This window comes from Porphyrobacter sp. HT-58-2 (assembly GCF_002952215.1).
GTDB lineage: Bacteria > Pseudomonadota > Alphaproteobacteria > Sphingomonadales > Sphingomonadaceae > Erythrobacter.
The window spans coordinates 2,367,790-2,424,645 of the sequence record NZ_CP022600.1; the positions used below are offsets into that span (position 1 = coordinate 2,367,790).

Annotated in this window: 54 protein-coding genes and 1 tRNA gene (2 of these 55 cut by a window edge); 21 read left to right on the forward strand and 34 right to left on the reverse strand. The window is 63.8% G+C overall.

What is annotated here, in order from left to right:
- On the forward strand, positions 1-145 hold the final stretch of the coding sequence (locus CHX26_RS11155) for a CinA family protein (RefSeq protein ID WP_104942426.1). The gene continues 368 nt to the left of window position 1, outside the view; only the last 145 of its 513 coding nucleotides appear in the window; its start codon lies off the left edge, out of view; its stop codon occupies positions 143-145.
- On the opposite strand, the gene CHX26_RS11160 is transcribed toward CHX26_RS11155, so the two are convergent.
- From CHX26_RS11160 to CHX26_RS11170, 3 genes are all read right to left on the reverse strand, one after another.
- Positions 106-567: a type II toxin-antitoxin system RatA family toxin gene (locus CHX26_RS11160; RefSeq protein ID WP_104942427.1), complete on the reverse strand. Its 462-nt coding sequence runs from the start codon at positions 565-567 to the stop codon at positions 106-108. The genes CHX26_RS11155 and CHX26_RS11160 overlap by 40 nt on opposite strands.
- Entirely contained in the window at positions 567-1,532 is a 966-nt protein-coding gene (lipA, locus tag CHX26_RS11165; protein ID WP_104942428.1) for a lipoyl synthase, read from the reverse strand. The genes CHX26_RS11160 and lipA overlap by 1 nt, the downstream gene beginning before the upstream one ends.
- A 132-nt stretch (positions 1,533-1,664) precedes the next feature.
- Positions 1,665-3,029, reverse strand: a complete 1,365-nt coding sequence (locus tag CHX26_RS11170) for a hypothetical protein (RefSeq protein WP_104942429.1) — start codon at positions 3,027-3,029, stop codon at positions 1,665-1,667.
- Positions 3,030-3,355: 326 nt separating this feature from the next.
- Here CHX26_RS11170 and gyrA point away from each other — a divergent pair, with 326 nt between their 5' ends.
- Complete coding sequence (gyrA, locus tag CHX26_RS11175) at positions 3,356-6,148, forward strand: DNA gyrase subunit A (protein WP_104942430.1); 2,793 nt, start codon at positions 3,356-3,358, stop codon at positions 6,146-6,148.
- Here the strand turns inward: gyrA and CHX26_RS11180 are convergent.
- The gene (locus CHX26_RS11180; RefSeq protein ID WP_104942431.1) at positions 6,141-6,806 is read right to left on the reverse strand and encodes a lysoplasmalogenase family protein; all 666 of its coding nucleotides are present in this window, start codon (positions 6,804-6,806) and stop codon (positions 6,141-6,143) included. The genes gyrA and CHX26_RS11180 overlap by 8 nt on opposite strands.
- 69 nt (positions 6,807-6,875) lie before the next feature.
- Here CHX26_RS11180 and trmFO point away from each other — a divergent pair, with 69 nt between their 5' ends.
- The gene (gene trmFO, locus CHX26_RS11185; RefSeq protein ID WP_104942432.1) at positions 6,876-8,261 is read left to right on the forward strand and encodes a methylenetetrahydrofolate--tRNA-(uracil(54)-C(5))-methyltransferase (FADH(2)-oxidizing) TrmFO; all 1,386 of its coding nucleotides are present in this window, start codon (positions 6,876-6,878) and stop codon (positions 8,259-8,261) included.
- Positions 8,262-8,265: 4 nt separating this feature from the next.
- Here trmFO and CHX26_RS11190 read toward each other — a convergent pair whose 3' ends face one another.
- Both CHX26_RS11190 and CHX26_RS11195 read right to left on the reverse strand, forming a co-directional pair.
- Positions 8,266-8,706, reverse strand: a complete 441-nt coding sequence (locus tag CHX26_RS11190) for a hypothetical protein (RefSeq protein WP_442956930.1) — start codon at positions 8,704-8,706, stop codon at positions 8,266-8,268.
- Positions 8,707-8,773: 67 nt separating this feature from the next.
- A complete protein-coding gene (locus tag CHX26_RS11195) occupies positions 8,774-9,433 on the reverse strand; it encodes a hypothetical protein (protein ID WP_104942434.1) in 660 nt (219 codons plus the stop codon).
- A 246-nt stretch (positions 9,434-9,679) separates the two neighbouring features.
- Between CHX26_RS11195 and CHX26_RS11200 the strand changes: the two genes are divergently transcribed.
- From CHX26_RS11200 to CHX26_RS11210, 3 genes are read left to right on the forward strand one after another with little or no spacing between them, the layout of a single operon-like run.
- A complete protein-coding gene (locus CHX26_RS11200; protein ID WP_172449802.1) occupies positions 9,680-11,614 on the forward strand; it encodes a pilus assembly protein TadG-related protein in 1,935 nt (644 codons plus the stop codon).
- Entirely contained in the window at positions 11,611-12,222 is a 612-nt protein-coding gene (locus CHX26_RS11205; protein ID WP_104942436.1) for a TadE/TadG family type IV pilus assembly protein, read from the forward strand. The genes CHX26_RS11200 and CHX26_RS11205 overlap by 4 nt, the downstream gene beginning before the upstream one ends.
- Complete coding sequence (locus CHX26_RS11210) at positions 12,222-12,929, forward strand: TadE/TadG family type IV pilus assembly protein (protein WP_199797829.1); 708 nt, start codon at positions 12,222-12,224, stop codon at positions 12,927-12,929. Before CHX26_RS11205 ends, CHX26_RS11210 begins: the two co-directional genes overlap by 1 nt.
- A 24-nt stretch (positions 12,930-12,953) precedes the next feature.
- On the opposite strand, the gene CHX26_RS11215 is transcribed toward CHX26_RS11210, so the two are convergent.
- The 4 genes from CHX26_RS11215 to CHX26_RS11230 form a co-directional block, all read right to left on the reverse strand.
- The gene (locus CHX26_RS11215) at positions 12,954-14,309 is read right to left on the reverse strand and encodes a pyruvate dehydrogenase complex E1 component subunit beta (RefSeq protein ID WP_104942437.1); all 1,356 of its coding nucleotides are present in this window, start codon (positions 14,307-14,309) and stop codon (positions 12,954-12,956) included.
- 3 nt (positions 14,310-14,312) lie between these two features.
- The gene (gene pdhA / locus CHX26_RS11220; RefSeq protein ID WP_104942438.1) at positions 14,313-15,380 is read right to left on the reverse strand and encodes a pyruvate dehydrogenase (acetyl-transferring) E1 component subunit alpha; all 1,068 of its coding nucleotides are present in this window, start codon (positions 15,378-15,380) and stop codon (positions 14,313-14,315) included.
- Between the two features lie 154 nt (positions 15,381-15,534).
- On the reverse strand, positions 15,535-15,837 hold the full coding sequence (locus tag CHX26_RS11225; RefSeq protein ID WP_104943395.1) for an FtsB family cell division protein: 303 nt from the start codon (positions 15,835-15,837) through the stop codon (positions 15,535-15,537).
- A gap of 103 nt (positions 15,838-15,940) precedes the next feature.
- Positions 15,941-17,104 (reverse strand): acyl-CoA dehydrogenase family protein, encoded by a 1,164-nt coding sequence (locus CHX26_RS11230; RefSeq protein WP_104942439.1) that lies wholly within the window; start codon positions 17,102-17,104, stop codon positions 15,941-15,943.
- A gap of 135 nt (positions 17,105-17,239) precedes the next feature.
- On the opposite strand from CHX26_RS11230, the gene CHX26_RS11235 reads away from it, so the two are divergent.
- A complete protein-coding gene (locus CHX26_RS11235; RefSeq protein ID WP_104942440.1) occupies positions 17,240-18,442 on the forward strand; it encodes an MFS transporter in 1,203 nt (400 codons plus the stop codon).
- On the opposite strand, the gene CHX26_RS11240 is transcribed toward CHX26_RS11235, so the two are convergent.
- The 4 genes from CHX26_RS11240 to grxC all read right to left on the reverse strand — a co-directional run bounded on the left by CHX26_RS11240 (position 18,443) and on the right by grxC (position 20,111).
- Positions 18,443-18,519, reverse strand: a tRNA-Arg gene (locus CHX26_RS11240).
- Positions 18,520-18,552: 33 nt separating this feature from the next.
- Entirely contained in the window at positions 18,553-19,020 is a 468-nt protein-coding gene (locus CHX26_RS11245; protein WP_104942441.1) for a DUF1178 family protein, read from the reverse strand.
- 6 nt (positions 19,021-19,026) lie between these two features.
- The gene (locus tag CHX26_RS11250) at positions 19,027-19,851 is read right to left on the reverse strand and encodes a carbon-nitrogen hydrolase family protein (RefSeq protein ID WP_233997129.1); all 825 of its coding nucleotides are present in this window, start codon (positions 19,849-19,851) and stop codon (positions 19,027-19,029) included.
- Entirely contained in the window at positions 19,848-20,111 is a 264-nt protein-coding gene (gene grxC, locus CHX26_RS11255; protein ID WP_104942442.1) for a glutaredoxin 3, read from the reverse strand. Before grxC ends, CHX26_RS11250 begins: the two co-directional genes overlap by 4 nt.
- 166 nt (positions 20,112-20,277) lie before the next feature.
- Between grxC and CHX26_RS11260 the strand changes: the two genes are divergently transcribed.
- Positions 20,278-20,757, forward strand: a complete 480-nt coding sequence (locus CHX26_RS11260) for an Hsp20 family protein (RefSeq protein ID WP_104942443.1) — start codon at positions 20,278-20,280, stop codon at positions 20,755-20,757.
- A 422-nt stretch (positions 20,758-21,179) separates the two neighbouring features.
- Here the strand turns inward: CHX26_RS11260 and CHX26_RS11265 are convergent, their stop codons facing one another.
- The 3 genes from CHX26_RS11265 to tpiA form a co-directional block, all read right to left on the reverse strand.
- A complete protein-coding gene (locus tag CHX26_RS11265) occupies positions 21,180-22,817 on the reverse strand; it encodes a CTP synthase (protein WP_104942444.1) in 1,638 nt (545 codons plus the stop codon).
- Positions 22,818-22,930: 113 nt separating this feature from the next.
- A complete protein-coding gene (secG, locus tag CHX26_RS11270; protein ID WP_172449804.1) occupies positions 22,931-23,296 on the reverse strand; it encodes a preprotein translocase subunit SecG in 366 nt (121 codons plus the stop codon).
- Between the two features lie 109 nt (positions 23,297-23,405).
- Complete coding sequence (gene tpiA / locus CHX26_RS11275; RefSeq protein WP_104942445.1) at positions 23,406-24,179, reverse strand: triose-phosphate isomerase; 774 nt, start codon at positions 24,177-24,179, stop codon at positions 23,406-23,408.
- Between the two features lie 243 nt (positions 24,180-24,422).
- On the opposite strand from tpiA, the gene CHX26_RS11280 reads away from it, so the two are divergent.
- From CHX26_RS11280 to lexA, 9 genes are all read left to right on the forward strand, one after another.
- Positions 24,423-26,354, forward strand: coding sequence for a peptidylprolyl isomerase (locus tag CHX26_RS11280; protein WP_104942446.1), 1,932 nt, complete (start codon positions 24,423-24,425; stop codon positions 26,352-26,354).
- 103 nt (positions 26,355-26,457) lie between these two features.
- Positions 26,458-27,906 (forward strand): anthranilate synthase component I, encoded by a 1,449-nt coding sequence (gene trpE / locus CHX26_RS11285; protein WP_233997349.1) that lies wholly within the window; start codon positions 26,458-26,460, stop codon positions 27,904-27,906.
- Complete coding sequence (locus CHX26_RS11290; RefSeq protein ID WP_172449806.1) at positions 27,903-28,742, forward strand: phosphodiester glycosidase family protein; 840 nt, start codon at positions 27,903-27,905, stop codon at positions 28,740-28,742. Before trpE ends, CHX26_RS11290 begins: the two co-directional genes overlap by 4 nt.
- Positions 28,739-29,350: an anthranilate synthase component II gene (locus CHX26_RS11295; protein ID WP_104942447.1), complete on the forward strand. Its 612-nt coding sequence runs from the start codon at positions 28,739-28,741 to the stop codon at positions 29,348-29,350. The genes CHX26_RS11290 and CHX26_RS11295 overlap by 4 nt, the downstream gene beginning before the upstream one ends.
- Positions 29,347-30,339 carry an anthranilate phosphoribosyltransferase gene (trpD, locus tag CHX26_RS11300; RefSeq protein WP_104942448.1) on the forward strand — a complete coding sequence of 331 codons (993 nt, stop codon included), beginning with the start codon at positions 29,347-29,349 and terminating at the stop codon, positions 30,337-30,339. Before CHX26_RS11295 ends, trpD begins: the two co-directional genes overlap by 4 nt.
- A gap of 4 nt (positions 30,340-30,343) precedes the next feature.
- Positions 30,344-31,135 (forward strand): indole-3-glycerol phosphate synthase TrpC, encoded by a 792-nt coding sequence (trpC, locus tag CHX26_RS11305; protein WP_104942449.1) that lies wholly within the window; start codon positions 30,344-30,346, stop codon positions 31,133-31,135.
- A gap of 87 nt (positions 31,136-31,222) precedes the next feature.
- Positions 31,223-31,708, forward strand: a complete 486-nt coding sequence (gene moaC, locus CHX26_RS11310; protein WP_104942450.1) for a cyclic pyranopterin monophosphate synthase MoaC — start codon at positions 31,223-31,225, stop codon at positions 31,706-31,708.
- Positions 31,705-32,886: a molybdopterin molybdotransferase MoeA gene (locus tag CHX26_RS11315; RefSeq protein WP_104942451.1), complete on the forward strand. Its 1,182-nt coding sequence runs from the start codon at positions 31,705-31,707 to the stop codon at positions 32,884-32,886. Before moaC ends, CHX26_RS11315 begins: the two co-directional genes overlap by 4 nt.
- Positions 32,887-33,099: 213 nt before the next feature.
- Positions 33,100-33,783 carry a transcriptional repressor LexA gene (gene lexA / locus CHX26_RS11320; protein ID WP_104942452.1) on the forward strand — a complete coding sequence of 228 codons (684 nt, stop codon included), beginning with the start codon at positions 33,100-33,102 and terminating at the stop codon, positions 33,781-33,783.
- 235 nt (positions 33,784-34,018) lie between these two features.
- On the opposite strand, the gene CHX26_RS11325 is transcribed toward lexA, so the two are convergent.
- Positions 34,019-36,262: a ComEC/Rec2 family competence protein gene (locus CHX26_RS11325; RefSeq protein ID WP_233997130.1), complete on the reverse strand. Its 2,244-nt coding sequence runs from the start codon at positions 36,260-36,262 to the stop codon at positions 34,019-34,021.
- A gap of 77 nt (positions 36,263-36,339) precedes the next feature.
- Between CHX26_RS11325 and gltX the strand changes: the two genes are divergently transcribed.
- The 3 genes from gltX to CHX26_RS11340 are packed head-to-tail and all read left to right on the forward strand — an operon-like array spanning position 36,340 to position 39,309.
- A complete protein-coding gene (gene gltX / locus CHX26_RS11330) occupies positions 36,340-37,776 on the forward strand; it encodes a glutamate--tRNA ligase (protein WP_104942453.1) in 1,437 nt (478 codons plus the stop codon).
- A 39-nt stretch (positions 37,777-37,815) separates the two neighbouring features.
- Positions 37,816-39,102, forward strand: coding sequence for a citrate synthase (locus tag CHX26_RS11335; protein WP_104942454.1), 1,287 nt, complete (start codon positions 37,816-37,818; stop codon positions 39,100-39,102).
- 15 nt (positions 39,103-39,117) lie between these two features.
- Entirely contained in the window at positions 39,118-39,309 is a 192-nt protein-coding gene (locus tag CHX26_RS11340) for a hypothetical protein (protein WP_104942455.1), read from the forward strand.
- Here the strand turns inward: CHX26_RS11340 and CHX26_RS11345 are convergent, their stop codons facing one another.
- The 4 genes from CHX26_RS11345 to CHX26_RS11360 form a co-directional block, all read right to left on the reverse strand.
- A complete protein-coding gene (locus CHX26_RS11345; RefSeq protein WP_335682299.1) occupies positions 39,310-40,719 on the reverse strand; it encodes a sensor histidine kinase in 1,410 nt (469 codons plus the stop codon). It abuts the gene before it with no gap.
- Complete coding sequence (locus CHX26_RS11350) at positions 40,719-41,642, reverse strand: hypothetical protein (RefSeq protein WP_146107722.1); 924 nt, start codon at positions 41,640-41,642, stop codon at positions 40,719-40,721. Before CHX26_RS11350 ends, CHX26_RS11345 begins: the two co-directional genes overlap by 1 nt.
- A 57-nt stretch (positions 41,643-41,699) precedes the next feature.
- Complete coding sequence (locus CHX26_RS11355; RefSeq protein WP_104942457.1) at positions 41,700-42,896, reverse strand: hypothetical protein; 1,197 nt, start codon at positions 42,894-42,896, stop codon at positions 41,700-41,702.
- A 115-nt stretch (positions 42,897-43,011) separates the two neighbouring features.
- The gene (locus tag CHX26_RS11360; RefSeq protein WP_104942458.1) at positions 43,012-43,335 is read right to left on the reverse strand and encodes an Hpt domain-containing protein; all 324 of its coding nucleotides are present in this window, start codon (positions 43,333-43,335) and stop codon (positions 43,012-43,014) included.
- Positions 43,336-43,405: 70 nt separating this feature from the next.
- Between CHX26_RS11360 and CHX26_RS11365 the strand changes: the two genes are divergently transcribed.
- Positions 43,406-45,958, forward strand: a complete 2,553-nt coding sequence (locus CHX26_RS11365) for an ATPase (RefSeq protein WP_104942459.1) — start codon at positions 43,406-43,408, stop codon at positions 45,956-45,958.
- Here the strand turns inward: CHX26_RS11365 and CHX26_RS11370 are convergent.
- From CHX26_RS11370 to nuoH, 12 genes are all read right to left on the reverse strand, one after another.
- Complete coding sequence (locus CHX26_RS11370) at positions 45,955-46,239, reverse strand: DUF1467 family protein (RefSeq protein ID WP_104942460.1); 285 nt, start codon at positions 46,237-46,239, stop codon at positions 45,955-45,957. The genes CHX26_RS11365 and CHX26_RS11370 overlap by 4 nt on opposite strands.
- Complete coding sequence (locus CHX26_RS11375) at positions 46,239-47,894, reverse strand: ribonuclease J (protein ID WP_172449808.1); 1,656 nt, start codon at positions 47,892-47,894, stop codon at positions 46,239-46,241. The genes CHX26_RS11370 and CHX26_RS11375 overlap by 1 nt, the downstream gene beginning before the upstream one ends.
- Before the next feature lie 23 nt (positions 47,895-47,917).
- On the reverse strand, positions 47,918-48,712 hold the full coding sequence (locus CHX26_RS11380; protein ID WP_104942461.1) for a type III pantothenate kinase: 795 nt from the start codon (positions 48,710-48,712) through the stop codon (positions 47,918-47,920).
- 17 nt (positions 48,713-48,729) lie between these two features.
- On the reverse strand, positions 48,730-49,440 hold the full coding sequence (locus tag CHX26_RS11385; RefSeq protein ID WP_104942462.1) for a biotin--[acetyl-CoA-carboxylase] ligase: 711 nt from the start codon (positions 49,438-49,440) through the stop codon (positions 48,730-48,732).
- Positions 49,437-50,918, reverse strand: a complete 1,482-nt coding sequence (gene nuoN, locus CHX26_RS11390) for an NADH-quinone oxidoreductase subunit NuoN (protein WP_104942463.1) — start codon at positions 50,916-50,918, stop codon at positions 49,437-49,439. The genes CHX26_RS11385 and nuoN overlap by 4 nt, the downstream gene beginning before the upstream one ends.
- Positions 50,918-52,483, reverse strand: coding sequence for an NADH-quinone oxidoreductase subunit M (locus CHX26_RS11395; protein ID WP_104942464.1), 1,566 nt, complete (start codon positions 52,481-52,483; stop codon positions 50,918-50,920). The genes nuoN and CHX26_RS11395 overlap by 1 nt, the downstream gene beginning before the upstream one ends.
- A gap of 14 nt (positions 52,484-52,497) precedes the next feature.
- Complete coding sequence (gene nuoL, locus CHX26_RS11400; RefSeq protein ID WP_104942465.1) at positions 52,498-54,489, reverse strand: NADH-quinone oxidoreductase subunit L; 1,992 nt, start codon at positions 54,487-54,489, stop codon at positions 52,498-52,500.
- Positions 54,490-54,496: 7 nt separating this feature from the next.
- Positions 54,497-54,802, reverse strand: a complete 306-nt coding sequence (nuoK, locus tag CHX26_RS11405; protein WP_104942466.1) for an NADH-quinone oxidoreductase subunit NuoK — start codon at positions 54,800-54,802, stop codon at positions 54,497-54,499.
- Positions 54,799-55,422: an NADH-quinone oxidoreductase subunit J gene (locus CHX26_RS11410; RefSeq protein WP_104943403.1), complete on the reverse strand. Its 624-nt coding sequence runs from the start codon at positions 55,420-55,422 to the stop codon at positions 54,799-54,801. The genes nuoK and CHX26_RS11410 overlap by 4 nt, the downstream gene beginning before the upstream one ends.
- Positions 55,423-55,558: 136 nt before the next feature.
- Positions 55,559-56,047, reverse strand: coding sequence for an NADH-quinone oxidoreductase subunit NuoI (gene nuoI, locus CHX26_RS11415; RefSeq protein ID WP_086735106.1), 489 nt, complete (start codon positions 56,045-56,047; stop codon positions 55,559-55,561).
- Positions 56,044-56,544 (reverse strand): hypothetical protein, encoded by a 501-nt coding sequence (locus CHX26_RS11420; protein WP_104942467.1) that lies wholly within the window; start codon positions 56,542-56,544, stop codon positions 56,044-56,046. The genes nuoI and CHX26_RS11420 overlap by 4 nt, the downstream gene beginning before the upstream one ends.
- Positions 56,541-56,856 carry the 3' portion of an NADH-quinone oxidoreductase subunit NuoH gene (gene nuoH / locus CHX26_RS11425; RefSeq protein ID WP_104942468.1) on the reverse strand. 731 nt of this gene lie beyond the right edge of the window, so 316 of the gene's 1,047 nt are visible here — the last part of the coding sequence; its start codon lies beyond the right edge, outside the window — the gene reads right to left on this strand; its stop codon occupies positions 56,541-56,543. Before nuoH ends, CHX26_RS11420 begins: the two co-directional genes overlap by 4 nt.

Consider the following 56,856-nt stretch of genomic DNA (forward strand, 5'->3'; position numbering starts at 1 on the left):
CGTGGTGTTTGCCCGCGTGACGCGTGATGCCGGGGGCGAGCCTGAAGGCGAACTCAGGTTCTTCGACGGTGGGGATGGCCCCGGCGGTCGGGCTGAAATCCGCCGTCAGGCCACGCTTTGCGCGCTGGAACTGCTACGGCCGTAAAGCTGCGCGGCCCGCGCTTCGAAGGCTTCGACCATCTTGCGGAAGGCCTTGTCGAAATACTGCCCCGCGATCTTTTCGAACAGGCGGTTCTTGAAGGTGAACTCGACGAGGAAATCGATCTCGCAAGTGGACGCGTCCACTTCACGGAAGGTCCAGACATTGTCGAGATCGGAAAGCGGCCCGTCGATGTAATGCACCGCAATCTCGCGCGGCCGGTCCTTCTTAACACGCGAGGTGAAGCTTTCGCGGATCGCCTTGAAGCCCACCACCATGTCAGCGACCATTTCGGTTTCGCTGTTGGACCGCACCCGGGTAGCGATCACCCAGGGCAAAAACTCGCCATAGCGGCCAACGTCCGCCACCAGATCGAACATCTGCTCGGCGCTGTAAGGCAGGCGGCGGGTTTCGCGAATGCCGGGCATCAGCCGCGTGCCCGCTCCCGTGACAGCTTTTCCTCCCGCGCGGCGCGCATTTTCGCGAAATCGTCACCCGCGTGGTAGCTGGAACGGGTGAGCGGCGAGGACGCGACCTGAAGGAAGCCCTTGGCCCGCGCAATCGCACCATAGGCGGCAAAGGCCTTGGGCGTGACGAATTCCTCGACCTTCGCATGCTTCGGCGTAGGCTGGAGATATTGCCCCATGGTGATGAAATCGACCTCGGCTGAACGCATGTCGTCCATCACCTGATGCACTTCCAGACGCTGTTCGCCCAGCCCCAGCATGATGCCCGACTTGGTGAAGATCAGCGGGTTGTGGGCCTTGACCTCCTCCAGCAGCCGCAGCGAGGCATAATAGCGCGCGCCCGGCCGGATCGTGGGGTAAAGCCGCGGCACGGTTTCAAGGTTGTGGTTATAGACATCCGGCCCCGCTTCGCAGATCATTTCGACCGCGCGGCGCATCTTGCCGCGGAAGTCGGGCGTCAGAATCTCGATCGTCGTGTTCGGCGTATTGCGGCGCAGCGCCTCGATCACCTTGACGAATTGCATCGCCCCGCCATCGGGCAGATCGTCCCGGTCAACGCTGGTGATGACGATATGTTCGAGGCCCATCTTGGCCGCCGCGATGGCCGTATTCTCCGGCTCCATCGGATCAACCGCGCGCGGCATCCCGGTCTTGACGTTGCAGAAGGCGCAGGCGCGCGTGCAGACGTCCCCAAGGATCATCACCGTCGCGTGCTTTTTCGTCCAGCACTCCCCAATGTTCGGGCAGGCCGCTTCTTCGCACACCGTATTGAGGTTCAATTCGCGCATCAGCTTGCGCGTTTCATGATAGCCCTCGCTCACCGGCGCGCGCACGCGGATCCAGTCGGGCTTGCGCTGGCGGGCGGGCCGTTCTTGCCCCGGTTCACGGTCGATGGACGGCTGCGGCGTGCTGGCGAGGTCGTTCATGACGAGCCATTTAGGCGCCCCGCGCCGGTCTCGCAAGCGCGCTCGGGGTTGCAAATCCAGCACTGTCCCTCAAAAAAAGAGCGCCGGACGAACCGTCCGGCGCTCTGATGAAACCGACATTGCAGGGCTGGATCAGTCGCCAGCCATCTCGGCAGGTGCCGCCATCGGTGCCGCTGCGGGAGCGGCCTTCTGCGTTGCATAGGCGCTCCACAGCTTGGCAATCGATGCGCGAACGCCTTCTACCTTGGCGAAATTTTCGCGCGCAGCAGCCATATCGCCAGCCAAGACCTGAGCGATCCCCAGTCGGGTCAGCACAAGATTGCGGTCAACCCCGGCGATCCCGAGGGCCTTTTCGTAGAATGCAGCTGCCTTGGCGTAGTCGCCATAGTTGAGGAATGCATCGGCCGCACCCACCACAAGTCGGAAATTGGTCGTGCTGGCATTGGCGTCACGCTCAAGCGTCGGCAATTCAGCCCGATCGGCCGCAATGCGACCAGTGGCAATCCCCATCTGCTCGTCCACGAAGGTATCAGAACCCTTGGGAACCAGACCCTTGGCGCGGGCCTCTTCGATCACGGTCTTCACTTCCATCGGCAGACGGCGCGCATCAGCAGATTCGATGTAAAGGATGTAGTCCATATTGTTCTGCAACATGTCTACCCGGCGGCCGAGGCGCAGCAGATCCAGCATTGCCTGTGGCTCGAATTCGTTGAGGTTGCGCGTTGCATTGACCGCGTCACGCCAGTTCTGCTCGGTCGGGAAATCGACCACCCATGCCGCCAGATAGTCATAGACCTGCGGCACGACCTCGTTGCTGTAGGCAACCGAAAATCCGCGCCGGTACCAACGTTCGTCGATGACCCCTCCCTGCGCCTTGCGCTGGGAGATGGAGTCCATCAAATACTGCAGGCCTTCCTGAAAGCGTTCTTCGGAGAAGTACGTCTCGGCCATGTTCATCTCCAGATCGCCCGGCTTCATGTTCGTACCGAGGTAACCCAGATCAATCGCCTTCTGGAGATGAGCGCGCGCCCTGTCATACTGCTCAAGATTGCTGGCGACCTGGAACGCAACGACCTGGAAGCGGCCAACCTCTGCCGGAGCAATCTTCCCGCTGTTAAGCATCATTTCGACGCCCTGCAGTTGAACTACTTGGTCCTCTGTAGTGACGCCGGTGTTGAACAGCAGCCCACCGGCTGCAATCTGCTCGTCCGGCGAAATCGAGAGCGGCGCAAGAGCCAGGATCAGCGGCTTGAGCGCGACGAAATCAGGCGCTCCGCCCTTCATCGCTTCTTCGATCGGCTTATAGGCCTCAACGAATTCCTTCGAATAGACCGGCTTGCCTGCGTCCTTCTTGTCATCCTTCTTCTTTTTCTGGGCAAAGGCCGCATCGGTCATGCCGGGAACTGCCAGCACCGCGGTGCCGCCCGCAAGCGCCAGCGCCAGAGCGAACTGGCGCGCAAGGCTGACCGAATGGCGGGGCGAAGAATAATGAGTCACTGCATCCTCCAGTAATTGCGCAGTCCCCCGCCAACCCGGCGGGGTGTCCTTGGATTTGTGCCGGAACCTTTGGACGGCTTGCGGCGGATTTGCAATTCCCGCTAGGCGAGGCGTGCTGAACGGCCTTTGAATGCCAACCGAGGCAATTCCGGCGGGTTGAGCAGATCGCTCCCGCAAATGTGGAAAAAGACGCGTTGTTCGCGCCCTGTTCACGCGTCAAGGTGGCGAAATTGCCTGGGCGGGCCTAGATGGGGTGCATGAGCGGTCGATCACGACCGCACTCTGCCCAAGCGGCAAACCAACACTAGTAGAAACGGCCCAAAGCCTTGAGCGACGACACCGACATCATCGATTCCCCTCCCCCTTCGCCGATGGGCGGCTTCGACCGCATCGACATCGTCGACGAGATGAAGTCGAGCTATCTCGATTATGCGATGAGCGTCATCGTCAGCCGCGCGCTGCCCGATGTGCGCGACGGGTTGAAGCCGGTGCACCGCCGCATCCTGTTCGCCAGCCAGGAAGGCGGCTTCGTCGCCGGCAAGCCCTATCGCAAGAGCGCCAAGATCGTCGGCGACGTAATGGGTAACTACCACCCGCACGGCGACGCCGCGATCTATGACGCGCTGGCGCGAATGACGCAGCCGTGGTCGATGCGGGTGCCGCTGATCGATGGTCAGGGCAACTTCGGCTCGATGGACCCCGATCCGCCAGCCTCGATGCGCTATACCGAAGCGCGGCTGGCGCGAGTGGCGAACAGCCTGCTCGACGATCTTGACAAGGACACGGTCGACTTCACCGACAACTATGACGGCTCGCGTCAAGAGCCGACGGTTCTGCCGGCGCGCTTCCCGAACCTCTTGGTCAACGGTGCGGGCGGGATCGCGGTTGGCATGGCAACCAACGTGCCGCCGCACAATCTGGGCGAAGTGATCAACGGCTGTCTGGCCTTCATCGACAACCCGCACATCACCTCGGAAGAACTGATCCAGTTCATCCCCGGCCCCGATTTCCCCACCGCCCCGCTGATCCTCGGCACCCACGGTGCGCGGCAGGCCTATACCACCGGGCGCGGGTCGATCCTGATGCGCTGCCGGCACGAGATCGAGACCGGCCGCAACGACCGGGTAAGCATCGTCTTCACCTCAATCCCCTATCAAGTTGGCAAGTCGAACCTCGTCGAAAAGATCGCCGAGGCGGCCAAGGACAAGCGGATCGAGGGCATTTCCGATATCCGCGACGAGAGCTCGCGCGAGGGCGTGCGCGTGGTGATCGACCTCAAGCGCGACGCCACGGCGGAAGTCGTACTCAACCAGATCTGGCGGCACACCCCCGCCCAATCGTCCTTCCCCGCCAATATGCTGGCGATCCGGGGCGGGCGACCGGAAGTGCTGACTCTGCGCGACATCGTGCAGAGCTTCATCACTTTCCGCGAGGAAGTGATCACCCGCCGGACCAAGTACGAACTGAACAAGGCGCGCGAGCGGGCGCACCTCTTGTTGGGCCTGGTTGTCGCAGTGTCGAACCTCGATGAAGTCGTGGCGATGATCCGCTCGGCCGCGAACCCCGCCGAAGCGCGCGCGCGCCTGCTCGCCAAGGAATGGCCGATCGGCGACATTGCGCAGTATATCCGCCTTGTTGAAGCCATCGACCCTTCGGATGACGAGAGCGGCGGGACATATCGTTTGTCCGAACGGCAAGTGAAGGCGATACTCGAACTGCGCCTGCACCGCCTGACCGCGCTCGGCCGCGACGAAATCGGTGACGAATTAAAGGGCCTCGCCGCGGCGATCGAGGAATATCTCTCGATCCTGGCCGACCGGGTGAAGCTCTACGGCGTGATGCGGACTGAACTGGAAGAAATCCGCGCCACCTACGCCACCCCGCGCGTCTCGGAAATCGCGCCGGCGTGGGATGGTCTCGAAGACGAAGACCTGATCGAGCGCGAGGAGATGGTCGTCACCGTCACCCACGGCGGCTACATCAAGCGCACCGCCTTGGACACGTTCCGCGCGCAGGGTCGCGGCGGCAAGGGCCGTAGCGGCATGGCGACCAAGGACGAGGATGCGGTCGTCGAGCTGTTCGTCACCTCCACCCACAACCCCGTCCTGTTCTTCACCAACACGGGCCGCGTCTACCGGATGAAGGTGTGGAAGCTGCCCGAAGGCGGCCCCTCCACCAAGGGCCGCCCGATGGTCAATCTGCTGCCATTGGGCGAAGACGAGCGCGTGACCAACGTGCTTCCCCTGCCCGAGGACGAAGCCAGCTGGTCGAACCTCAACATCGTCTTCGCCACCGAGCAGGGCATGGTGCGCCGCAATTCGATGGACGCCTTCGCCAATATCCCGACTGCGGGAAAATACGCGATGGGCTTTGTCGAGGGTTCGGGCGACCGGCTGATCGGGGTGCAACTGCTGACCGAGGACCAGGAAATCTTCCTAGCCTCCGACAGCGGCAAGGCGATCCGTTTCGCCGCCACCGACGCGCGCGAAACCAAGAGCCGCACCGGCATTGGGGTGCGCGGCATGAGCCTCAAGAAAGGGGGCAAGGTCGTGAGCATGGCCGTGCTCGATCCGCTGACCGCCGACATGGAAACGCGGGAGGCATACCTGCGCGCGGCAGCGTGGAAGAACAACGACGCCGAAGCAACGCTGCCCGCTGAGCAGGTGACGGCGATGGCGGAGGGTGAAGAGTTCATCCTCACCATCACCGCCAATGGCTACGGCAAGATTTCGTCCGCCTATGAGTACCGCACCACCTCGCGTGGCGGTCAGGGCATCACCAATATCGGCACGCCCGACAGCAATCCTGAGCGCAACGGCCCGGTGGTCGCCAGCTTCCCCGTAAAGCACGGCTCGCAGCTGATGCTGGTGACCGATCAGGCCAAGCTGATCCGCCTGGGCATTGATTTCCGCCATCTGATCGAGGGCGGGTTCGAGAATCTCAAGGGCTTCAGCGTCTCCGGACGTGGTTCCTCGGGGATCCGCATCTTCGATGTCGCCAAGGACGAGCACATCGTCGGTGCAGCACTCATCGACGAAACCGAGGAGCCTGAAAACGCCGCCGAGGAAGCGATTGCCGCCGAACTGTCCGGCAACACCGCAGAGCCGCCCGTCACCTGACGGGTTGTTCGCCCCGCAGACACTGCACGATACCGGTCGCAATCATGACCTGCCCCGCATAGTAGAGTGGCCAGATCAACAGATCTGGCAGCGGGGTCAGGTCGACAGGCCCCATCCGCGAAAAGATCAGCCAGTCGCTCAGCACGAACAGCACCGCCCCGGTGCCGACGCGGTAGCGGGGATAGTGGCTCATCCATGCAGCTGAGGCCATCGCACCCAGAAAGGCGCCATAGATCGCGACCTGCAATGCGCCGCTAAGCAGATAGCTTGCCAATGGCGTGGCGATCAGCAGCGCAAGGCCGAACAGCTTTTGCGTCGGCGATGGGCGATGGTGCAGATTTCTGAGATAGAGGCCAACCGCGACCACATGAGCAGCGGCGAAGAAAGCGCCGCCAGTGATGAAGTCGAGCTCGATCGCGACGTCCCCTGCCGAGGCCAGCAACAGCGCAATGGCCAGCAGAACGCCGTCCGGTGCACGGCGGCCGTTTGGCACGCGCAACCAGACATAAAGCGCCAGCAGGCCGACCGAAGCGCCCTTGGCGAGCAGCCCCCAGGTGCCCTCGCCGACCGGATTGTCGCGCAGGAAGTAATAAGCTGTCGCCGCCACAATGCTTGCCAGCAGCCATGGCCTTTGTTCGATCAGCGCGCCTTTTGCCATCCTCGCCTTCCCGTCTTGCTGTCCCCTCAGGACTTGCGGCGGAGCTAACACGCAATTACCTGCCCCGCCATGACCGCAAAAGCGACTATGCACGATGTGCACATCATTGGTGGCGGACTCGCCGGGAGCGAGGCCGCGTGGCAACTCGCGCAGCGCGGGGTCAAAGTGCGCTTGTCAGAAATGCGCGGATCAGGCGACATGACGCCGGCGCACCAGACCGACGGCCTTGCCGAGCTGGTGTGCTCCAACTCGTTCCGTTCCGACGACGATAACAAGAACGCGGTTGGCCTGCTGCATCATGAAATGCGCGCGCTCGACAGTCTGGTGATGCGCGCAGGCCATGTAGCGCGCGTGCCTGCCGGAAGCGCGATGGCGGTCGACCGGGACGTGTTCTCCGCCGAAGTCGATAAGGCGCTCTCCCAGCATCCTAACATCACCATCATGCGCGAAAGGGTAGACGTGCTGCCCGAAGCGGGCCTCACCATCGTCGCCACCGGACCGCTGACCGCCGAGGCGCTGGCGGCAAGCATTGTGCGGGCCACCGGCAGTGAACGGCTCGCCTTCTTCGATGCCATTGCGCCTATCGTCCATTACGATTCGATCGACATGAGCAAGGTCTGGATCCAGTCGCGCTGGAACAAGCGCACCAAGGCCAGCAACGAAGGCGGTGACTATATCAACTGCCCGCTGACGCAAGAACAGTATCTCGCCTTCCACAAGGGCCTGATCGAGGGCGAGAAGACCGAGTTCAAGCAGTGGGAAAAGGACACGCCCTATTTCGACGGCTGCATGCCGATCGAAGTGATGGCTGAGCGCGGTGTCGAGACGCTGCGCTATGGCCCGATGAAGGGCGTGGGGCTGGACAACCCCTTCGACGTGACGCCGGAGTTTCCGCAAGGTCGCTGGCCCTATGCCGTCGTCCAGCTGCGGCAGGACAACAAGCTCGGCACGCTGTGGAACATGGTCGGCTTCCAGACCAAGCTGAAATATGCAGCGCAGATCGAGCTGTTCCGCACCATTCCGGGGCTCGAGAATGCCGAATTCGCACGCCTGGGCGGGCTGCACCGCAATACCTTTCTCAATTCTCCGCAAGTGCTTGACCGCCAGCTGCGCCTGAAGGCCGCGCCGCATATCCGCTTTGCCGGGCAGGTGACGGGGTGCGAGGGCTATGTCGAAAGCGCGGCGATCGGGCTTGTCGCGGGGATGATGACGGCCGCCGAGTTCGCCGGGCGCAACTGGCAACCCCTGCCCGCCACCACGGCGCTGGGCGCGCTGCTCTCCCACATCACCGGCGATGCAGAAGCCGAGACCTTCCAGCCCATGAACGTCAATTTCGGCCTGTTCCCGCCGCTTCACGATGTCGGCAAGAAGATCCGCAAGGAGGCCTATACCTCCCGCGCCAAGGCTGACCTCGCCCGCTGGATCAGCGAGATGCGCGAGGCCCTGCCCGCCTAGCCGGTTAGCACTTGCAGGCGGGCTTCTTGACCGCAGGCTTGGGCGCAGTGGTCGCGAATTCGCGCGGGGTAAGCCGACCATCGCCGTCCTTGTCGGCCCCCTCGAAGCGGTCGACTGTAGCCACTGCCCACTCCTCGAAGGTCAGCAGGTTGTTGCCATCCTTGTCGAGCTTGCGGAAGGCTTCGGTCCTGCTGGCGAGCATCTCGTCACGAGTGATTACCCGGTCACGATTGCGGTCATAGCGGAAGAAGCGCTGCTCCTCGCGCGACAATTCGCTCAGCTCGGGCGGCGCAGGGCCGGTCATGCTGCCGGGATCGGCAGACGGCAGGGCATCAGGATCCGAAAGCGGTTCAAGCGGCGGTGGAGGCGGTGCGCTGCTTTCGATCGCCGCCCGGCCCTGCCACCAGAAAACACCGACCCCTGCCAAAACGAGGCCCGCAACCACTCCCAGCACTGCCTGTCGCAAAGGTCTGCCCCCTCCTTGCCAGTAACGGCTAGGGGATTATACTCAATCAGCTCAGAAAGATAGCGCCGCGAAGTGCAACCAGCGGCGCACCGCGCCCCTCCATGAGCGGGCGCCCTCCCCGGCGCAAAGCGCGTATGGCCAGCGCATCGAGCACCGCCAGCCCGCGCAGGGCTTTCGGCATTGGGCCGCGTCGGTCACTGCGCGCCAGCCCTGCATCGATCAGCAATTTACGCTCGTCAGGGTCGGACACGGCGACAGCAGCATCGGCCACGGCCCAGCGGAACGCTGCGGCAGCAATCCGGTCTGTGCCGCCAGCTGCCTCGTCGCCCGCAAGCGACGCAAAGAATGCCCCGCGCTGCGTGCCGAAGGCCTTTACCTCAGCCGACCCGAGGTGCTGCGTGGTAACGAGCATCTCCCAGGCGTCCACCATCGTGATCAGTGCCGCCTCTTGTCCGGCCCAATGCCGGCCGACTGCGTCCAGCACCTGATCGCCGCGCGGGCGTTCTGGCAGCGGCTTGGCCAGCGCCTCGCGCCACCAGGCAAGCCGCATCTGGCCCAGCATGGGCTCGGTGGTGCGCCCCACAATCCGCGCGAGCCGACGATCAAGTTGAAGAGCTATGCTTAACGGGCCGCGAACCTTTTGGCTGCTCCACGCAAGCGCGAGTTCAGCCTCGGGAGGCAGAGTGTCGAGAGGATAGGTGGTCACGGGCCAAGCGCCTAGCCAAGCACTTGCAGGCTTGGCAAGCCAAGTGTCCCTCGCTGGCACGCCTCGTCGCCAATGCGCCGCGATAAGACGCTTTAGGGATTTGCTAACCATGCTCTTTCGCAAACCGCTTACCCAACCGGATTAAGGCCCGAGGATGCATCTGGAATGCCCGCGCCGCACTGGCCCGGGTTTCAGGGGAAAGGCACCGATCCGATGGGGCAAGAAAACCGGTCTGAAAAAGGCTTCATGCGCGGGATTCTGCACGACAGGACCGCGAACACACTCGCAATCGCAGCGGCGGCGATGGTGCCGTTGATGGCGATGGTAGGCGGCGGCATCGATGCAAGCCGCTATTACATGACTGCCTCACGGATGCAGGCGGCCTGCGATGCCGGCGCGCTCGCCGCGCGCCGCGCGATGACTGACGATACCTTCACCACCGCACACCGCACAATCGGTCTGAATTTCTTCGACCAGAACTTCCGCGACGAAATGTTCGGCACCCAGAGCCTGACCCGCAATTTCACGAGCGACGGTGACGGCAAGGTATTCGGCTCGGCCAGCGGCACGCTGCCGACCAGCATCATGGGCGCGTTCGGTTACAAGAATTTTGCGATCTCGGTCAGCTGTTCGGCCGAAATCAACATCTCGAACACCGACATCATGTTCGTGCTCGACGTTACCGGGTCGATGTCGGAATGCCCCAATGGCAATCAGTGCAATTCCGGCTCGGGCTCGAAGATCGTCGGCCTGCGCAGCGCGGTGATGAATTTCTACGATACTGTGGAAGACGCCACCTCCGACAGCGCCCAGGTGCGCTATGGTTTCGTGCCCTATTCGCAGCAGGTCAATGTCGGGTTCCTGATCCCGCGCGAATACATGGCTGATGAACATACCTATCAGTCGCGCGTGGCGCGTTTTGCGCCAGCGCCCTATCCGAATCTCAATGTCGGCGATCCAATTCCCGAGGAATCGGTTCAGCAATCCGGCTGGCTGCCGCGTTCGACCAGCAACTTCGGGTCGAACAATGTCGATCACTACCGCTTCCGCAACAGCGGATCTTCGGCGCGATCACAAGCAGAGAACTTTTGCTGGAACACATTGCCTGGCGGATCTTATGACGTCGGCGGATTCCGATGGGAAGTCTTCGGTCCGACCCAATATGTCCTCGGCCAATGGTCGGGCGGCAATTCCAACAACCGGGCTGGCTGCTTCGGTACGTTCCGCCGGACGCGCCTTGCGACCGCCGCGGACGTGACCCCGCAGTTCATCGACTGGCGTTATTGTCCCGTCGACACCAATGATTCAACGCCGTGCGATGTGAACAATCCCGCAGGCAGCCCGCCGGGCTGGGAGACGGTCGATCTGTCGACCATCTACTCCAACAACACCATCCAGCTGCCGCTTGGCACCAACGGGGCGATGATCACCCAGACCTGGACCGGGTGCATCGAGGAGCCGGTGTTCATGGACACCACCGGCAATTACAGCCCCATCCCCGCCAACGCCTTCGATCTCGACATCAACCTGGTGCCGCAGAACGAAGCACAGAAGTGGAAACCGGCATTGCATAGCGCGGTGTGGGAGCGGCGCGACAGCGGAGGCTCGCGGACCAGAGACTGGGAGGATACCAATGCCTCGCAGTCGCGTCCCGGCTTCACCTGCCCGCGCGCCGCGCGCAAGCTGGCCGAGATCAGCCGCACGGACCTGCAATCCTATGTCAATGGCCTCGTCGCCACCGGGCAGACCTATCACGACATCGGCATGGTCTGGGGCGCACGCCTGATCTCGCCGCGTGGCATCTTCGCTTCGGAGAATTCCACCGCTCCCAATGGCGATGCGATTGCCCGCCACATCGTGTTCATGACCGATGGTGTGCCGGTCAGCAACGTCGAGAACTACACGCCGCAGGGTATCGAATGGTGGGATCGCCGCGTCACCGGCAATGGCGACAATGGCACCGAAGTGAACCGCCGTGCCGCCCGCCTGCAGGCGATGTGCAACGCTGCCAAACAGGAAGGCATCACGGTCTGGGTTGTCGCTTTCGGCACCTCGATCACGCAGAACCTTAGAAACTGCGCCAGCCCGGGACGTGCCTACGAGGCCAGCAGCACCACCGCGCTGAACGAGGCCTTCCAGGAAATCGCCCAGAAGATCGCAGCACTGAGGCTTACGTCATGATCCGTCCTCTCACCTCACACCGTTCACTCCTGCGCCGCATCCTCAAGGATGACGAGGGAATGACTTTGGTCGAGTTCGCCTTTGTCGGGCCGGTGCTGATCCTCATGATCATGGGCGTGTTCGACGTGGCGCACACCCAGTACACCAGCTCGATGGTGAGCGGCGCGATGCAGAAGGCCGCGCGCGACCTGACGCTCGAAAATGCCGGGAGCCAGCAGGAAGCTATCGATGAAAACGTCCGCGCCCAGGTCAGGGCCGTGGTGCCACCCGGTGCGAAGATCGAGTTCGAGAAGCTGTCCCACTTCGACTTCGCTGACATCGGCGAGCCGGAAGAAGTCCTCGGCGGCAACGGGGATCAGGTGTGCGATGCCGGCGAACGATATGTCGACGACAACGACAACGGCCAGTGGGACTCCAATCGTGGCAAGGGCGGGATCGGCGGCGCGCGCGATGCGGTGCTCTACACCGCCATCGTGACCTATCCGCGGATGTTCCCGATGTTCTCGCTCGCCGGTCTGCCCAAGGATGTCACCGTCAAGGCGTCGAGCGTGCTGCGCAACCAGCCTTTCGACGAACAAGACCGCAACGCAACCATCAGGGATTGCTGATGACACACGCCCGATTCCGCCCGCTCCGCTCGCTCGGACGCCGCTTCGCCCGTCTTCTGGCCTCCAATGAGTCAGGCCTAGCGCTGACCGAGTTCGCCTTTGCTGCGCCTCTGGTGCTCGGTGTGGGAATGCTCGGCAGCGAAACCGCAGCGATCGTCATCACTCATCTGCGCGTCAGCCAGATCGCGATGCAGGTGGCAGACAATGCCTCGCGCGTGGGTGAGGCCGAAGTCATCATTCAAAAGCGCGTGTTCGAGCGCGACATCGCCGAAACGCTGATCGGGGCCGAAAAGCTCGGCGAAGGGATCGGGATTTTCGATAAGGGGCGGATTATCATCTCGAGCCTGCAACGCAACAGTAGCGGGGGCCAGTGGATCGCCTGGCAACGCTGCCGCGGCGCGAAGAACCACACCTCATCCTATGGCCTTGAAGGCGCCGGTGCGACCGGGACAAGTTTCCCCGGCATGGGCGAAACCGGACGACTGATCACCGCTGCACCAGGCACCGCGGTGATCTTTGTCGAGGTTTCCTATGACTACGAGGCGATCACGCCCTTCGAATTGTTCGACGGCCAGGAAATCACCTACACGGCCGCCTTCAACATCCGTGACAACCGCGACCTCACCGGTGGGCCGGGCCAGAATGGAATGTACACCGGCGGCCCGGTAGCAAGTTGCGGAACCTTCTCGGCAGCCCGTCCGGCCTGACCACAGACCGGACGGCCCCAAGGGTTACTTGTAGCAGACCTTGCGCGCCGCCTCGGCGATGCGGGCGGCATCGATGAGCGCGAGCTTTTCGAGATTGGCGGCATAGGGTAGCGGTACGTCTTCGTTGCACACCCGCAGCACCGGTGCATCGAGGTGGTCGAAGCCCTCCTCCATGCAGATCGCGATGATTTCGCTCGCAATCGAGCACGTGGGCCAGCCTTCTTCTGCCACGATCAGGCGGTTGGTCTTGGCAAGGCTTTTCAGCACCGTCTCCTTGTCGAGCGGGCGCAGAGTGCGAAGGTCGATCACTTCGGCATCGATCCCCTCATCCGCCAGCGTCGCCGCTGCTTCCAACGCCATGCCGACGCCGATCGAATAGCTGACGATGGTCACGTCCTTGCCTTCACGCATGATCCGCGCCTTGCCAATGGGCAGGACATAGTCCTCGACATCCGGCACATCGAAGCTGCGGCCATAGACCAGTTCGTTTTCGAGGAAGACGACCGGGTCTTCGCAGCGGATCGCCGCCTTCATCAGCCCCTTGGCATCGGCCGCATCATAGGGTGCGATCACGATCAGACCCGGGACGCTGGCATACCACGGCCCGAAGTTCTGGCTGTGCTGTGCGCCGACGCGGCTGGCTGCACCATTGGGGCCGCGGAAGACTACCGGACAACGCATCTGGCCGCCTGACATGTAATTGGTCTTGGCGGCAGAGTTGATGATGTGGTCAATCGCCTGCATCGCGAAGTTGAAGGTCATGAACTCGACGATCGGACGCAGGCCGCCCATCGCCGCGCCCGTGCCGATCCCGGCAAAGCCGTATTCGGTGATCGGGGTGTCGATCACGCGCTTGGGGCCGAATTCGTCGAGCAGGCCCTGCGTGACCTTGTAGGCGCCCTGATATTCGGCGACTTCCTCGCCCATCACGAACACGCGCGGATCGCGGCGCATTTCTTCGGCCATGCCATCACGCAGCGCTTCTCGCACTGTGGTGCTGACGACTGCAGTACCCGCTGGAATGGCGGGATCGGCAGCAGCGGCCACGGGGGCAGGCTTTTCCGTTTTCGGGGCTGGCGCGGGCGAAGGTGCGGGAGCAGGTTCAGGCGCAGCGGCAGGCGCTGGCGCGGCGGCCTCCCCTTCCCCGGCGATCAGCGCGATAACCGCGCCGACGGCGACATCTTCCGTCCCGGCGGGCACGAGGATCTTCTCAAGCACGCCTTCGTCGATCGCCTCGAATTCCATCGTCGCCTTGTCGGTCTCGATCTCGGCGATGATGTCGCCCGGTTCGATCCGGTCGCCTTCGGCCTTGAGCCACTTGGCGAGCGTGCCCTGCTCCATGGTGGGCGAGAGCGCCGGCATCTTCAGTTCGATTCCCATGGCTCAATACTCCCCCACCAGAACATCGGTGTAGAGTTCGCTGGCCTCCGGCTCGGGCGAGGTTTCCGCAAAATCGGCCGCTGCTGCCACTTCGGCGCGGATCGCCTTGTCGATCGCTTTCAATTCATCCTCGGTCTTGCCGGCTTCGATCAAGGTCTTCTTGAGGCCTTCGATCGGATCGTGGTGGTCGCGCTGTTCCTGCACTTCCTCGCGGGTGCGATACTTTGCGGGGTCGGACATCGAATGGCCGCGGTAGCGATAGGTGTTGCACTCCATCAATACCGGGCCCTTGCCTGCGCGCACGTGGGCGAAGGCGACTTCGGCAGCGGCGCGCACTTCGAGCACGTCCATGCCGTTCACTTCCATCCCCGGAATGCGGAACGCGGTGCCGCGGCGATAGAAGCGGGTTTCAGCCGAAGACCGCTTGGTCGCGGTGCCCATTGCGTATTGGTTGTCCTCGACCACGAAGACGATCGGCAGGTTCCACAGGGCGGCCATGTTGAAGGTCTCGTAAACCTGGCCCTGGTTCGCCGCGCCGTCACCGAAATAGGCAAGGCACAGGCCGCCGTCATTGTTGTACTGGTGCGCCAGCGCAAGGCCGCCGCCCAGCGCCACCTGCGCGCCGACGATGCCGTGGCCGCCGTAGAACTTATGCTCGGTCGAGAACATGTGCATCGACCCGCCCTTGCCGCGCGAAATGCCGGATTCGCGCCCCGTCAGTTCGGCCATGATGACCTTGGGATCGATCCCGTAGGCGAGCATGTGGCCGTGATCGCGATAGCCGGTGATGACCGAGTCCCGATCATTGTCGAGCGCCGATTGCAGCCCGATGGCGACCGCTTCCTGCCCGATATAGAGGTGGCAGAACCCGCCGATCAGTCCGAGGCCGTAGAGCTGGCCCGCCTTTTCCTCGAACCGCCGGATCAGCAGCATCTGGCGGTAGAATTCGAGCATCTCCGCTTCCGAAGCGGCGTAACGCTTGTTTGCCTCGAAGGCGTCCTGCAGCGAATGCAGGATGAAATCGCTGTCGTCCGCGGGCGCGGCGACGGCTTTTGCGGGCTTTTTGGCCAAGATCAGATCCCTCCATCTGGCGCGCTCATGGGGAGGAGAAGCGCCGTCCAACGCCTTGCTCTATAGGCGGGCTAGCAGGGTTGACGCAACGGCAAGGCGTTGCAGAAAACCGAACACGCATACGAAATCAGAACGATTCGACTGTCCCGAGGAATTACTCGTCGTCAAGCGTGATGACGACCTCGTCCTCCCGCATCACGCCAAGCTGGTCGCGCACCAATTCGCTGGCGAGATCAGGATCGGCGGCATCGGGATCAAGCAGTTGAACGCGGTTGCGCAGGGCGTCGCGCTTCTGGGTAAGATCAGCGATCTCGATATTGCGTTGTTCGAGCGCTTCGAGATTCTCGCTCCATGCGAACAGACCAGTCGGCCCGGCAACGGCAAAACCGCCCAGCATCAGCAACGCGCCGAGCGCCGCGAACCGTTTCAGCCTGTTTTCCGATCCCGGTCTGCGCATTGCAGGAATTGCCCCCTTCACCACCGCATCACAGAATCACACTTGGCGCGATGCTGCAAGAACTAAGCGCTGCACCGCGTAGATATCCTTGGCAAACGCCAGATCAATAGCTGCGCGGCAGCCCCAGCACGTGTTCGGCGAGATAGGACAGGATCAGATTGGTCGAGATCGGCGCGACGGTGTAAAGCCGCGCTTCGCGGAATTTCCGCTCGACGTCATATTCCTCGGCAAAACCGAAGCCGCCGAAGGTCTGCAAGCACATGTCAGCAGCCGCCCAGCTCGCTTCCGAGGCAAGCAGCTTGGCCATGTTGGCCTCCTCACCGGGATTGCCGCCTTCGTCGTAAACCCGCGCGGCGTGATGGACCATCAACTCGGCGGCGCGCATCTGGGCATAACAGCGTGCGATCGGGAACTGGACGCCCTGATTCTGGCCGATGGGCCGCGCGAACACACGGCGATCCCTGGCATAGCCGGTAGCCTTCTCGATGAACCACTTGGCGTCCCCGATGCATTCGGCCGCGATCAAGATGCGCTCGGCGTTCATGCCCGACAGGATGTAGCGGAAGCCCTTCCCCTCCTCGCCCACCAGTGCGGAGGCAGGGATGCGCAGATCATCGAAGAACACCTCGCAGCTGGAGTGGTTCATCATCGTGCGGATCGGCTTGACAGTCATACCGTTCTGCAAGGCCGCCTGCATGTCGACGAGGAAGATCGACAGCCCCTCGGTCTTGCTTGCCGCCTCCTCGCGCGGAGTGGTGCGGGCGAGCAGGAGCATGAGATCGGAATGTTCGGCGCGGCTGGTCCAGATTTTCTGACCGTTAATGACGTAATTATCGCCGTCCCTGACAGCGCGGGTCTTGAGGCTCAGCGTATCGGTGCCGCTGGTGGGTTCCGAGACACCGAAGGCCTGCAGTCGCAACTCCCCGCTGGCGATGCGCGGCAAGTAATGCGCCTTCTGTTCCTCGGATCCGTAACGCAGCAAGGTATTCATGATGTACATCTGCGCGTGAGCGCTGGATCCATTGCATCCGCTCGCCTGAATTTCCTCCATGATCACGCAGGCCGCCTGAAGGCTGAGGCCACTGCCACCGTGCTCGGTGGGGATCAGCGCCGCGAGGAAGCCCGCCTTGGTCAAGGCATCGACAAACTCGGCCGGATATTCGCGCACCGCATCCTTGGCGCGCCAGTATTCTCCGGGGAAACCTTCGCACAATGACCGCACCGCACGGCGAATTTCGGCCAGTTCCTCAGGTTCATGGGCGGACATCGACACGCAAAGCTCTCCTCTGATTGGCGGCGGGCTTGCCTGCTCGCGCTTCGCAAGTCCACCTGACCAATTTGGGTGCTTTCGCGAAAGACGCGAGGTCTGGCAATCCCGTTTCGATCTGCTACCGAACGAGCCATGGCTGACCCCGCCCCTTCCCCGGCCCACCTCACCCGCGCGCAGGAATGGGCGCTGGCGCTGACCATCGCTGTGGTGACGGCCAATGCCTATTATATCCACCCGATCATCGGCGAGGTGGCCAGAGGCTTCGGGGTCGGCGAGGCGGAGATCGGGCTGGTGCCGGCCCTGAACCAGCTGGCTCTGGCGCTGGGCATCCTGCTGCTGCTGCCGCTGGGTGATTTCTATTCCAACAAACGCCTGTGCCTGATTCTTGTCGCGGGCCAGACCCTGTGTCTTGGGGGCATGGTGATGGCGCAGGATTTCAGGCTGTTCACCGCTGCCTCGACATTGCTCGGTTTCGTCACCATCGCGCCCTATCTGATCCCCGCTTTTGCCTCGAAACGTGTCGCGCCAGAACGGCTCGGACAGGTCACGGCGCAGCTTACTGCGGCGGTAATCTTCGGCATTCTGGTCGCCCGCGTTGGTGCCGGGATCATTGCCGAACGCGCCGATTGGCACATGGTCTATGTCTGCGCTCTGGTACTGATGGCTGGGATTACCGCGGTTCTGCCCTTCGCGATGCGCAGTGAGACAACCGCCAAGCAACCGCAGGCGCGTTATCGCGCACTGATCGCGTCCGTATTCACCCTTGCAGCAAAGCATCCCGACATGCGGATTTCCGCTGCTATTCAGGGGCTGAACTTTGCCTGTTTCACGGCGACCTGGCTTGCGCTGGCACTGCACCTGACAAGCCCAGCGCTGGGATATGGCACCGATGATGTCGGCTATCTTGCGGCGATTGCGATGGTTAGCATCGTCACCACACCGCGCCTCGGGCGGTGGGCTGACCGTATCGGCCCGCGCAAGGCTCGGCTAGCGGCGGCCTGCGTTCAACTGGCGGGCATCGCATTGCTCTATCCGCTGGGTTTCAGCATCTGGGCCATCGTGGTGCCGCTGTTTCTGGTCAACATGGTCGGGCCGACAATCGACGTGACCGGCCGGATGACGTTGTTCACCCTCGCGCCGGAAATCCGCACCCGCCTGACCACTTCCTATATCGTCGCGATGTTCGTGGGCGGCGCCATCGGAAGCGCGGCGGGAACGGCGATCTTTGGCTGGGCCGGATGGGCCGGCACCTGCGCTCTGCTGCTGGCGATGTCAGGCGGCGTGCTTGGCCTGTCCTTCCTCGCCGAGCGGCGCTGGCGGACACGGCCTTCGTAATGGTGACCCCGGCGCGATTCGAACGCGCGGCCCTCAGATTAGGAATCTGATGCTCTATCCTGCTGAGCTACGGGGTCCCGAGCGGCTTCATAGCACCCGGGGATCACCTTTCAATTCAACTTTTCGGGCGGCGCGACCGGGAATGGCAGGGGCGCGACCGGCACGCCTTCCTCGATCAGTGCCTTGGCCTCCGCAAGGCTGGCCTGACCGTGGATCGGGGCCTCGTCACGCTCGCCATAGTGCATCTTGCGAGTTTCCTCGGCGAACTTGTCACCGACCCAGGTCGAATTCTTGAGCGCCTCGGCCTGCGCCTTGGCCAGCGCCGCCAGAGCCTTTTGCATCTCGGGCGGCATGGTGGTGTTCGCCATGGGTCGGGGCGCTTCGGGCGGGAGCACCTCCTTCCGGGAATTGCCCTTGGCCGGCACCGCGGGTGCCATCGGTGCCTTTGCCACCGTATCCGACCCGCAATGCGGGCAGGCGAGCAATCCGCGCGCGCGCTGGTCGTCGAAATCGGCAGAGGAACCGAACCACCCTTCAAAGCGGTGGCCTTCTTGGCAGGCAAGGTCGTAGACAATCATGGCGTATCAGGATTTGGGAATGGCGCGGCGGTTGGCAAGGGCCGGCACCTGCGCGCGCACTTCATTGATACGGCGAAGGTCGATTTCGCAGAAACCCAGCCCCGGCGCCTCGCCCCCCATGTCGAGCAACACCTCACCCCACGGATCGACCACAAGGGAGTGACCGTAGGTCTCGCGCCCGTCCGCGTGGCGACCCACTTGCGCAGCGGCGATAACGAAGGCCTGCGCCTCGATCGCGCGGGCGCGGAGCATCACGTGCCAATGCGCAGCGCCGGTGGGCTTGGTGAAGGCTGCGGGGACCGCGATGCAATCACAGCGGCGGTTGCCCAATTCCTCGAACAGCGCGGGGAACCGCAAGTCATAGCAGATCGTGAGGCCAAGCCGCCCGAGCGGGGTGCGCTCCACCGTCATGACCTCTCTGCCCGGCTCATAGGCGTTGCTCTCCCGCCAGCTTTCTCCGCTGGCGAGATCGACATCGAACATGTGGATCTTGTCGTAGGTGACAGGCTCGCCAAGATCGGGGTGAAAGTAATGCGCGCGGTTGGCCCACATGCCGCTTCCCGTCGCCACGGGCATCGAGCCGATCACGATATCGAGATGCTGCTTGGCCGCGATCACCGATATCTGCTCGATCATTGCAGCGGGCGCCGGGCTTTCAATCCACTGGCGCGCGCGGGAGCGGTCGCGGTCGAGCAGCAAAGCCATTTCCGGGGTAAACAGCACCAGTGCGCCGCGCTTGGCGCATTGCTTCGCCGCATCTTCGATGACCGCAAGATTGGCCTCGGGATCAATGCCCGAGGTCATCTGCAAGACGCCGATCGTGGTCCTCATCCCGCCAGCAACGCGTCAAGCTTGCCCGCAGCCTCCAGCGCGGCAAGATCGTCCGAGCCGCCGACATGCACATCGCCGATGAAGATCTGCGGCACCGTCATCGCGTTCGGCGCGCGGGCGAGCATTTCCTCGCGCTTGGGGCCGCCCATGGTGATGTCATGCTCGGTGAACTCGGCACCTTTCTGCGTCAGCAGCCGCTTGGCGCGCACGCAGAAGGGGCAGCCGAACTTGGTGTAGATGTCGATGTGCGGGGCGGCCATTTGTGTCTCTCTTGCCAAAAACTCTTGAAAGCTCCGGTTGCCGAACCAGATAAGCAGTGCCGCCGCGTTTCGCCAGCCCCGGGAAACAGCAACGGCGGCAAGGCGGGTGCTGCAACCGGCAGGCCCGCATCAGACCCAAATTGCTCATGCAAGAGGATTTGCCACTATGTCGCGTTTCGATTTCACTCCCTATCGCCGCTCCACTGTGGGCTTTGATCGCCTGTTCGACCTGCTCGAAAATCAGGCGCGCCTGAATGCTGGCGACAATTATCCGCCTTTCAACATCTCGCGCCGCGGCGAGGACAATTACCGCATCACGCTGGCCGTGGCGGGTTTTCGCCCGCAGGACATCGACATCACCGCGCAGCAGAACCTGCTCGTCGTGCAGGGCCGCAAGCGGGAGGAAGCCGATGAGGGCGCCGAGCTGATCCATGTCGGAATCGCCAACCGCGGCTTTGAACGCCGTTTTGAACTCGCAGATTTCGTGCGGGTGGAGCGCGCCGACCTTGCTGATGGTCTGCTGATCATTGATCTGGTGCGCGAAGTTCCCGATGCGATGAAGCCGCGCAAGATCGCAATCGGCGGCACTGCGACGCTGACGGCTGTGCCGACCGGCGGCGGCGAAGACACCGCCAGCGCGGCCTGATCCGGCTTTCCCGAACATAAATCCCGAATGAAAAGGGGGCGGATCTTGCGATCCGCCCCCGCGACTTTCGTCGCCCGGCATGGCCCTATCCGTCCGGGTCGCAGAAGACGGACAAGACCATGCAAGCCTGCAAGTGAACTTCGCTGGACCCGCTGACGCCACCAGTTGGTGTGGCTGTCATCAGGCCAAACCGATAGGCCGAAGTTCCTTCAAACCTTTAAAGCTACGCCGCTATCTAATGCGGATTCGTAAGAACGCGCAAGGCTAAACTTGCATTCTTGCAAGTTTGCATCACCCAAAGTCCGGCTTACGAAACAAAGGATTGCAGCGTTCAATTTACAACAGGTTAAATAGTTAAGGGCGGCCCAAGGACCCCCAAAACGCCAGACTAAAAAGTTGCCACGATCCAAACCTGGCACAATCTAGACAAGCCGCGATTGCTCCAGCGCCGCCGCGATGAAGCCTGCAAACAACGGATGCGGATCAAACGGGCGCGACTTCAGTTCAGGGTGGAACTGCACACCGACAAACCATGGATGATCGGGCCGCTCGACGATTTCGGGCAGCAATCCGTCAGGGCTCATGCCGGCAAAGATAAGGCCCTGCCTTTCGAGCGGTTCGATAAAGGCGCTGTTGACCTCGTAACGATGCCGGTGGCGTTCCGAAATCACCTCGGCGCCGCCATAGATGCGCGAGGCATGGCTGTTCGGGCTCAGCTTTGCCGGATAGGCTCCAAGCCGCATCGTGCCGCCAAGATCACCGCCCTCCTTGCGCTGTTCCAGACCTTCCTTCGTCATCCATTCGGTGATGATGCCAACCACGGGCGTATCTGTCGGACCGAATTCGGTTGATGAGGCCTGTTCGAACCCCGCCGCCCGCGCGCCCTCGATACAGGCCATCTGCATCCCGAGGCAGATGCCAAAGAACGGCACCCCGCGCTCGCGCGCAAAGCGCACCGCCGAAATCTTGCCCTCGCTGCCGCGCTCGCCAAAGCCGCCGGGGACAAGAATGCCGTGCATCGGTTCAAGCGCCGAGACGATCGCGGAATCATCATCCGATTCGAAAATCTCGGCGTCGATCCACTTGATGTTGACCTTGACGCGGTTGGCGAGACCGCCATGCACCAGCGCCTCGTTGAGGCTCTTGTAGGCATCCTGCAAGCCGACATACTTGCCGACCACCGCAATCGTGACCTCGCCTTCGGGGTTGAAGTGACGATCGGTCACATCTTCCCACGCCGACAGATCGGGCTCGGGCGCGTCGGTGATACCGAAGGCACGCAGCACTTCTGCATCGAGCCCTTCAGCGTGATATTGTTGCGGGACAGAATAGATCGACGGCGCATCGAGCGCCTGAATTACAGCTTGCGTCCGCACATTGCAGAACTGCGCGATCTTGCGGCGGTCGCTTTCGGGAATCGGATGCTCGGCCCGGCACAGCAGAATGTCGGGTTTGATACCCAGACTGGCCAGCTCGCGCACAGAATGCTGCGTGGGCTTGGTCTTCAGCTCGCCCGCCGCCTTGATGTAAGGCACCAGCGTGACATGGACGCTGACCGTCTGGAACGGTTCAAGCTCGTTTCTTAGCTGGCGGATCGCTTCCATGAAGGGCAGCGATTCGATGTCGCCCACTGTCCCGCCGATCTCGCACAGGATGAAATCGTGGTCGCCCTGATCGGCAAGGGCGAATTCCTTGATCGCGTCGGTCACGTGCGGGATGACCTGCACCGTCGCACCCAGATAGTCGCCGCGGCGTTCCTTGGCGATGATATCGCGGTAGATGCGCCCGGAGGTGATGTTGTCGCTCTGACGCGAGGACACGCCGGTGAAGCGTTCGTAATGGCCAAGGTCAAGGTCGGTCTCGGCCCCGTCGTCGGTCACATAGACCTCGCCGTGCTGATACGGGCTCATCGTGCCCGGATCGACGTTGAGATAGGGATCGAACTTGCGAATGCGGACCTTGTAGCCGCGCGCCTGAAGCAGCGCAGCGAGCGATGCCGCCATGAGACCTTTGCCGAGCGAGGAGACCACGCCGCCGGTGATAAAAATGAACCGCGCCATGGGAGTCGGGCCTTAACGAGCAGGAGGGATTCGGGGCAAGCGATTTGCGGTGCGTGCAGGCACACCATCCACAATCGCGTTATTCGGGGCCATGCCGCCGCAGCGGCACACGCTTATTCGGCGAGCGGATCCTGCTCTGCCGGAGGAGCGGCAGGCGCGGCAGGCGCCGGCGTAGGATCAGCCAGCAGATCAGGCCCACCCGGTGCGGCAGCGCCTCGCTCCAGCGTCGTCGTCACGCCGCCAACCCGGCTTTCGCGCACGGCCAGCCCGGCCAGCACGATCGATAGCGCCACGAATGCCACCGCCAGCCACTTCGTCGAACGCGACAGGAAATCGGCCGCGCCGCGGGCACCAAAGGCGCCACCGGGATTGCCGCCGATGCCAAGCCCCCCACCCTCGGAACGCTGCATCAGCACGACGCCGACCAGCGCGGCGGCCACCAAGGCCTGGATCACGGTGAGGAAGATGAACAGGGACATGAATTCTACTCGTGGCCAAGGGCGATCATCGCCCGGTTGCAGTGCTGGCGCGTCATGTAGGCGCGCAGGCGGCTTGCGGCAAGCCCGCACAAGGGCGCGAGCGCAAGGGTCAGGGGTCGAACGGCTCGCTCGCAGCCAGCGCGATACCCATGAAGCTGTCGGCTGTCAGGCTCGCCCCGCCAACCAGCGCGCCGCCCACATCAGGCACGGCAAAGATTGCAGCAGCGTTTTCGGGCTTGACGGAACCGCCGTAGAGGATGCGCACCTCTGCACCCTGCTCGGCGCCGAAGAGCTCGATCAGCAGCGCGCGGATGGCGCCGTGCATCTCGGCAATATCATCAGTGGTGGCAGCATTTCCGGTGCCGATCGCCCAGATCGGTTCATAGGCCACTGTCAGCCGGTCAGCGATATCGGCGGGCATGTCTTCGGCAATGGGCAGCGAGGCCTTGAGCTGGCGACGAACAAACGCCACCGCCTTACCCGAAGCACGCGTTTCCGCGCTTTCTCCGCAACACATGATGATCCTGAGGCCCGCGGCCAGCGCGCTCTGCGCCTTGGCCCGCACCCGCGCATCGGTTTCGCCATGGTTCTGCCGCCGCTCGGAATGGCCGAGGATGACGAACTTGGCGCCCGCATCGGCGATCATCGCCGCCGAGATATCGCCGGTATGCGCGCCGCCATCCTCGTGATGGCAATCCTGCGCACCAACGGCGATCTGTTCGGCCTCGCGGTGGATCGGGTGAATCAGCGTGTAGGGCGGCGCGAGCGCCACCTCGACCTTCATGTGGCGCTGGGCGGCACGGTCAATCGCACGCGCTTCGGACAGCATCGCGCGGGTGCCATGCATCTTCCAGTTTCCGACAATATAGGGTCGGCGGGTCATGGGTGTGTCCTGCAATCTAGAAATATGAGAGGGTTGCGACCGGCGACCTTGATTCTGTGTTTTGCTGTAATGCGCCGGGGCCGCGTCCGCTAGCGGAGGAAGGCGCACTAGTCAAAACCATCGCTCACCTGTTGCCGCGCGGTCGCATGGCCTATAAAGCGCACCGGCGCCGCGGCCTTGTGCGGCGCGCATGGGACGCAGCCCGTCCCGCCATCAGCCAGCATCGGGTGGGACCGTACCGACATGATTTCCTTCTTCCGCCGTTTTTTCGAGTCGAAGATCGGCCTGCCGATCGTGCTTGCCTTTCTCGGGCTGATGGCGCTGGCCTTTGCCGCATCGGACATTACCGGTTCCACCTTCGGCGGCGTTGCCAACACCGATCGCATGGCCGTGGTCGGAGATGCCACGATCCCGGTTTCCGACCTTTCGGTTGCTGCCAACACGGCGCTCGATCAGGTGCGTGAACGCAACCCGACCATCACCATGCCCGAATTCGTCACCGAAGGCGGGCTCGACGAGGTGATCCGACAACTGATCGATCGCTATGCCGTGGGCCAATATGGATCGCGTTATGGCCTGCGCGCAGGCGAGAACCTGGTGAACAGCGAAATTCTCCAGATCCCGGTGTTTCAGGGTCTGACCGGCGGTTTCGACGAACAGGCCTATCTGGCAGCCCTCCGTCAACGCGGGCTGACCGATACGACCTTCCGCCGCGACCTGGCCGACGGGCTGATCGATGCCCAGTTGCTGCGGCCGGCCATCGCCGCGCCGCAGCTACCCGAAAAGGTGGCCCGCCAATATGCCTCGTTGGTGCTGGAAAAGCGCAAGGGCGAAATCGCGCTGATCCCGAGCGCGGCTTTCGCACCTGCTGGCGATCCGACCGAGGCACAGTTGACGGCCTGGTACAAGGACAACCGCACCCAGTTCATTCGCCCTGAACGGCGCACCTTGCGCTTTGCGGTGTTCGGCGAGGACACGCTCAAGGTCGATGCCACGCCGACCGCAGCCGAAATCGCCGCCCGCTTCAAGCGTGATGCCACCAAGTTCGCCGCAAGCGAGCGGCGAGCGGTCACAAGCTTCGTGGTGCCGACCGAGGATGCCGCCAAGGCCCTTGTTGCCCGGATCCGTTCCGGAGCCTCGCTTGAAGCCGCCGCGCGAGAGGCCGGGTTCACCGCTTCCACCTCCGACCTGCGCGACCGCGAAGCAATGTCCGGGGCGACCAGCTTTGCCTTTGCCCAGAACGCCTTCAAGGCCGCTCAGGGCGGCATCGTCGATCCGGCGCAGGGCACGCTTGGCTGGTATGTCGCGCGGGTCGACCGGATCGAGCGCACCCCCGCCCGCACGCTGGAGCAGGCAACCCCGGAAATCACTGCGGCGCTGACCACCGAAAAGCGTGCAGCGGCGATCGGCGATCTGACCGCTGAAATCGAAGCCGAAATCGATGGCGGAACGGCGCTGGCCGAAGTCGCCAAGGCCTATGGCCTCAAGATCGAGACAACCCCTGCCCTGCTCGCCGATGGACGCGCTTTCGGACGGCCGGAGGTGCAGATCGTGCCGCAGCTGGCCGCAGTGCTCCAGACCGCCTTCCAGATGGAGGAAAGCGAGCCGCAACTGGCGCAGGTTTCAGCGCAGGATTTCGTCGTTTTCGAAGTTGCCCGGATCGAAGAAGCATCGGCGCCGCCGCTCGCACAGGTTCGCGCGGGTGCCATCGATGGCTGGAAGCGTTCGGAAGGCGCCAAGCTCGCCAAGGCTGCCGCCAATCGGATCGCTGCCAAGGTGCGCGCCGGAACGCCGCTGGCTGCCGCGATGGCCGCTGAAAACAAGCCCGGCTTCGAGCGCGAGGTGATCGACCTCGAACGGCGCCAGCTGCTTGCCAGTCGGGCCGGAAACGTGCCGCCGCCGCTGGTGCTGATGTTCAGCATGGCCAAGGGTACGGTCAAGCCGCTTGAAGGCCCGCGCAATCTCGGCTGGTACGTTGTCAGCCTTGACGACATCAGCACCCTGCCGCTCGAATCGGAAAAGGAACTGGTGACCCAGACCCGTCAGCAGCTCGCCCAGTCGCTCACGGAGGAATACCGTGCGCAGGTGACCGCCGGAATGCGCAAGGAACTGGGCGTGACCCGCAATGATGCGGCGATCACGGCGGTTCGCAAGCAGCTCGCCGGCGAACAGTGACAACGGGCCTGATCGTTTCGTGACCGCAACGCATGTCGTAACCGGACTGCCCGAAAACGCCGCGGCTGCCGCTGCCAACCTGGCGGCGGGAAAGCCCGCGCTGGTGTGGCGCCGGATCATCGCCGACAGCGACACGCCGGTCGGTGCGGCGCGGCGGCTGATCGTCCCGGGGCGCGGCGATTTTCTGCTGGAGAGCGTCGAGGGCGGCGAGGTGCGCGGGCGCTACAGCCTGCTCGGCCTCGACCCCGATCTGGTGTTCCGCGCCAAGGGCAACGCAGCCGCCGTCAACCGCAACTGGCAGCTTGACCGCGATGCCTTTGCGCCGCTGGCGGGTGATGCGCTGGGCGAACTGCGCGACCTTGCGGCGGCCTGCCGGATCGACCCGATGCCCGAAGGCCTGCCGCCTGCGCTCGCCTGTCTGGTCGGCTATCTCGGCTACGAAACCATCGGCCTTGTCGAAACCCTGCCGCGTGCGCCCGATAGCGCGCTGGATCTGCCCGATATGCTGTTTGTGCGGCCCACGGTGATCCTTGTGTTCGACGGGCTGACCAATGCGTTGTTCGCCATTGCGCCAATCTGGGAAGCAAGCGACCCGGCAGCCGCCGTTGCCCGCGCAGGCGAGCGGATCGATGAGACGCTGAGCCAGCTTGGCCGAGCGATGCCTGCCGGCGATGGCGCCGCCGTTCCGGATGCTCTGCCCGATCTTGCTCCGGTCATCGCGCCGGACGATTACAAGGCAATGGCCCTGCGCGCCAAGGACTACATCCTTGCAGGTGACATCTTTCAGGTGGTGCTGGCCCAGCGGTTCACCTGCCCTTTCACGCTCCCCCCCTTGGCGCTCTACCGCGCCTTGCGGCGGGTGAACCCCTCCCCCTTCCTCTACTTCCTCGATCTGCCCGGTTTTGCGCTGGTTGGTTCCTCGCCGGAGATTCTGGTGCGGGTGCGTGACGACGAAGTGACCATCCGCCCCATCGCCGGAACCCGCCCGCGCGGCAAAACGCGCGAGGAGGACGACGCCAACGAAGCCAGCCTGCTCGCCGATCCCAAGGAGCGCGCCGAGCACCTGATGCTGCTCGATCTGGGGCGCAACGACGTGGGCCGGGTGGCAGCGGCGGGGACAGTGGAAGTCACCGGCAGTTTCACCATCGAACGCTACAGCCACGTCATGCACATTGTCAGCAATGTGGTGGGACGGCTCGATCCATCGAAAGACGCACTGGACGCGCTGTTCGCGGGCTTCCCGGCAGGAACCGTCTCAGGCGCCCCCAAGATCCGGGCGTGCGAAATCATTGCCGAACTCGAGCCCGAAACACGCGGGGCCTATGCCGGTGGCGTGGGATACTTCGCGCCCGACGGCAGCCTCGATTCCTGCATCGTCCTGCGCACCGCGGTGGTGAAGGACGGGGTGATGCACGTGCAGGCGGGTGCAGGGATCGTCGCCGACAGCGACCCCGATTACGAACTCGCCGAATGCCGCGCCAAGGCAGGAGCCCTCATCGCCGCGGCGCGCGAGGCTGTGCGGGTGGCAAGTGAGCCGGGGTATGGGCAATGAAACGCGCGCTTGCCGCACTTGCCCTTCCGCTGATGCTCGCCGCCTGTACCGAAGCCCCGGCGGGCGAACCGGTCACGCGAGTCAGCCTTGATGGCACCGCCATTGCCGATGGCCCCAGCCCCTCGCCCACCCCCTCGCAAGCGGTCGGCCCTTCGGCCTGCAAGAGGGTGACGTTCGAGGACGTGCCGCTTACCCACTGTATCGCCGATCCGGCCCAGCACCGCATCGCGATGGCCAACCTTGGGGCCGACAGGCAGCCATTCGCCTCGCTGTCGGCCTTCGCGGCGAGTGTCGACCCAGCCACGATTGCCTTTGCCATGAATGGCGGGATGTTCGGCGATGATCTGATGGCGATCGGGTACTACGTCGAGAACGGCGAGCGCCTCGCTGAACTGAACCGGGCGGACGGAGACGGCAATTTCTACATGAAGCCCAACGGGGTGTTCTTCGGTAGCGGCGCCAAATGGCAAGTGCTGGGCAGCAACACCTTCTTCAAAACCGTCGGCGATCGCCCCAGGTTCGGCACCCAGTCCGGCCCGCTGCTGGTGGTGGACGGTAAATTGCACCCGGACATTCAGGACAACGGCCCTTCACGCGCGGTGCGCAACGGTGTGGGTGTCGACGCATCGGGGAAAGCACATTTCGTCATTTCCGATGCGCCAGTCAGCTTCGGGCAGATCGCGCGCTATTTCCGTGACGAGGTCAAGGTGAGCAACGCGCTTTATCTTGACGGACAGGTGTCGAGCCTGTGGGACCCGGCGGCAGGGCGCATGGACAAGGGCCGCGTCGGGCCGATCATCGTGGTGACGAAAATCGAAGGGGCAAAGCCGGAATGATCCTCGTCATCGACAATTACGACAGCTTCACCTTCAACCTGGTCCATTACCTGATGGAATTGGGGGCCGAGGTGCGCGTGGAGCGCAATGATGCGCTGACTGCCGCCGAGGCATTGCGAACCAATGCTGCGGGGTTTCTCATATCGCCTGGCCCCTGCACGCCGAACGAGGCCGGGATCAGCCTCGATCTGGTCGCCGCCTGTGCCGACGCTGGCAAGCCCTTGATGGGCGTGTGTCTGGGTCATCAGGCGATCGGCCAGCATTTCGGCGGGACAGTGCAGCGCGGCGGCTTGATGCACGGCAAGACCTCGCCCGTCACGCATGACGGGACGGGCCTGTTTGCAGGCCTGCCCTCGCCTTTCATCGCCACGCGCTATCACAGCCTCGAGGTGGTGGACATTCCCCCCGCGCTCGTCGCCAATGCCCATGCCGAAACGCCGGGCAGCGATTATCCGAGCGTCATGGGCTTCCGCCATGCGAGCCTGCCGATCCATTCGGTGCAATTCCACCCCGAAAGCATCGCCACCGAGCACGGCCATGCCCTGCTCGCCAACTTCGTCCGTATGTGCGGGATGCAGCCGGTGCTGCCCGCGAGGATGAGCGCATGAGCACGCTCCCCAAAGTCACCACGCCCCTGACCGAAGCCGAGGCCGAGGCCGCCTTCGGCACGCTGCTGGACGGCGCGCCTTCGGAAGCGGAGATCGAAACCTTCCTCGTGGCCCTTTCAGCCCGCGGCGAAACAGCTGACGAAATCGCGGGGGCTGCGCGGGCCTTGCGGGCGCGCCTGATCCCCATCAGCGCACCCGACGACGCGATCGACGTTTGCGGCACCGGGGGTGACGGGCACCATACGCTCAACGTCTCAACTGCGGTGAGTCTTGTGGTCGCGGCCTGCGGCGTGCCGGTGGCCAAGCACGGCAACCGTGCGGCGAGTTCCAAGGCGGGCGCGGCGGACACGCTCGAAGCGTTAGGGCTGGATATGGACGCAGCCGGGCGCACGGCGGAAAAGACCCTCGCCGAAATCGGCATCTGCTTCCTGTTTGCGAAGAATCACCACCCCGCGATGGCACGCATCCAGCCCATCCGGGTGCGGATCGGCCAGCGCACGATCTTCAACCTGATGGGGCCGCTGTCGAATCCGGCCAGGGTCAAAAGCCAGCTGATCGGCATAGCCCGCCCTGCATATGTCCCGATCTATGCCGGCGCGATGGCCCGGCTCGGCACCGGCAAGTCGCTGATCGTCTCGGGCGACGAAGGCCTTGACGAATTGAGCCTCGCAGGGGGCAATGAGGTCGCGGTGGTGACGGGTAACGCGTTCACCATGGAGCGCCTCGACGCTTCGGCAGCGGGCCTGCCCCATGCACCGATCGAGGCGATCCGCGGCGATGATGCAAAGCACAACGCCGCAGCTCTCAAGGCGCTGCTGATGGGCGCTCCCGGCCCCTATCGCGACGCGGTGCTGTTCAACGCAGCGGGTGCGCTGACCGTGGCGGGACGTGGAGGCGACTGGCACGAGCGCGCCGCAATCGCTGCCGAGGCACTCGACAGCGGCGCGGCGCTGGCCTTGCTCCAGCGCTGGATTGCGCTAGCGAAGTGACACAATGAACAAGCTCGAAGAAATCTGCGCCGCCAAGCGGGCAATCGTCTCCGCACGCAAGCAGGCGATCAGCGAGGACGCGCTGACCCGTGCTGCACGCACCCAGACCGTGCCGCGCGGGTTCGAGGCCGCTTTGCGCCAGCGCGCCGCGGACGGCTATGCCCTGATCGCCGAGATCAAGAAGGCCAGCCCCTCCAAGGGCCTGATCCGTGCAGATTTCCGCCCTGCCGAACATGCCGCAGCCTATGAAGCGGGCGGTGCCGCCTGCCTTTCAGTGCTGACCGACGCACCCTATTTTCAGGGCCACGAGGATTACCTCATTCAAGCCCGCGCCGCCTGCGCCCTGCCGGTGCTGCGCAAGGACTTCATGGTTGATCCCTGGCAATGTATCGAGGCCCGCGCCATCGGGGCTGACGCGATCCTGATCATCGTCGCTGCACTGGAGGATGGCGCGATGGTCGAGATCGAAGCCGCCGCCAGCGAACTGGGCATGGACGTGCTGGTCGAGGTACATGACGAGGCTGAAGTCGAGCGCGCGGCCAAGGTGCTGAAATCACGCCTGATCGGAGTCAACAACCGCGATCTCAAGACCTTCACCACCTCGCTCGCCACCACCGAACGGCTCGCACCGCTGATGCCGGAAGGCACGCTGATTGTCGGCGAAAGCGGGATCAACTCCCACGCCGACTGCCAGCGCCTTGAGGCCGCAGGCGTGCGCACCTTCCTTGTGGGCGAAAGCCTGATGCGCGCTGACGATATTGCGAGTGCCACCCGCGCGCTGCTCGGGCCAGAGTAGCCAAGGCCCGTTCGTGTCGAGCACAGTCGAGACACCTGACGCAACGGCCTCTCGACTTCGCTCGAGGCGAACGGATAGGAAGGCGGCATGACCAAACTCACCCACCTTGATGACAACGGCGCGGCGCACATGGTGGATGTCGGCGGCAAGGCGGCCACGGCGCGGCGCGCGGTCGCTTCGGGACGGATCACCATGTCGGCAGAGGCGCTGGTCGCGATCCGGGAAGGCAACACACCCAAGGGCGACGTTCTCGGCACCGCGCGCATCGCCGGGATCATGGCGGCCAAGCGCACCGGGGAATTGATCCCGCTGTGCCATCCGCTCGGCCTCGAAGCGGTCACCATCGACTTCGCCTATGAAGCAGACGCCATCCGCGTCACCGCCGCCGCCTCTCTGACCGGCAAGACAGGCGTGGAAATGGAAGCGATGACAGCCACTTCCATCGCACTCCTCACAATCTATGACATGGCAAAGGCGATCGACAAGGGCATGGTGATCGAAGGCGTGCGCCTGATCGCCAAGTCCGGCGGCAAATCGGGCGATTGGACCGCCCAGGGAACAGGCCCGCAATGACCGGAGCGCTGGGCCTTGAGGAAGCGCAGGCCCGCCTGCTTGCCCTGGCCCCGCTGCTCCCGCTCGAAGCCGTCCCGATGGAGGCCATGCTGGGGCGCTATCTGACCGGGGATCTGCGCGCCGCGCGCACTCAGCCTCCGGCCGATCTGTCCGCGATGGACGGTTATGCGGTGACGCCAGGCGATGGGCCATGGCAAATCATCGGTGAAAGTCGCGCGGGCGCGCCCTTTGCCGATCCGCTCACTCCCGGCCAATGCATCCGCATCTCGACCGGCGCAGTGGTGCCGCAGGGCGCGGACCGGGTGCTGCTCCAGGAAGATGCATGGCACGAAGGCGCAACCGTCGCCGCCAGCCAGCCAGCCCCGCCCGGCCGCCATATCCGCGCGCGCGGTTTCGATTTTCATGAAGGCGACCTGCTGCTGACACGCGGCGCACGAATGACCCCGGGTCGCATCGCATTGGCACTCGCCGGAGGACACGCACAGGCGATGGCAGCAAGGCGGCTAAGGGTCGCGGTGATGGACAGCGGCGATGAGCTCGCCCCGGATCCTGCCCGCTGCCTCCCTCACCAGATTCCCGCCAGCAACGGCGCGATGCTCGCCGCGATGCTGGCCCCGCTGGGGTGCGAAGTGACACGCATCGGCCCGGTCGCTGATGATCGCGCGGCGCTCGCCGCCGCCTTGCTGCAGGCCGAAACCGCCGATGTGCTGATCACCTCGGGCGGCGCATCGGTGGGCGATCACGATCTGATCAAGCCCGCGGTGGCGGAATGGGGTGCCGAAACCGCTTTCTGGAAGGTTGCAATCAAGCCGGGCAAGCCGCTGCTGGTCGCCACAAGAGGCGCTCAGGTGATCCTTGGCCTGCCGGGCAATCCGGTGTCGAGCTTCGTGACGGCCTTCCTGTTTGCCTTGCCACTGGTGCGGGCCGCAATGGGCGATCCCGATCCCCTGCCACGCGCGGTCACGATGCCGGCAGGCGAGCCTCTGCCCGCTACTGGCCCGCGGCGCGAATTCCTGCGCGCAGTCAACGACGGCGGCACGGTGCGGCTGGCCGGATCGCAGGATTCCTCCGCACTCAGCGCCTTGGCAGCGGCTGACTGCCTGATCGACCGGCCCGCAGGTGCAGCCGCCCTTGCCGCAGGAGAGCCTGTCCCGGTGTTCCACCTCCAGAATGGCTGAATTGCGCGGGTTTGCTGGCAGGCGCGCTTGACTCAATTTGTTTAGTTGCCTAATTGTTCCTTGTTCGTTCACCTTAATGGCGGACGGCAAGTGCAAACAACGCACCTGTAAACCCGATTGACGGGGACGGTGCCTCTTGGCGCACGCAAGGGATTGGCACGGCGCGCTTCGATGTGGGGTGCGGCGTGGGTGCGACCACAGGAGACTTGACCAATGCTGACCGCAAAACAGCGCGAGCTGATCGTCTTCATCCAGCAACGGCTGGAGGAGACCGGCATCTCGCCGAGTTTCGAGGAAATGAAGGAAGCGCTCGATCTCAAGAGCAAGTCGGGCGTGCATCGGCTGATTTCGGCGCTGGAGGAACGCGGCTTTCTGCGCCGTCTGCCGAACCGCGCGCGTGCGCTGGAAGTGATCCGGGAGCCGGGCGATACCACCCCTGCCCGCAACACCGCTGCCAGCGATAATATCGTGCCGATGCCTGCGGCCCGTACTACGGCGCCTGAGGCCGCCAATGACGTGATCGAACTGCCGCTGCATGGGCGGATTGCGGCGGGTGCGCCGATCGAAGCGCTGGAAGGCCAATCGACCTTGCCGGTACCGGCGGCGCTGCTTGGCCCGGGTGAGCACTATGCGCTGGAGGTTTCCGGGGACTCGATGATCGAGGCCGGGATCTTCGACGGCGATTTCGCGCTGGTGCGGCGCACCAACACTGCGCGCGACGGTGAGATCGTGGTGGCGCTGGTACGCGGTGAGGAAGCGACGCTCAAATATCTGCGCCGTGAAGGCGGCAAGGTGCGGCTCGATCCTGCCAATGCGACCTATGATCCGCAATATTACCGGCCCGATGAGGTCGAGGTGCAGGGCAAGCTGGCAGGCTTGCTGCGGCGCTATCACTGATTGCGACGGGCCGGAGTGTGTTCACCGCGCCGGGGGCAAATCGGCTTTCGGACGTAAAGCGTCGCACTCCGGCGAATTTTTCGTTTTAATTCATTTGGTTGGATTTAACTTGCGGGATCCGCAGGCCGTTTTAGCGGGGGTCTAGCCCCCTCCCAGCCCCCCTTTAGCCTGCTCTTGCCCCCCGCCAGACCCGCGCCAGAGCCCGGCCAGGCTGGCTTTGGCAAAATGCGGGCCTTTATTCCTTCACCCCGCGCCACCAGCCATGATCGCCTTGCGTATCGCCGACGCTGGTGATGCGCTCGTCTTCCAGAACAATGGCGAGCCCTCCTGATTGGCTGAGGAAGCGGCGGTCAGCCTTGAGCCACCGCGGGCGGCAGGATCGGGGCAGGAATCGCTCGGATACGACAATGTCGGCCTCAGCGCAGGCCGCGGCCAGCGCCCGTTCCTCGACCTGATCGCGGCCCCGACCGAGCAAGAGTACCCAGTCACGCTCTCCGCGTCCGATCACGAGGGTGCAGAATGCCGAGGAACAGCGCGCGCCCTCCCATTGGTCGAGCGGCACGGGGTCGGCAGTGACGCTGGCCAGCTCCATCAGATTATCGCGGGTGTAGCGCGAACGGCTGTCGCGCAAGGCAAGCAGGCGCGGCGCTCCATCGGGGGCCCGGCCCGTAATGCCTACCTGCCTGCCATCGCCGGCGATGAGCACATCCGGAATCGGAGTCATTGTCACCATGACGCTCGCAATCCCCACTGGGATCAGCCCGGCAAGTCGCACCCGCCCATTCCACAGGGCGAGCCATAGGCCGCCGGCAACAAACAGTCCGACGGCCAGCCAGCTGATCTGCGGCATCAGCGTGACCGCGCCCGCCTGACCGGCTGTGAAGTGCGCAATTCCCAGCAGCAGCGTGAGCGAGCGCTCGACCAGCCACCAGGCAGGAGCGCCAAGACCGACCAGATCGAGCAGCAGGCCCAGTGCGATCAGAGGCATGGAGACGAAGGTCACCAGCGGTATGGCGATCACATTGGCAAAGGCGCCATAGACCCCGGCGCGGTGGAAGTGGAACAGCACGATCGGCATGAGCGCAATCTCGATCACCACCCCGGTGGCGAACAGCATCACCACCCGCCGCCCGGCGCGGGCCCACCAAGGCTCATCCCGCGCGGCTAGAAAAGCGCGCGCGGGCCTGCTGGTCGATACTGCAATGATCGCAAGCACAGCGGCAAAGCTCATCTGGAAACTCGGCCCGATCGCGCTTTCGGGCCACAGCAGCAGCACAAAGCCAGCTGCCACTGCGACCATCCGCAAGGACAGGGGATCGCGCCCCAGCGCCAGTGCGCCAAGCACCAGCAGGGCGGCAACGCAGCTGCGCACCGTTGGCACCTCCGCGCCGGTGAGCAAGGTATAGCCAACGCCAGCCAGCGCCCCCACCGCGGCCGCCACCACCGGCAGGCGCACCCGCAAGGCCAGTCCCGGCCACAGCGCCAGCAGGCGGAGTGTCACGAAATAGGCTGCCGCGATAAGGGCGCTGACATGCAGCCCGCTGATCGACAGCAGGTGCGTCAGGCCCGCATCCCGCATCGCGACTTCGTCAGCCTCGGCAATACTCCCCCGATCACCGCTGGCAAAGGCTGCCGCAATGGTTCCGGGCGAGCCTGCAACCTGCGAGCGCACATGCTCCGCCAGCGTGCGCTGAAGCCGGGCCAGACCGTCAGCATCAGACGCGGGTTTCACAACCTCCAGCGGGCCGACCATCGTCCCGGTAGCCGAGAGGCCCTTGAACCATGCAGCACGCGCAAAATCGTAACTGCCCGGCAACATCGGGCTCGCCGGGGGCATCAGCCGTGCGCGCAATCGCACCGTCGCACCCTCGGCAAGCCCGTGCGGCACCCCTGCTTCATCGAAAGCAGCCAGCGGAACATTGATCCGAACCTTGCGCGGCACCCCGCTTTGCGCATCGCGCACTGCCAGGGTGAGGCGCATCCGCTGTTCGGCGGGTTGATCCTCGCGTTCGAGGAGATGGCCTTGCAGCAGGCTGACCATCGGTCGTTCGATCGGGGGAGCGCCAACGATTTCCGAACGCGCCCAGACCACAGCGATGCCGAGCACGAAGACCAGGCTGCACACGACCACCGCCTGCCTCAGGCTCGCGCGGGTCTCATCAGCAGCACTGCCCGGCGGCCAGACGGCCAGGGCGCCAATCGCAAGAGCAACCCCGCTCGCCATCGCGGCGCACCAGTGCCATAGTTGTGGCAAGGCGAACCATGTCATGATCCCGCCGGCAAACACCACTGCCAGCCAGGGCGCGCGGTCGAACCCGGCTTTGGCGAGAAACCGTTCTGCCCCATCGAACCAGCGCCCCGCCCCACTGCCAGTGCTGGACAAGCGCGGCCCGGTTTGCCAAGGGCGCGACGTCGGGTTTCCAGCGGCACCATCACCGCCCGGATCCTCTCCCATCGGAATGATCGGCACATCGCGCATCGGCTTGCCCCCCGACCGGCCCAGCCCCGGAAAAGCCAGCGCCCAAGCCGCTCAAAGTGAACAGGAATTCTCAGCTCATGGCAAGCGAAAGCAGCAGCCTCGACACCGCCCCGACCTCCGAAGTCGTGACCCGCTTTGCGCCCTCGCCCACCGGCTTCCTGCATATCGGCGGCGCGCGCACCGCTCTGTTCAACTGGCTTTATGCCCGCCACCACGGCGGCCGTACGCTGCTGCGGATCGAGGACACCGACCGCAAGCGGAGCACGCAGGAGGCGATCGATGCGATCATCGAGGGGCTCGATTGGCTTGGGCTTGATTATGATGCGCCGCCGATCTTCCAGTCCGACCGGGCCGAGCGCCACGCTGAAGTCGCGTGGCAACTGCTGAACGCGGGCCACGCCTATAAGTGCTTCGCCACTCCTGAGGAGCTTGAGGCGATGCGCGAGGAGCAGCGCGCCCAGAAAAAGCCGCTGCGTTACGACGGCCGCTGGCGCGACCGCGATCCGGCCGAAGCCCCGGAAGGCGCGCCCTTCACCATCCGCCTCAAGACCCCCAACGAGGGCGAAACCACGATCCACGACCGTGTCCAGGGCGCGGTGACGGTAAAGAACGAGGAAATCGACGACTACATCATCCTGCGCGCCGACGGCACGCCCACCTATATGCTCGCGGTGGTGGTGGACGATCACGACATGGGCGTGACCCACGTGATCCGCGGCGACGATCACTTGAACAACGCCTTCCGCCAACTGCCGATCATCCGCGCGATGAACGCCATCGAAGGTAACTGGCCCGATCCGGTCTACGCCCACATCCCGCTGATCCACGGCAGCGACGGCGCGAAGCTGTCGAAGCGCCACGGCGCGCTCGGCGTGGAGGCCTATCGCGACGAATTCGGCATCCTGCCCGAGGCGCTGTTCAACTATCTGCTGCGTCTGGGTTGGGGCCACGGTGATCGCGAAGAAATCACCCGTGCCGAGGCCGTCGAACTTTTCGATCTCGACGGCGTCGGCAAGAGCCCTTCGCGCTTCGACCTGAAGAAACTCGAGAATCTCAACGGGCATTATCTGCGCGAAGCCGATGATGCGCGTCTGGCGGCACTGGTGGCCGCGCGGATCGGCGAGGCGGCCGATGTCGAACTGCTCACGCGCGCCATGCCGGTACTCAAGGTGCGCGCCAAGAACCTCAACGAATTGGTCGAGGGGGCAGGCTTCCTGTTTGCCCGGCGCCCTCTCGAATTGACCGATAAGGCTGCCCAGCTGCTCGAGGGCGACGCACGCACCAGCCTGCGCGCCATTTGCAACGCTTTTGCAGCGCAAAACGACTGGACAAGCGAGGCGCTCGAAGCCACTACGAAGGCGCTTGCGGAGGAACTGGGATTGGGTCTCGGCAAGCTGGCGCAGCCGATGCGCGCGGCGCTGACCGGGACGACGACATCACCCGGGATTTTCGATGTTCTGGTTCTTCTGGGCCGGGACGAAGCCCTTGCACGGCTTGACGCCCAGGCGGCGTAAGCCCGCAGCAGGGCAGGGATTTTGGACAGGAGACAGATCTTGGCAGACAAGACGGCGAAACTCGAAATCGGGGGCAAATCGTTCGAATACAGCGTGCTGGAAGGCAGCACCGGCCCCGATGTCATCGACATCCGCAAGCTGTATGCGCAGACCGGCGCATTCACCTTCGATCCCGGCTTCACATCGACCGCGTCCTGCGAAAGCGCGCTGACCTATATCGATGGCGATGAAGGCGTGCTGCTGCACCGCGGCTATCCGATCGGTCAGCTGGCCGAGGACTCGAGCTTTATGGAGGTCTCGTACCTGCTGCTCAACGGCGAACTGCCGAGCCAGCAGGAGCTTGATGAGTTCACCTACACCATCACCCGCCATACCATGCTGCACGAGCAGCTGATGACCTTCTATCGCGGTTTCCGCCGTGATGCGCACCCGATGGCGATTATGTGCGGCGTGGTCGGCGCGCTGTCGGCCTTTTACCATGACAGCACCGACATTTCCGATCCCGAACATCGCAAGATCAGCTCGCACCGCCTGATCGCCAAGATGCCGACAATCGCGGCGATGGCCTACAAGTATTCGGTCGGCCAGCCCTTCATGTATCCTGACAACTCACTGTCCTATACCGGCAACTTCCTGCGTATGACCTTTGGCGTTCCGGCTGAGGAATATGAAGTGATCCCGGCGGTGGAGCGCGCGATGGACCGGATCTTCATCCTCCACGCCGACCACGAACAGAATGCCTCGACCTCGACCGTGCGTCTGGCCGGATCTTCGGGCGCCAACCCGTTCGCCTGCATCGCGGCCGGCATCGCCTGTCTGTGGGGTCCGGCGCATGGCGGCGCGAACGAAGCAGCGCTCAATATGCTCAAGGAAATCGGCACGCCTGACCGCATCCCTCACTACATCGAGCGCGCCAAGGACAAGAACGATCCGTTCCGCCTGATGGGCTTCGGCCACCGGGTCTACAAGAACTACGATCCGCGCGCGACGGTGATGCAGAAGACCGTGCGCGAGGTGTTCGATGCGCTGAAGGTCAATGATCCGCTGTTCGAGACCGCGCTGCGTCTCGAAGAGATCGCGCTTAACGATCCCTATTTCATCGAGAAGAAGCTGTTCCCGAACGTCGACTTCTATTCGGGCATCATCCTCTCGGCGATCGGCTTCCCGACGACGATGTTCACCGCGCTCTTTGCCCTCGCCCGCACCGTGGGCTGGGTGGCGCAGTGGAACGAGATGATCAGCGATCCCGGCCAGAAGATCGGGCGTCCGCGCCAACTCTACACCGGCCCCACGCAGCGCGATTACGTGCCGCTGAGCGCGCGCTAAGGGGTCAAGCACGCCATGATGATGCTCAGAACGGCTGGGGTTTTCCTCGTCGTCATGGGCATCATCTGGATGTTGCAGGGCGCAGGCGTGCTGAATTGGCCTGCCAACAGCTTCATGCTCGCCCAGCAGCAATGGGTCATTTTCGGCGCGCTGACCGCTCTGGTCGGCGCGCTGCTGTTTTGGGGCGCGGGACGGATCAGGCGCTGATCAGAGCGCTGGCAGATCGAGCCGGAACAGCGCCCCGCCACCGGGCGCAGCCGCGACCGTCAGATCCCCCGCCATCGCACGGGCCAAGCGGCGCGAAATATAGAGGCCAAGGCCGGATCCGCCATCGCGCCCGCCGTCACTGTCGCGGCCCAGACGCTCGCCCTTGTCGAAGATGCGCTCGGCCTGCTCGGGGGTGACACCTTGACCCTCGTCTGCGACGGTTACAGAAACACGGCCATCGCCCGCTGTAAAGGCTGTAATCGTTACTGTGCTGGCGGCCGGAGCATAGGCAATCGCGTTGCCGATCAGATTGATGAGTATCTGAAGCACGCGGCGGAATTCAGCGCTGGCGATGGCCGCCCCGTGCTCGCCCTCGACCACCAGCACTGTCTCGCGGTTCTGCGCGCGCACTCCGAGGATGCCGGCCGCCCGCGCTGCCGCATCGGCAAGATCGACCGGCTCCTTTGCCGTGGCAAAGCCGGGGGTCTCGACCACTTCGAGATCAGCCAGATCATCAAGCATCGCGGCAAGGTGTTGCCCTGCGCTCGCGATGGTTCCGGCGTAGTCGCTGTATTCATCACGCAGCGGCCCGGCGAGGCGCGCGCGGATGGTTTCGGCATTGGCGATGATCCGCGCTACGGGCTGCCGCAGCACCGGGGCAAGCGCTGTGCCAACAAGGCGGGTGGGCGAGGCTTCGAGCACCTCACTGGCGTGGGGCGGCAGCCCGGCCAGCGCCATCAGCGGTTCCTCCGGGATCAGCAGCAGTTCAAAGCCGGTCGGCGCTTGCGCATCCGGGCCGAACGGGATCAGACGAATACGCCAGTTACGCTGTGATCCGGCAAAGCGGCAGGCACCACCATCCAGCAGGCGCCAGTGAAGCGGCTGATGATGCGCGATTCCGGTGACCTCAACCAATTCGCTCCATAGCTGGCCGGGCTGTTGCATCGCGGCTGACTGAAGCATGACGGCATCGGGGGCCGTCGCGCTGAGCACCTGAAGCCGCTGACGGGCATCAAGCCGCGCGCTGACCTCTGCGGTCGCACGATCAATCGCATCAAGACGCTCGGCAAAGGCGCGGGTCCCGGCATCAAGCAGCGGGCTTCGCTGCCAGTTTTCGACCAGCACCTCGCAGCCGCCCCCCTCGGTATCGCTCAGCGGATGGATACGCGCAAAGCCCGAAACTTCGGCATCGCCATCAAAGGCGCTGAAAGGGCGCGCAATCCTAAGCCTCATGACACGCGCCTGCCGCACCAACGCAAGCAGTTCGGGGATGGCCAGCGTTCCAGGAAGAGCCCCGCCGCACCGCTCCTGCAAGTTCGCCAGCGCATCGTCAGCCGACAGCAACCGGTCGCACGCATCGGTGAGGCCATAGGCGCCCAGCAGGGATTCGGTGCGATCCATCGTGTTCATCACACGAACCCGCTGCCAGCCAGCAGCGTCGCAGCCTGTTCGGCAGTCAGTTCGGCAAGCCCGCGAGGCAATCGCCCACTCGGCTCTACGATCAGGATCTGCCGTTCAATCGCCGCCGGGCTCACGTCGGTAGCCCGGAGCAACAGGGCAAGCCTTGCGCTTTGCCCTTCATGGCAGGCCAGCACTGCCCCCTCTCGCGAGCTGCGGGTCGACAGGGCCAGCGCGCTCGCGAACAGCGCCAGTCCGGCATGATCGAGCGCCAGCGCCGCCACGACGCCGCGTCGCATACCACCCGCAAGCCGAGCCAGGAGACCAAGGCGGCTCGCGCCCTCATCATAGCTTGCCTGCATCCGCGAGAACGCTGCGGCATCGGGCATATCGCGGCAAGCAACCGAAAGCAGACGGTGGAACAGTTCGGCCGGCAGCTCGCCCAATGGCAGCTCCATCCGGCGCTGGCGCTGCATGAAGCGCGATTGCGCCGCCAGTGACTGCATTGCGAGAGCCGCAGTCGCGCTGTCTTCGGATGCAATGAGTTCCTGAAGCAACGGGCTGAGCACGGGATCAATGGCGTGCCTCTGAAACAGGCGGTCGGCGATCAGGCCTTCGGCAGCCAGCGCATGGCAAAAGCCGAGCAGATCCTCATCTGCCATGAGCCGTTCCGCCAATTGGTCGATCGCGTCTGAATCGGGCCGTGTGTGCGCGCGGATGCCCGGATCATGCCCGTCGCAAACCGCAATCAGTTGAGCCGCGAGATCCTGTATCATGCCCCCGACGCGGGCGAGCACCGCATCACTGACAAGCGCCTTGGCTTCGCTTGACAGCAGGTGGCGCAGAACCGGGACGACCGCCGCCATCGCGCGGGCTTCCCGCACGATTTCGTCCCTCAGGATCGCCTCGACATCAGCGCCGGGGGCAAGGTCCATCGTCTTTTCGCCCATCGTTGCAAGGCATAGCACCCGCATAGTTAAAAGCGTGTTAGATCAATCCACCCTCCCGCGCAGCAGCAAACCGGCCAGTAGCCCCAAGGCGAGACAGGCTATTGCTTCAGGCAAGAGGTTGGCGGCTGTTGCAAGGGCAAGGGCGCACAGCAGACAAACGCGGTCGGAAGCGATGGCGAGAACCGGGCTGGCGGTGGAGCGCTCGGTAAGGCGGGCCATGCCGATGGTTAACGGGCCAAGCACCGCCAGTGGCTGCCATTCGGGCCAGGGCGCAAGCGCGAACCAGAGATTTGCCGCAACCAATAAATCCGCGCCGGCCTTCAGAACATCACCAGCGCGTGGCCGTGCCTCCACCCTTCGCAGCGCTGCAGAGAGCGAGGCATAGGACAGCGAGACTCTCGCCGCAAAGCTCCCGAGCGCCGCCACACCCAATGCTGCAAACGCAGCACCGAAGACGGCGATCAGCACCGCAGCAGCGAGCAATGCCAGCGCTACGCTTCCGGCAATCAGCCCGCCCTGCACCAACCCGCGCGGCGCGAGCGCGCGCACCAGCCTTCCGGCGAGCGCTGCCGATGGCACACGCCAGTCAGCCGGGCCAGCTGCGGCTGCAATCAGCGCCTGTTCGTGTCGAACGACCGCAGCGGCGCTTTCTGCCAGCAGCCAGCTTTCCGGCGCGAGATTATCTGCCGTAAGCTCGCGGCACGGTGTCCCGGCCTGGAGCGCAAGCCGGAGCAACACCGAGATCGCGTCGGCATCGGCGGGAAAATCGGCGAGCTGCTGCACCGGCTTCCCGCGCATCACAAGCAAGCCTGCCCAATGGCGCGCGGCGTCGATTCGCTCGAAATCTTCTGGATAAGTGGTCGCCAGAGGGTGATCGGAAGGTATCCCCGCAACCATCCGTTGCAGCTCAGACCCGGCACCAACCAGGGCGCGCACGACGGTCGGATCAGGCACCAGCCCGTCGTGCAGAATGATCAGATCATCTTCTGACCGCACCAGCGCCGGGATCGCGGCAAAACCCTGCAAGGCATGGAAGGCAGCCCCGCCTGCCTCTACCATGTGCTGAAGCTGCAGCACCTCGCGGTCACGTCTGTCACACAGACACAATACCCGCTCGACGCCTAGCGATTGCAGCAGCGCGACCTGCCAAGCCAGCACACTACGGCCAGCAAGCATGAGTGAGGCACGGCGCTCGCCGGATTCGGCATCACGCAAAGCGGCAATCAGGCCAACGCGCATGGCTGGTTCGCTTTCCGACGCGGAAATGCGCCGACTACGACGATTGGCGCGTTCAGCTCAGCGGTTCAAGCGTGAGCGAGCAGGTTTTACCCCCGCAAACACCCAGAGGAGCGTTTCATCGCTGCCCCTCGCGGGCGCGGGTGCGATGGAAACGATTGAGCACCGCCTCGACCTCGCGGATCGCCATCGGCTCACCCGGGGCAGCATGAAGCGCGATTTCCGCAGCTTGAAGGAGGTCTTCGGCGTGGAAGCTGGCGGCAAGCCCCTTCAGTCGCATCGCGGCCACGTGCCAATTTCCGTCGCATCGGGCGCGCTTGAGCAGATCCAGCTGCTTGGCCGCGCTGTCGATGAAGGCACTGCGCAGCTCGCGCAGCAAGGCGGCATCGTCGCCGGCTGCTGCTGCAAGGGTCGCATCAAGGGCACCGTGGTTGAACGCCATGTGATCCGGGATAGGACGGATTAGGTTAAAGCGGGGTTTATCCCGATTCCGGCTGTGGTATGGATGTCCCATGGCAGGACGGCACCAGATGCGCGCCTTGGGGCGCAAGGGCAATGATGACGGCACCGCGGAAACCGCTGTGGCCGAAATCGAGGATCAGGACGCATCCGCACAGGATGCGCTGGAGCAGTCCGATGACTGGACCAATGACGAACTCTCGCCAGGCGGGGATGCGGCACGGTTCGGCTGGCTGACCCCGGCACTGGCACTGCTTGCAGTGGCAAGTTGGACCGGCTTTTTCGGCTGGGCGCATCAAGCGGAGATTCTCGCTCGCCCTGCCCCGGCTGTATGGGCCGGCTGGGTGGTCGAATGGGCCGTTCCGGTCGCGCTGATCGGGATCGTGTGGCTGCTGGCCATGCGCTCCTCGCGGGCTGAAGCGAACCGCTTCGCTACCGCTGCTGCGCAGATGAACCGCGAAAGCGCGGCGCTCGAAGCCAGGCTCAAGGTGGTCAACCGTGAACTCAGTCTGGCCCGCGAATTTCTTGCCGCAGAGGCCCGCGATCTCGAAGCTCTTGGCCGGATCGCCGCCGAACGGATTTCTGCCAATGCCGGAGAACTGCAGAGCCTTATCGCCAGCAACGGCGCACAGGTCGAGGCGATCAGCACTGCAAGCGAAACCGCGCTCGGGAACATGAACCTCCTGCGCGATCATCTGCCGGTCATCGCCAATGCCGCGCGCGATGTTGCCAACCAGATTGGCAGTGCTGGCCGCAACGCGCAGGAACAGCTGGATCAGATGCGCACCGGTTTTGACCGGTTGGCACAAGCTGGCAGCACCAGCGAGACGCAGGTTGAAAAGGTCAGCGCGCAGGTCAGCGAAACGCTTGGCAGCTTAGAGGATCAGCTGGCCCGGATCGAGGAAATCGCAGCCAATCGCCTTTTCGCAGTGCAAGCAGAGACCGAAGCCTTTCGCACCCGCTTTGCCGCACTCGAGCAAGAGGCGCTGGCTGCCCAAAGCGAGCGCACCCAGACGCTTGCGAGCGAAGGCGATGCCATTGCCGCACGGCTCCAGTCCGCCAGCGAAAACGCGCAATCGAGTTTCGCTGCCGCAATTGCCGCGCTCAATGAAACACTGACTGAGAAGCTCCAGCTTATCGATCAGATCGACCAGAACAATGGCACCGCATCGCAGGATCGACTTGCCGCGCTGCGTGCCGAGATCGAGAGGTTCGATACCGAACTGTCCGAACGCTCCCGTCGCTTTGCCGAGTTGATCGAGCAGCGGCAGGCCGCATTCGAGACGCACGAGGCGCAGGCAAGCGAAGTTCTAGCACAACGCCTGGCAGCGCTGGACGATGCGCTCGCGCAGCGGCGTGAGGTGCAGATGGCCGATCTGGCGCGGCTGGTGAACGAAGGCGAAGCTCTTTCCTCAAGAGTAACAGAACTCAGCCAGTTGATGGCAAATGCCGCGACAACGGGGGAGACGGCACGCTCCAGCCTGGGTGCAGGTCTCAACGCGCTCGGACAACAGCTTGACGAGCGCCGCGCCGCCCTTGCCGAAACCGAGGTTCAGCTCACACAATTGACTGAAGCGGGCGTCCGGCTGCTCGAAATCATCCAGTCCGGCACACGGACATCGCGTGAAGATCTGGCAGCGGCCATTGACGCTGCCAGCGAAAGGCTTGAAGGCGTAGAAGCGCGCGCTGGAAAGGTCGAAGCCCTGATGCTGCGCAGCGCGCAGGCGGGCGGTGACCTGTCCGACTATCTGCTGCGCACCCGCTCTGAAATCGATGCAGCTGAAGTGGCGATCGCAGGCTTCAAATCACGGTTGGCGGAACAGTCGGAGGACGCGCTTGCCCGGCTGCAGGGCTTGCGCGGCGGCTTTGCCCGACTGGCCGAGGAAAGCGGGGCTCTTGCCGGGGAAACGCAGGACCAGTTGCGCGCAGCACTTGCCCAGCTTGAAGCTGCGATTGCTCAAGCCTTTGCAACGCTGGACGCTGGTGTGCGTGACAAGGCAGCGGCACTGGCCGAAAGCATCGGCGGTGAGGCGGTGGGCGTGCTTGAAAGGGCGCTGCGCAACGAAGCGGCCGAGACGATCGGCAAGCTGGAACAATCAGCAGCCCATGCCTCTGGCGTGGGACGTGAAGCCGCCATCCAGCTGCGTGATCAACTGGTCAAGGTCAACGAACTGACCGGCAATCTCGAACAGCGTGTCGCCCGCGCCCGCGAGCTAGCCGAGGAACAGGTCAATAATGACTTTGCCCGGCGCATGGCACTGATCACCGATGCACTCAATTCGGCGGCGATCGACATTTCGGGTGCTTTGTCGAACGAAGTCGCCGACACGGCCTGGGACGCCTATCTGAAAGGGGATCGCGGGATTTTCACGCGCCGCGCTGTGCGCCTGATCGATAACGGGACAGCAAAAGATATCGCCACGTTGTACACCGGGGACGAGACCTTCAAGATCAATGTCAGCCGTTACATTCATGATTTCGAGGCACTGCTGCGGCAAACTCTGTCGACGCGCGACGGCCATGTGCTGAGCGTGACGATGCTCGGGTCGGATATGGGCAAGCTCTATGTCGCGCTTGCTCAGGCAATCCAGCGCTTTCGCGCCTAGGCCCCTGTCGGTTCCGGCGGCTTGGGCAGGACGTCGATATCCGCAACGGTGATCCAGCCATACTGGTAATTGGCGACGAACAGCGCCGTCAGCACAGCGGCGATAACGGTCGCCCGAATCACGATCCGGCCAGGACGGAAGTTCACCGGAGCGCTTTCGGCCTGTCCGGGCACAATCGCCTCGCCCGTCTCCTGTGCGGTGCGCAGGCCGAAGGGGAGCATCACGAAGGCGCTCATTACCCAGAACAGGAAATAGATCGCCGCAATCGAGGTGATCTGCATCAGGCTGCCGCCCCGGGCATCACCACCCGAACCTGCGGCCGCTTGCCCGACCAGCGCTGCGCGGCACGGCGGGCGGCAAGGCGGGCAGCTTCGCGGATGGCCGCCTCGTCCTTCGCATCGCGGCCCTTGAGCTTGCCGATGGCCTTCAGCACGTCCTCGGATGCCTCGGCGAGGAAATCGGGCAGGTCTTCATCAAGCGGCAGGCCCACCGCCTCGATCACCGGCCTTGCGCCGCGGGCGAGCACCACCACCAGCACGCCCTCGCCCGCAATCCGGCGGCGCATGGTGATCGCGTCACCATCGGCAGGCGCGATGATGTCGCCATCAAGCACCAGACGGCCCGCGCGCACTTCGGCCAGCTTGCCCGGCTTGCCGGGAGCGAGACGCACGATATCGCCGTTCTTCTGCACCACCTGATGCGGGATGCCACAAGCCTTCCCGACCCGCGCCTGTTCGGCCATGTGGCGGATTTCGCCATGCACCGGCACCAGCACCTGCGGCTTGAGCCAGTCGTAGAGCGCCTCCAGCTCCGGGCGACCGGGGTGGCCCGAGACATGGATCAGCGCCTGCCGGTCGGTCACCATGGTGATCCCGCGCGCGGCGAGCTGGTTCTGGATCTTGCCGATCGGGATTTCATTGCCCGGAATCTGGCGCGAGGAGAACAGCACCACGTCGCCCGCCGTCAGCTCAATCGGGTGGTTCATATCCGCCATCCGGCCGAGCGCCGCACGCGGTTCGCCCTGCCCGCCGGTGGCAAGGATCAGAACCTCGCCGCGCGGCAGGCCCATTGCGGTGTCGAAATCGACCGGCGTCGGGAAATCCTGAAGGTAGCCATTATCCTGCGCCACCTCGATGATGCGGTCCAATGAACGGCCTGCAACGCAAATCTGGCGCCCCGTCTCGCGTGCGACTTCGCCCAGCGTTTGCAGGCGCGCAACATTGCTGGCGAAGGTGGTGACGACCACGCGCTTGCCCTTGTGGCGCGCAACTTCCTCCATCAGCGCGCGATGCACCGCGCCTTCGGAGCCGGAAGGGTTGGGATTGAAGACATTGGTCGAATCACACACCAAGGCCAGCACGCCCCCGGAACCAATTTCACGAAGTTCCTCCTCGGTGGTCGGCTCACCAATGATCGGTTCCTCATCGAGCTTCCAGTCGCCGGTGTGGAAGATGCGTCCGTGCGGCGTGTCGATCAGCAGGGCGTTACCCTCGGCGATGGAGTGCGCCAGCGGCAGGTAGGTGATGCTGAACGGGCCGAGGTCGATCTGGCCGTGGTCTTCCTCGATGATGTTGAGTTCGACCTTGCCCAGCAGCCCGGCCTCTTCCAGCTTGCGGGCTACCAGATCGGCGGTGAAGGGCGTGGCATAGAGCGGCACGCCAAGATCGCCCGCAAAATAGGGCACAGCACCGATATGATCCTCGTGCGCATGGGTCAGCACGATCCCGAGCAGATCCTCGCGCCGTTCCTCAATGAAGTCGAGATCAGCAAAGACCAGTTCGACGCCCGGATATTCAGTGCCCGAAAAGGTCATGCCCAGATCGACCATGATCCACTTGCCCTGACAGCCATAGAGATTGACGTTCATGCCAATCTCGCCGGAGCCGCCGAGGGCCAAGAACAGCAGTTCGTCTTCGGGGGTAAAATCGTTCTTCACAATGTCTCTTACGTTGCGCAGGCTCAGGCGGTTTCGGCCTGGCGGGCGAGTATGGCGAGGCCATCAAGGGTGAGGTCGGCATCGACATGGTCGAAGATGTCGGTCGCGTCGTCGAACAATATGGCAAGCCCGCCGGTCGCTACAACCTTGGCGGGGCGGCCGATTTCGGATTTCATCTTGGCAACCATGCCCTCCATCATCGCGACATAGCCCCAGAAGACGCCGATCAGCATCTGGTCTTCGGTGTTGCGGCCGATGACCGAGCGGCTGGCTGGGGCCTTGATCGCGATGCGCGGCAGCTTGGCGGTCTTGCCCACCAGCGCATCGAGCGAAAGGTTGATCCCCGGAGCGATCGACCCGCCCTTGTAGGCGCCGGTGAAGTCCACCGCCTCAAACTTGGTCGCCGTGCCGAAATCGACGATGATCAGATCGCCGCCATATTTGTGATGCGCGGCAAGGATATTGAGCGCACGGTCAGCGCCCAATGAGGAGGGCTGGTCGACATCGATCTCGAACCGCCAGCGCGCCGCGCCCTGACCGGCGAACAGGGGCGTGATTCCGAAATACTTCTCGCACAGCACGGTAAGGTTGTGGTCCGCGCGCGGCACCACCGAAGCGACGATGATCCGCGTTATGGCGTCGCGCTCCACACCTTCGATTTTGAGCAACTGGAGCAGCCAAACGGCATATTCGTCGCCCGTCCGACGCGGATCGGTCGCGATGCGCCAGCGGGCGCGGATGGTGGGCGTGCCGTCCGGTTCATAGGTGAACAGCGCGAAGACGACATTGGTGTTCCCGACATCGGCGGCGAGCAGCATGGGTCTGGATCCTTGGATTACGAAATATCGCCAGCGCGAATGACACGTTCGCTGCCATCCGCCAAGCGCAGGCGCAAGGCACCATCGGATTCCTCAAGGCCGGCGAACGTGCCGGACAGCACCGAACCATCGGTGTCGTGGACGGTGACGGACGAACCGAGCGCGTGGATCGAGAGGCCGAGGAAGCGTTCCAGCGTGCCACCGAGGTTGTCCGCGCGCCAGAATGCGAGGTTGCTGGCAAACTGTTCGGCAAGGACGCGCGCAAAGTGCTCGACGTCAGGGGCGGCGACGACATCGGCAAGGGCAGCGGTCTTGCGTCCCTCGATCTGCGGCGCTCGGGCGAGGTTGACCCCTATGCCGACGACCACATGACCGCGCACCATTTCGAGCAGGATGCCGGACAGCTTGCCGCCATTCAGCAGCACGTCATTGGGCCATTTCAGCGCGAGGCCTGCCGGGCTGTCCTTGATAATCCGTGCGGCCTGAAAAACCGCAATGGCGGCGACGAAGCTGAGCGAGGCAGCTGGCGGGGCGCCCGCGCCAACCTCAACCACCGTCGAACCCATGAAATTGCCCGCCCCGTCGAACCACTCGCGCCCCTGCCGCCCGCGCCCGGCGGTCTGGCGGCGGGCGACCAGCCAAGCCCCTTCCGCCCAGCCTTCAGCCGAGCGCAGCGCAGCGGCAAGGTCGGCGTTGGTCGAGCCGGTCTCTTCGACGACGTGGATCAAACCGAGACGATGAACAGCGAGCGCGCTGCCTTGTCGGCCAGATCGGTCAGCGACGGTGTCAGAAGGTAGCCGAGCGGCGAGATGATCAGCGCAGTAAGGCCCAGCAGCACCCAGTGGCCGGTTTCGCTCTTTCCGGTAACGACGCCGGCGGGCTCATCGAAGAACATCACCTTGACGAACTTGATGTAATAGAACGCCCCGATCACGCTTGCAGCAATGGCGATGGCGCCGAAGGCGATCAGACCCGCTTCGACCGTCGCCTGGAACACCACGAACTTGCTGTAGAAGCCGAGCAGTGGCGGAATGCCCGCTAGGCTGAACATGAACAGCAGCAGCGCCCAGGCAATCGCCGGGCGGGTCACGGACAGGCCGCGAATATCGGCGAAGGTTTCGAACAACGTCCCGTCCTCGGCCCGCAGCATCAGCAGCGCGACGAAGGAGCCGATGCTCATGGCGACATAGATGAACAGATAGACCAGCATCGCCGACGCGCCGCTCGGATTGGCGACCGCCAGACCGAGGAGAATGAAGCCGATATTGTTGATCGAGGAATAGGCCAGCAGGCGCTTGAGGTTCTCCTGACCGATCGCCCCCAGCGCGCCGAAAATGATCGAGGCGAGCGCGGTGAACATCACGATCTGCTGCCATGCGGCGACCTGCGCGCCGAACACCTCGAACACCACGCGCGCGGTCAGGGCGACAGCGGCGACCTTCGGGGCCGTGGCAAAGAACGCGGTGACAGGTGTCGGCGCGCCTTCGTAGACGTCGGGCGTCCACATGTGGAACGGCACGGCGCTGATCTTGAAAGCGAGGCCGGAGAGCACGAAGATCACGCCGAAGAGTGCGCCAAGCCCCAGTTCACCGGTCAGCCCGGTGCGAACGGCAGCAAAGCCGGTGCCGCCGGTAAAGCCATAGAGCAGGCTCATGCCGTAAAGCAGGATGCCGCTCGCCAGCGCACCAAGGACGAAATACTTGAGCCCCGCCTCGCCTGAACGCGTGTCCTTGCGCAGGATTGCCGCAAGAACGTAAGCGGACAGGCTGTTCAGTTCGAGCCCGAGATAGAGGCTCATGAAATCATTGGCCGAAACCATGATGCTCATGCCCACAGCAGCAAACATCACCAGCACCGGATATTCGGCGCGCATCCCGCGCTCGGCTCCTGCAGACGGGCCAGCAAAGAAGGCCGGAGCGATCATCAGCGCGGCGATGGCGGCAAGATAGATCAGCGCCTTGGCAAAGAGTGCAAAAGTGTCGATCTTGAGCAGGCCGCCAAAAGCCAGCGTTTGCGGACCGTCAACGCCAAGGTGAAGGCCCGGCACCAGCAGGAACCCGGCGACGAACAGCGCCGCCGCCGCACCGATGGCGATTTGACGCGCCCCCTTGTCCCCGCTCCACGCGGCGACCAGCAACAGCACGAGGCCGGTAAAGCTCAGCAGCAGCTCAGGGATGATGAGGCCGAAGGAGTGAGCGAAATCCATTAGTGCGCGCCCTCCTTGGCGCTCGAATGATCCATGCCCTCGTGGTGCGGCAGCGCATTGGCCGCCTCGGCGCGCGGAGCACCGGGGGCGAGCTGCGCATCGCCTGCCGGAGCCGCCGCCGCGAGCCGCGCGTCAAGCACGGCAATGTCGGCGCGCATGGGCGCGAGGAAGCTTTCAGGGTAGACGCCCATCCACAGCACGGCCGCCGCGATGGGGGCCATCATGATCCATTCGCGGGCCGTGATGTCACCCATCTTGGCCGCGTCCTCGTTCACCTGCGGCCCGAACGCCACCCGGCGATAGAGGTAGAGCATATAGGCCGCGCCGAGGATGATCCCGGTGGTGCAGATCAGCGCGACGAGGCTTGATGTCTGGTAAATCCCGGCCAGCGACAGGAACTCGCCGACGAAGCCGCTGGTGCCCGGCAGGCCGATGCTCGCCATGGTGAACAGCAGGAAAAAGAGCGCGTAATAAGGCATATTGGTCGCAATCCCGCCGTAACGGGCAATCTCACGCGTGTGCAACCGGTCGTAGATGACCCCGACACACAGGAACAACGCCCCCGAGACGAGACCGTGCGACAGCATCACGATCATCGCGCCTTCCAGCCCCTGCACGTTGAAGGCGAACAGGCCGACGGTAACGATCGCCATGTGCGCGACTGAGGAATAGGCGATCAGCTTCTTCATGTCGGCCTGCACCAGCGCGACCAGCGAGGTGTAGACCACCGCAACCATCGACAGCGCGAACACGAGCCATGCAAACTGCGCGGAGGCCTCGGGGAACATCGGCAGGCTGAAACGGATGAAGCCATAGCCGCCGAGCTTCAGCAGCACGCCCGCCAGAATGACCGAGCCAGCGGTCGGCGCCTGCACGTGCGCGTCGGGCAGCCAGGTATGCATCGGCCACATCGGCACCTTCACCGCAAAGCTCGCAAAGAAGGCCAGCCACAGCCAGGTCTGCGCGCCTGCCGGGAAGTTGTACTGCATCAGCGTCGGAATGTCGGAGGTGCCCGCCTCGGCTACCATCCAGAACATCGCGATGAGCATCAGCACCGAGCCCAGCAGGGTGTAGAGGAAGAACTTGTAGCTCGCGTAGATGCGGTTATCCCCGCCCCACACGCCGATGATGAGATACATCGGAATGAGGCCCGCCTCGAAGAAGACGTAGAACAGGAACAGATCCTGCGCCGCGAAGGTGCCGATCATCAGCACCTCCATGAACAGGAAGGCGGCCATGTATTCGCCGACCCGCTTGGTGATCGAATCCCAGCTCGCCAGGATGCAGACCGGCATCAGGAACACGCTGAGCATGATCAGCAGCAGCGCGATCCCGTCGATCCCGAGCTTGTAGGTGAAGCCTTCAAACAGGTTCGCCTCTTCGGTGAACTGCCACTGCGGGCCGCCGATTGCGTAATTCGACCACAGGACCACGCCGAGAGCAAAGGTGACAAGCGTCGCCCCCAGCGCGATCCAGCGGGCGGCGTTCGCGCCTGCAAACAGGCACAGCGCCGCGCCCGCCAGCGGCACGCACATCATCAGCGACAGGATGGGAAGGCCTTCCATTACGAAGCGCGCTCCTAAAGCAGAACGTAGGTGACAGCGGCGACCAGCCCAAGGAGCATGATCAGCGCATAGGTGTAGACGTAGCCCGACTGGATCGACTTGGCGGCAGTGGCGCTGCGGTCCACCACCCAGGCAATGCCGTTAGGGCCGAAGCGGTCGATGGTGCCAATATCGCCTAGCTTCCAGAAGGCGCGGCCCAGCACCAAGGCGGGCTTCACGAAGATCGCGTCGTAAAGCTCGTCGAAGTACCACTTGCGATAGACGAACTGGTGCAGCGCACCGAAGCTGCTCACGAACTTCGCCGGGATGTCAGGCTTGGCGATATAGGCGACGTAAGCGCCCACGAAGCCGATGATCATCACGATCAGCGCGGTGTACTTCACCCAGTACGGCACGGCGTGCATCGCGTGGATCAGCGCCTCGTTGTAAAAGATCGAGCCGCCCCAGAAGGCCGCGCTGTCGAGGAAGGCAGGCGCGAAAACCTGACCGGCAGCAATCGCGCCGATGGTCAGCACGCCCAGCGGGATTAGCATCGGCACCGGGCTCTCATGCGGATGATAGCCGCCGGTGGTGTCCTCGCCCGCCTCAGCCGGGGTCTTGTGGACCGAGTGCTGGATATGCTCGCTCTCGATCCAGCGGGGCTTGCCCCAGAAGGTCAGGAACATCAGGCGCCAGGAATAGAAGCTCGTCAACAGCGCCGCGCCCGCGCCCGCCCAGAAGGCGAACTGGCCCGCACCATTGCCGCGCGCAAAGGCGACTTCGAGGATCGCGTCCTTCGACCAGAAGCCCGCGAACCCTGCGCCGAGGTGATAGACCCCCAGCCCGGTGATCGCCAGCGTGCCCGCCAGCATCGCGTAGAAGGTGATCGGGATGTGCTTCCTGAGGCCGCCGTAATACCGCATGTCCTGTTCGTGGTGCATAGCGTGGATCACGCTCCCTGCGCCAAGGAACAGCAGCGCCTTGAAGAAGGCGTGGGTGAACAGGTGGAACATCGCCGCCCCGTAAGCGCCTACGCCAGCGGCAAAGAACATATAACCCAGCTGCGAGCAGGTCGAATAGGCGATCACCCGCTTGATGTCCCACTGGGTCGTCCCGATGGTGGCGGCAAAGAAGCAGGTCGACGCGCCGACGATGGTCACAATCATCAGTGCGGTCGGCGCGGTCTCGAACATCGGGGAAAGGCGGCACAGCATGAACACGCCCGCTGTCACCATGGTCGCCGCGTGGATCAGCGCCGAGACCGGGGTCGGGCCTTCCATTGCGTCCGGCAGCCAGGTGTGCAGGCCCAGCTGCGCCGACTTGCCCATCGCGCCGATGAACAGCAGGATGCACAGGATATCCATCGTGTAGAGGCGCATGCCGACGAAGGTGATCGTCGATCCGCTCATGGCAGGGGCAGCTGCGAGGATCGCCGAAATCTCGGTCGTCTGGAACACCAGATAGGTGCCGAAGATGCCGAGCATGAAGCCGAGGTCACCCACGCGGTTGACCACAAACGCCTTGATCGCCGCCGCGCCTGCCGAGGGCTTCTTGTACCAGAACCCGATCAGGAGGTACGAGGCAAGGCCCACCCCTTCCCACCCGAAGAACATCTGCACAAGGTTATCGGCGGTCACCAGCATCAGCATTGCGAAGGTGAACAGCGACAGGTAGGCGAAGAACCGCGGCTGATCCGGGTCTTCCTCCATGTACCCCCACGAATAGAGGTGCACGAGCGCCGAAACGCTGTTGATCACCACCAGCATGATCGCAGTGAGCGTATCGACCCGCAGGCTCCAGTCAAAGCTGAGCGTGCCGCTTTCGACCCACTTCAACACCTGCACCACCTCGGCGGTTTCAGTGCCGCCAAGGAAGCCGAGGAAGATCGGCCAGCTCAGGCCCGCCGAAAGCAGCAGCGCGCCGGTGGTGACGGACTTGGCGACGACATTGCCGAGCATGCGGTTGCCCAGCCCTGCGACCAGCGCGGCCAGCAATGGGCCGAAAACGATGATAAGGATCGGATGCACGAGAACCTTACCCCTTCATCCGGTTGATGTCGTCGACCGCAATCGAGCCATGGGTGCGGAAATAGATCACGAGAATCGCCAGGCCGATGGCCGCCTCCGCCGCCGCAACGGTCAGCACCAGCATCGCGAAGACCTGACCCACCAGATCCTGCATGAAGGCGCTGAAGGCGACGAGGTTGAGGTTCACCGCCAGCAGGATCAGCTCGACCGCCATCAGGATGACGATCACGTTCTTGCGGTTGAGGAAGATCCCCAGCACGCCCAGCACGAACAGGATCGCGCCCACGGTGAGGTAATGTTCGATGCCAATCACAGCTCGACCCCCTGGCCCACTTCCGGGCTCTTCATGACGGTTGCATCTTCCGGGCGGCGGCGGATCTGCTTGCCCACGTCCTGCCGCGCGCGCGCGCCGGGCTTGGGCGGCTGGAAGGTCAGCACGATCGCGCCGATCATGGCGACGAGCAGGATGATCCCGGCAATCTCGAACAGCAGGATGTAGCGGCCGTACAGCAGCGCGCCCAAGGCCTCGATGTTCGACGTGTCGGCAGCCTGCATCGCCGCGCCATCGGGCGTGCCGAGGGTGATACCGCCCGCATTGTAAGCGCCCACCGCCAGCAGCAGCTCCGCCAGCAGCACCGCCGCAATCGCTAGCCCCAACGGCGCATTGCGGCTGAAGCCTGCGCGCATTGCGGCGAAATCGATGTCGAGCATCATCACCACGAACAGGAACAGCACCGCGACCGCACCGACGTAGACGATCACCAGCAGCATCGCGATGAACTCCGCGCCCACCAGCACCATCAGGCCGGCGGCGTTGAAGAACGCCATGATCAGCCACAGCACCGAGTGCACCGGGTTCTTCGCCATGATCACCATCACGGCGGCGCCGACCACAATGGTCGCGAAGAAATAGAAGGCGATGGCCTGTATCATGATGATCCCCGTGTCCCGCGCCCCGCCCCGTATGAGGGAGCGCTGCGCAAAACCGTCCAGATTGATCCCATAGTCTCCATGCAAGAGCCGGTCGTCCGCCCGTCCCTTGCACGCATTGTGTTATGTTTGGCGCGCCCTAGCGATAGGGTGCGTCGGCTTCAAGGTTGGCCGCGATGGCCCGTTCCCATTTGTCACCATTCGCAAGCAGCTTGGCCTTGTCGTAAAGCAGCTCCTCGCGGGTTTCGGTCGAATATTCGAAGTTCGGCCCTTCCACGATGGCATCGACCGGGCAGGCTTCCTGGCAGAAGCCGCAGAAGATGCACTTCGTCATGTCGATGTCGTAGCGGGTGGTGCGGCGGCTGCCATCTTCACGCGGCTCGCTCTCGATGGTGATCGCCTGCGCGGGGCACACGGCCTCGCACAGCTTGCACGCGATGCAACGTTCCTCGCCGTTGGGATAGCGCCGCAGCGCGTGCTCACCCCGGAAGCGGGGCGAGAGCGGGGCTTTCTCGAAGGGGTAGTTGATCGTCACCTTGGGCTTGAAGAAATACTTCAGCGTCAAGGCATGCGCCTTGAGGAATTCCCAGAGGGTGAACGATTTGATGAGGTGGGAGACGGTGGTCATTGGACATTATCCGAATTAATCGGCTGGCAGAACATCTTGTATCGCGAGTTTACGCCGCTGCTATCGTGAACGATCAACGCTGACTTTGCGGGCTCGAACTCGACCCTATCCCCGCGAGCATTGGGCTGCTTGAGGACGCGGGCGTTGATGAAAGCATTGAAGCCGAGCTCCCCACGCGCCACGCCCATCACATTTGACGAAACGACATTGAGAGACCTCTGATCAGGATCATCCCCCGGAAAAGACGCAATAAAGGTCAGACTCGCGCCATCGAAGTTATGTTCTGAAGCAAGGCCTTCGACACCCGTTATGCCTTCCAAACGAATTTGCACCGGATTTACCGTGTCGTTCAGGCCTTTAATGGGCACCACGAAAAAGTTGAAGCGCAAGCCATGCCCTTCCTCGGCATCGGGGCCGCACGCATAGCCAACGAGCGGAGCAGCAGGTGTTCCTGCAGCCTGAAGTGCCAAAGCAACAAGGGCAGACAAGGCCATCATCCGAAATGCCCCGTCGCCATCAGGTAGCCGCTGGTCGCCGCGACAAACAGCAGGCTCATCGGCAGGAACACCTTCCACCCGAGGCGCATCAGCTGGTCGTAGCGGTAACGCGGCACGGTCGCCCAGATCCAGCTGAACATGAAGAAGAACACGAAGGTCTTGAGCAGGAACCAGATGATCCCCGGCACCATGTAAAGCACCGGAATGTCGAGCGGCGGCAGCCACCCGCCCCAGAACAGCAGCGTGTTCAGCGAGCACATCAGCAGGATGTTGGCATACTCGCCGAGCCAGAACAGCGCGAAGCTCATCGAG

What these genes read in the sequence shown, in the direction of transcription:
- grxC (WP_104942442.1), bottom strand. Translation starts at nt 20,111, where the DNA reads ATGGCCGCCCCGCACATCGACATCTACACCAAGTTCGGCTGCCCCTTC.
- CHX26_RS11355 (WP_104942457.1), bottom strand. Translation starts at nt 42,896, where the DNA reads ATGCGCGTTGGCCTGATTGCCGCTTTGCGTGATGCCGAATCCGGCGAG.
- CHX26_RS11325 (WP_233997130.1), bottom strand. Translation starts at nt 36,262, where the DNA reads ATGCGCGATGTGCCGATCATTCCGATGGGAGAGGATCCGGGCGGTGAT.
- lipA (WP_104942428.1), bottom strand. Translation starts at nt 1,532, where the DNA reads ATGAACGACCTCGCCAGCACGCCGCAGCCGTCCATCGACCGTGAACCG.
- nuoI (WP_086735106.1), bottom strand. Translation starts at nt 56,047, where the DNA reads ATGACCACCGTCTCCCACCTCATCAAATCGTTCACCCTCTGGGAATTC.
- CHX26_RS11250 (WP_233997129.1), bottom strand. Translation starts at nt 19,851, where the DNA reads ATGAGGACCACGATCGGCGTCTTGCAGATGACCTCGGGCATTGATCCC.
- secG (WP_172449804.1), bottom strand. Translation starts at nt 23,296, where the DNA reads ATGTCCCTGTTCATCTTCCTCACCGTGATCCAGGCCTTGGTGGCCGCC.
- CHX26_RS11315 (WP_104942451.1), top strand. Translation starts at nt 31,705, where the DNA reads ATGACCGGAGCGCTGGGCCTTGAGGAAGCGCAGGCCCGCCTGCTTGCC.
- lexA (WP_104942452.1), top strand. Translation starts at nt 33,100, where the DNA reads ATGCTGACCGCAAAACAGCGCGAGCTGATCGTCTTCATCCAGCAACGG.
- CHX26_RS11180 (WP_104942431.1), bottom strand. Translation starts at nt 6,806, where the DNA reads ATGGCAAAAGGCGCGCTGATCGAACAAAGGCCATGGCTGCTGGCAAGC.
- CHX26_RS11380 (WP_104942461.1), bottom strand. Translation starts at nt 48,712, where the DNA reads ATGCTGCTCGCCGCCGATGTCGGGAACACCAATGTCGTCTTCGCGCTG.
- CHX26_RS11260 (WP_104942443.1), top strand. Translation starts at nt 20,278, where the DNA reads ATGTCGCGTTTCGATTTCACTCCCTATCGCCGCTCCACTGTGGGCTTT.
- CHX26_RS11235 (WP_104942440.1), top strand. Translation starts at nt 17,240, where the DNA reads ATGGCTGACCCCGCCCCTTCCCCGGCCCACCTCACCCGCGCGCAGGAA.
- CHX26_RS11225 (WP_104943395.1), bottom strand. Translation starts at nt 15,837, where the DNA reads ATGCGCAGACCGGGATCGGAAAACAGGCTGAAACGGTTCGCGGCGCTC.
- CHX26_RS11205 (WP_104942436.1), top strand. Translation starts at nt 11,611, where the DNA reads ATGATCCGTCCTCTCACCTCACACCGTTCACTCCTGCGCCGCATCCTC.
- CHX26_RS11365 (WP_104942459.1), top strand. Translation starts at nt 43,406, where the DNA reads ATGGCAGGACGGCACCAGATGCGCGCCTTGGGGCGCAAGGGCAATGAT.
- nuoN (WP_104942463.1), bottom strand. Translation starts at nt 50,918, where the DNA reads ATGGATTTCGCTCACTCCTTCGGCCTCATCATCCCTGAGCTGCTGCTG.
- CHX26_RS11210 (WP_199797829.1), top strand. Translation starts at nt 12,222, where the DNA reads ATGACACACGCCCGATTCCGCCCGCTCCGCTCGCTCGGACGCCGCTTC.
- CHX26_RS11280 (WP_104942446.1), top strand. Translation starts at nt 24,423, where the DNA reads ATGATTTCCTTCTTCCGCCGTTTTTTCGAGTCGAAGATCGGCCTGCCG.
- CHX26_RS11290 (WP_172449806.1), top strand. Translation starts at nt 27,903, where the DNA reads ATGAAACGCGCGCTTGCCGCACTTGCCCTTCCGCTGATGCTCGCCGCC.
- gltX (WP_104942453.1), top strand. Translation starts at nt 36,340, where the DNA reads ATGGCAAGCGAAAGCAGCAGCCTCGACACCGCCCCGACCTCCGAAGTC.
- CHX26_RS11410 (WP_104943403.1), bottom strand. Translation starts at nt 55,422, where the DNA reads ATGATACAGGCCATCGCCTTCTATTTCTTCGCGACCATTGTGGTCGGC.
- CHX26_RS11340 (WP_104942455.1), top strand. Translation starts at nt 39,118, where the DNA reads ATGATGATGCTCAGAACGGCTGGGGTTTTCCTCGTCGTCATGGGCATC.
- moaC (WP_104942450.1), top strand. Translation starts at nt 31,223, where the DNA reads ATGACCAAACTCACCCACCTTGATGACAACGGCGCGGCGCACATGGTG.
- CHX26_RS11265 (WP_104942444.1), bottom strand. Translation starts at nt 22,817, where the DNA reads ATGGCGCGGTTCATTTTTATCACCGGCGGCGTGGTCTCCTCGCTCGGC.
- CHX26_RS11160 (WP_104942427.1), bottom strand. Translation starts at nt 567, where the DNA reads ATGCCCGGCATTCGCGAAACCCGCCGCCTGCCTTACAGCGCCGAGCAG.
- trmFO (WP_104942432.1), top strand. Translation starts at nt 6,876, where the DNA reads ATGACCGCAAAAGCGACTATGCACGATGTGCACATCATTGGTGGCGGA.
- trpD (WP_104942448.1), top strand. Translation starts at nt 29,347, where the DNA reads ATGAGCACGCTCCCCAAAGTCACCACGCCCCTGACCGAAGCCGAGGCC.
- CHX26_RS11295 (WP_104942447.1), top strand. Translation starts at nt 28,739, where the DNA reads ATGATCCTCGTCATCGACAATTACGACAGCTTCACCTTCAACCTGGTC.
- CHX26_RS11420 (WP_104942467.1), bottom strand. Translation starts at nt 56,544, where the DNA reads ATGATGGCCTTGTCTGCCCTTGTTGCTTTGGCACTTCAGGCTGCAGGA.
- tpiA (WP_104942445.1), bottom strand. Translation starts at nt 24,179, where the DNA reads ATGACCCGCCGACCCTATATTGTCGGAAACTGGAAGATGCATGGCACC.
- CHX26_RS11350 (WP_146107722.1), bottom strand. Translation starts at nt 41,642, where the DNA reads ATGGACCTTGCCCCCGGCGCTGATGTCGAGGCGATCCTGAGGGACGAA.
- CHX26_RS11230 (WP_104942439.1), bottom strand. Translation starts at nt 17,104, where the DNA reads ATGTCCGCCCATGAACCTGAGGAACTGGCCGAAATTCGCCGTGCGGTG.
- CHX26_RS11215 (WP_104942437.1), bottom strand. Translation starts at nt 14,309, where the DNA reads ATGGGAATCGAACTGAAGATGCCGGCGCTCTCGCCCACCATGGAGCAG.
- CHX26_RS11345 (WP_335682299.1), bottom strand. Translation starts at nt 40,719, where the DNA reads ATGAACACGATGGATCGCACCGAATCCCTGCTGGGCGCCTATGGCCTC.
- CHX26_RS11200 (WP_172449802.1), top strand. Translation starts at nt 9,680, where the DNA reads ATGCGCGGGATTCTGCACGACAGGACCGCGAACACACTCGCAATCGCA.
- CHX26_RS11395 (WP_104942464.1), bottom strand. Translation starts at nt 52,483, where the DNA reads ATGGAAGGCCTTCCCATCCTGTCGCTGATGATGTGCGTGCCGCTGGCG.
- trpC (WP_104942449.1), top strand. Translation starts at nt 30,344, where the DNA reads ATGAACAAGCTCGAAGAAATCTGCGCCGCCAAGCGGGCAATCGTCTCC.
- CHX26_RS11245 (WP_104942441.1), bottom strand. Translation starts at nt 19,020, where the DNA reads ATGATTGTCTACGACCTTGCCTGCCAAGAAGGCCACCGCTTTGAAGGG.
- CHX26_RS11370 (WP_104942460.1), bottom strand. Translation starts at nt 46,239, where the DNA reads ATGCAGATCACCTCGATTGCGGCGATCTATTTCCTGTTCTGGGTAATG.
- CHX26_RS11360 (WP_104942458.1), bottom strand. Translation starts at nt 43,335, where the DNA reads ATGGCGTTCAACCACGGTGCCCTTGATGCGACCCTTGCAGCAGCAGCC.